Origin of the sequence: Streptomyces bicolor (assembly GCF_000719285.1) — a bacterium.
Lineage (GTDB): Bacteria > Actinomycetota > Actinomycetes > Streptomycetales > Streptomycetaceae > Streptomyces > Streptomyces bicolor.
In genome coordinates this window covers 1-56,033 of sequence record NZ_JOFS01000015.1, presented here as the reverse complement: position 1 = coordinate 56,033, position 56,033 = coordinate 1, and the positions used below count along the sequence as shown (strand labels likewise).

54 protein-coding genes and 1 riboswitch (1 of these 55 running past the window's edge) are annotated in these 56,033 nt (G+C 71.9%); of the genes, 28 read left to right on the top strand and 26 right to left on the bottom strand.

The window, feature by feature from the left end; genetic code table 11:
- Positions 1–904 carry the 3' portion of a D-alanyl-D-alanine carboxypeptidase family protein gene (locus IF78_RS0120790; protein WP_031477637.1) on the top strand. It extends 383 nt beyond the left edge of the window, so 904 of the gene's 1,287 nt are visible here — the last part of the coding sequence; the start codon falls outside the window, past its left edge; it ends in the stop codon at positions 902–904.
- Here the strand turns inward: IF78_RS0120790 and IF78_RS0120785 are convergent.
- From IF78_RS0120785 to IF78_RS0120770, 4 genes are read right to left on the bottom strand one after another with little or no spacing between them, the layout of a single operon-like run.
- Positions 852–1,934: a YihY/virulence factor BrkB family protein gene (locus tag IF78_RS0120785; RefSeq protein WP_078662527.1), complete on the bottom strand. Its 1,083-nt coding sequence runs from the start codon at positions 1,932–1,934 to the stop codon at positions 852–854. The two genes, IF78_RS0120790 and IF78_RS0120785, sit on opposite strands and share 53 nt — an antisense overlap.
- The gene (locus IF78_RS0120780) at positions 1,922–2,389 is read right to left on the bottom strand and encodes a GtrA family protein (RefSeq protein ID WP_031477634.1); all 468 of its coding nucleotides are present in this window, start codon (positions 2,387–2,389) and stop codon (positions 1,922–1,924) included. Before IF78_RS0120780 ends, IF78_RS0120785 begins: the two co-directional genes overlap by 13 nt.
- A complete protein-coding gene (locus tag IF78_RS0120775) occupies positions 2,383–3,375 on the bottom strand; it encodes a decaprenyl-phosphate phosphoribosyltransferase (RefSeq protein WP_031477633.1) in 993 nt (330 codons plus the stop codon). The genes IF78_RS0120780 and IF78_RS0120775 overlap by 7 nt, the downstream gene beginning before the upstream one ends.
- Entirely contained in the window at positions 3,368–3,904 is a 537-nt protein-coding gene (locus tag IF78_RS0120770) for a phosphatase PAP2 family protein (RefSeq protein WP_031477632.1), read from the bottom strand. The genes IF78_RS0120775 and IF78_RS0120770 overlap by 8 nt, the downstream gene beginning before the upstream one ends.
- A gap of 133 nt (positions 3,905–4,037) precedes the next feature.
- Between IF78_RS0120770 and dprE1 the strand changes: the two genes are divergently transcribed.
- Positions 4,038–5,393, top strand: coding sequence for a decaprenylphosphoryl-beta-D-ribose oxidase (dprE1, locus tag IF78_RS0120765; RefSeq protein WP_031477630.1), 1,356 nt, complete (start codon positions 4,038–4,040; stop codon positions 5,391–5,393).
- 63 nt (positions 5,394–5,456) lie between these two features.
- Positions 5,457–6,212, top strand: coding sequence for a decaprenylphospho-beta-D-erythro-pentofuranosid-2-ulose 2-reductase (gene dprE2 / locus IF78_RS0120760; protein ID WP_031477628.1), 756 nt, complete (start codon positions 5,457–5,459; stop codon positions 6,210–6,212).
- Positions 6,213–6,382: 170 nt separating this feature from the next.
- Here dprE2 and IF78_RS0120755 read toward each other — a convergent pair whose 3' ends face one another.
- Both IF78_RS0120755 and trpS read right to left on the bottom strand, forming a co-directional pair.
- Entirely contained in the window at positions 6,383–6,961 is a 579-nt protein-coding gene (locus IF78_RS0120755) for a 2'-5' RNA ligase family protein (RefSeq protein ID WP_031477626.1), read from the bottom strand.
- 125 nt (positions 6,962–7,086) lie between these two features.
- Positions 7,087–8,100, bottom strand: a complete 1,014-nt coding sequence (trpS, locus tag IF78_RS0120750) for a tryptophan--tRNA ligase (protein WP_031477625.1) — start codon at positions 8,098–8,100, stop codon at positions 7,087–7,089.
- Positions 8,101–8,218: 118 nt separating this feature from the next.
- On the opposite strand from trpS, the gene IF78_RS0120745 reads away from it, so the two are divergent.
- The gene (locus IF78_RS0120745) at positions 8,219–8,902 is read left to right on the top strand and encodes a hypothetical protein (protein ID WP_234439737.1); all 684 of its coding nucleotides are present in this window, start codon (positions 8,219–8,221) and stop codon (positions 8,900–8,902) included.
- Between the two features lie 13 nt (positions 8,903–8,915).
- Here the strand turns inward: IF78_RS0120745 and IF78_RS0120740 are convergent, their stop codons facing one another.
- Entirely contained in the window at positions 8,916–10,364 is a 1,449-nt protein-coding gene (locus tag IF78_RS0120740) for a glycine hydroxymethyltransferase (RefSeq protein ID WP_031477622.1), read from the bottom strand.
- Between the two features lie 31 nt (positions 10,365–10,395).
- A riboswitch (ZMP/ZTP riboswitch) is annotated at positions 10,396–10,498 on the bottom strand.
- Between the two features lie 162 nt (positions 10,499–10,660).
- Between IF78_RS0120740 and rocD the strand changes: the two genes are divergently transcribed.
- Positions 10,661–11,908: an ornithine--oxo-acid transaminase gene (rocD, locus tag IF78_RS0120735; protein WP_037640886.1), complete on the top strand. Its 1,248-nt coding sequence runs from the start codon at positions 10,661–10,663 to the stop codon at positions 11,906–11,908.
- Positions 11,909–11,925: 17 nt separating this feature from the next.
- Here rocD and IF78_RS0120730 read toward each other — a convergent pair whose 3' ends face one another.
- Complete coding sequence (locus IF78_RS0120730; protein ID WP_031477618.1) at positions 11,926–13,110, bottom strand: glutathionylspermidine synthase family protein; 1,185 nt, start codon at positions 13,108–13,110, stop codon at positions 11,926–11,928.
- Between the two features lie 35 nt (positions 13,111–13,145).
- Complete coding sequence (locus IF78_RS0120725) at positions 13,146–13,505, bottom strand: hypothetical protein (RefSeq protein ID WP_031477617.1); 360 nt, start codon at positions 13,503–13,505, stop codon at positions 13,146–13,148.
- Between the two features lie 119 nt (positions 13,506–13,624).
- Between IF78_RS0120725 and IF78_RS0120720 the strand changes: the two genes are divergently transcribed.
- Complete coding sequence (locus IF78_RS0120720) at positions 13,625–14,503, top strand: hypothetical protein (protein ID WP_031477616.1); 879 nt, start codon at positions 13,625–13,627, stop codon at positions 14,501–14,503.
- A gap of 57 nt (positions 14,504–14,560) precedes the next feature.
- A complete protein-coding gene (locus tag IF78_RS0120715; protein WP_158751455.1) occupies positions 14,561–14,857 on the top strand; it encodes a hypothetical protein in 297 nt (98 codons plus the stop codon).
- Here the strand turns inward: IF78_RS0120715 and IF78_RS0120710 are convergent.
- Positions 14,809–16,401, bottom strand: a complete 1,593-nt coding sequence (locus IF78_RS0120710; protein WP_031477614.1) for an aminotransferase-like domain-containing protein — start codon at positions 16,399–16,401, stop codon at positions 14,809–14,811. The genes IF78_RS0120715 and IF78_RS0120710 overlap by 49 nt on opposite strands.
- Before the next feature lie 47 nt (positions 16,402–16,448).
- On the opposite strand from IF78_RS0120710, the gene IF78_RS0120705 reads away from it, so the two are divergent.
- From IF78_RS0120705 to IF78_RS0120695, 3 genes are read left to right on the top strand one after another with little or no spacing between them, the layout of a single operon-like run.
- Positions 16,449–16,970: a carboxymuconolactone decarboxylase family protein gene (locus IF78_RS0120705; protein WP_031477612.1), complete on the top strand. Its 522-nt coding sequence runs from the start codon at positions 16,449–16,451 to the stop codon at positions 16,968–16,970.
- Between the two features lie 40 nt (positions 16,971–17,010).
- Positions 17,011–17,202, top strand: coding sequence for a carboxymuconolactone decarboxylase family protein (locus IF78_RS0120700; RefSeq protein WP_234439736.1), 192 nt, complete (start codon positions 17,011–17,013; stop codon positions 17,200–17,202).
- 8 nt (positions 17,203–17,210) lie between these two features.
- The gene (locus IF78_RS0120695) at positions 17,211–17,954 is read left to right on the top strand and encodes an isocitrate lyase/PEP mutase family protein (protein WP_031477610.1); all 744 of its coding nucleotides are present in this window, start codon (positions 17,211–17,213) and stop codon (positions 17,952–17,954) included.
- Between the two features lie 3 nt (positions 17,955–17,957).
- On the opposite strand, the gene IF78_RS0120690 is transcribed toward IF78_RS0120695, so the two are convergent.
- From IF78_RS0120690 to IF78_RS0120665, 6 genes are all read right to left on the bottom strand, one after another.
- On the bottom strand, positions 17,958–18,920 hold the full coding sequence (locus tag IF78_RS0120690; protein WP_031477609.1) for an ABC transporter substrate-binding protein: 963 nt from the start codon (positions 18,918–18,920) through the stop codon (positions 17,958–17,960).
- A gap of 1 nt (position 18,921) precedes the next feature.
- A complete protein-coding gene (locus tag IF78_RS0120685; RefSeq protein ID WP_031477608.1) occupies positions 18,922–20,868 on the bottom strand; it encodes an ABC transporter permease in 1,947 nt (648 codons plus the stop codon).
- Positions 20,868–21,959, bottom strand: a complete 1,092-nt coding sequence (locus IF78_RS0120680; protein ID WP_031477607.1) for a quaternary amine ABC transporter ATP-binding protein — start codon at positions 21,957–21,959, stop codon at positions 20,868–20,870. The genes IF78_RS0120685 and IF78_RS0120680 overlap by 1 nt, the downstream gene beginning before the upstream one ends.
- On the bottom strand, positions 21,959–23,488 hold the full coding sequence (locus IF78_RS0120675) for a GMC family oxidoreductase (RefSeq protein ID WP_031477605.1): 1,530 nt from the start codon (positions 23,486–23,488) through the stop codon (positions 21,959–21,961). The genes IF78_RS0120680 and IF78_RS0120675 overlap by 1 nt, the downstream gene beginning before the upstream one ends.
- Before the next feature lie 60 nt (positions 23,489–23,548).
- Positions 23,549–25,075: an aldehyde dehydrogenase family protein gene (locus IF78_RS0120670; protein ID WP_031477603.1), complete on the bottom strand. Its 1,527-nt coding sequence runs from the start codon at positions 25,073–25,075 to the stop codon at positions 23,549–23,551.
- Positions 25,076–25,266: 191 nt separating this feature from the next.
- Complete coding sequence (locus IF78_RS0120665) at positions 25,267–25,815, bottom strand: DinB family protein (RefSeq protein WP_031477602.1); 549 nt, start codon at positions 25,813–25,815, stop codon at positions 25,267–25,269.
- A gap of 55 nt (positions 25,816–25,870) precedes the next feature.
- Here IF78_RS0120665 and IF78_RS0120660 point away from each other — a divergent pair, with 55 nt between their 5' ends.
- The 6 genes from IF78_RS0120660 to IF78_RS45095 are packed head-to-tail and all read left to right on the top strand — an operon-like array spanning position 25,871 to position 34,709.
- Entirely contained in the window at positions 25,871–26,851 is a 981-nt protein-coding gene (locus IF78_RS0120660; protein WP_031477601.1) for a helix-turn-helix transcriptional regulator, read from the top strand.
- A gap of 39 nt (positions 26,852–26,890) precedes the next feature.
- Positions 26,891–27,808: a bifunctional helix-turn-helix transcriptional regulator/GNAT family N-acetyltransferase gene (locus tag IF78_RS0120655; RefSeq protein WP_078662526.1), complete on the top strand. Its 918-nt coding sequence runs from the start codon at positions 26,891–26,893 to the stop codon at positions 27,806–27,808.
- A 40-nt stretch (positions 27,809–27,848) separates the two neighbouring features.
- On the top strand, positions 27,849–28,214 hold the full coding sequence (locus IF78_RS0120650; RefSeq protein ID WP_031477597.1) for a CU044_2847 family protein: 366 nt from the start codon (positions 27,849–27,851) through the stop codon (positions 28,212–28,214).
- 2 nt (positions 28,215–28,216) lie between these two features.
- Positions 28,217–30,367, top strand: coding sequence for a VMAP-C domain-containing protein (locus tag IF78_RS0120645; protein ID WP_031477595.1), 2,151 nt, complete (start codon positions 28,217–28,219; stop codon positions 30,365–30,367).
- Positions 30,364–31,314 carry an AAA family ATPase gene (locus IF78_RS0120640; protein WP_031477593.1) on the top strand — a complete coding sequence of 317 codons (951 nt, stop codon included), beginning with the start codon at positions 30,364–30,366 and terminating at the stop codon, positions 31,312–31,314. The genes IF78_RS0120645 and IF78_RS0120640 overlap by 4 nt, the downstream gene beginning before the upstream one ends.
- Positions 31,311–34,709 carry an SAV_2336 N-terminal domain-related protein gene (locus IF78_RS45095; RefSeq protein WP_051828049.1) on the top strand — a complete coding sequence of 1,133 codons (3,399 nt, stop codon included), beginning with the start codon at positions 31,311–31,313 and terminating at the stop codon, positions 34,707–34,709. Before IF78_RS0120640 ends, IF78_RS45095 begins: the two co-directional genes overlap by 4 nt.
- 106 nt (positions 34,710–34,815) lie before the next feature.
- On the opposite strand, the gene IF78_RS0120630 is transcribed toward IF78_RS45095, so the two are convergent.
- The 5 genes from IF78_RS0120630 to IF78_RS0120610 form a co-directional block, all read right to left on the bottom strand.
- A complete protein-coding gene (locus IF78_RS0120630) occupies positions 34,816–35,805 on the bottom strand; it encodes a malate dehydrogenase (RefSeq protein ID WP_031477590.1) in 990 nt (329 codons plus the stop codon).
- Positions 35,806–36,163: 358 nt separating this feature from the next.
- Positions 36,164–37,483 carry a helix-turn-helix domain-containing protein gene (locus IF78_RS0120625; protein ID WP_107049981.1) on the bottom strand — a complete coding sequence of 440 codons (1,320 nt, stop codon included), beginning with the start codon at positions 37,481–37,483 and terminating at the stop codon, positions 36,164–36,166.
- 456 nt (positions 37,484–37,939) lie between these two features.
- Positions 37,940–38,470 carry a helix-turn-helix domain-containing protein gene (locus tag IF78_RS0120620; RefSeq protein WP_031477587.1) on the bottom strand — a complete coding sequence of 177 codons (531 nt, stop codon included), beginning with the start codon at positions 38,468–38,470 and terminating at the stop codon, positions 37,940–37,942.
- A 207-nt stretch (positions 38,471–38,677) separates the two neighbouring features.
- On the bottom strand, positions 38,678–39,226 hold the full coding sequence (locus IF78_RS0120615) for a DUF3017 domain-containing protein (RefSeq protein WP_031477585.1): 549 nt from the start codon (positions 39,224–39,226) through the stop codon (positions 38,678–38,680).
- A complete protein-coding gene (locus tag IF78_RS0120610) occupies positions 39,216–40,070 on the bottom strand; it encodes a bifunctional methylenetetrahydrofolate dehydrogenase/methenyltetrahydrofolate cyclohydrolase (RefSeq protein ID WP_031477583.1) in 855 nt (284 codons plus the stop codon). Before IF78_RS0120610 ends, IF78_RS0120615 begins: the two co-directional genes overlap by 11 nt.
- Before the next feature lie 289 nt (positions 40,071–40,359).
- Here IF78_RS0120610 and IF78_RS0120605 point away from each other — a divergent pair, with 289 nt between their 5' ends.
- The 7 genes from IF78_RS0120605 to IF78_RS0120575 all read left to right on the top strand — a co-directional run bounded on the left by IF78_RS0120605 (position 40,360) and on the right by IF78_RS0120575 (position 46,973).
- Entirely contained in the window at positions 40,360–40,986 is a 627-nt protein-coding gene (locus tag IF78_RS0120605) for a hypothetical protein (RefSeq protein ID WP_031477582.1), read from the top strand.
- A gap of 124 nt (positions 40,987–41,110) precedes the next feature.
- Entirely contained in the window at positions 41,111–41,857 is a 747-nt protein-coding gene (locus tag IF78_RS0120600; protein ID WP_031477581.1) for an FHA domain-containing protein, read from the top strand.
- A complete protein-coding gene (locus tag IF78_RS0120595; RefSeq protein ID WP_031477580.1) occupies positions 41,854–43,431 on the top strand; it encodes a protein kinase domain-containing protein in 1,578 nt (525 codons plus the stop codon). Before IF78_RS0120600 ends, IF78_RS0120595 begins: the two co-directional genes overlap by 4 nt.
- Positions 43,432–43,555: 124 nt before the next feature.
- On the top strand, positions 43,556–44,029 hold the full coding sequence (locus tag IF78_RS0120590; RefSeq protein ID WP_031477579.1) for a hypothetical protein: 474 nt from the start codon (positions 43,556–43,558) through the stop codon (positions 44,027–44,029).
- A gap of 150 nt (positions 44,030–44,179) precedes the next feature.
- Positions 44,180–44,920 (top strand): hypothetical protein, encoded by a 741-nt coding sequence (locus IF78_RS0120585; protein ID WP_031477578.1) that lies wholly within the window; start codon positions 44,180–44,182, stop codon positions 44,918–44,920.
- On the top strand, positions 44,917–46,272 hold the full coding sequence (locus IF78_RS0120580; protein ID WP_031477576.1) for a protein kinase domain-containing protein: 1,356 nt from the start codon (positions 44,917–44,919) through the stop codon (positions 46,270–46,272). Before IF78_RS0120585 ends, IF78_RS0120580 begins: the two co-directional genes overlap by 4 nt.
- A 95-nt stretch (positions 46,273–46,367) precedes the next feature.
- Positions 46,368–46,973: an ALF repeat-containing protein gene (locus IF78_RS0120575; RefSeq protein WP_031477574.1), complete on the top strand. Its 606-nt coding sequence runs from the start codon at positions 46,368–46,370 to the stop codon at positions 46,971–46,973.
- On the opposite strand, the gene IF78_RS0120570 is transcribed toward IF78_RS0120575, so the two are convergent.
- Positions 46,970–47,167 carry a DUF397 domain-containing protein gene (locus tag IF78_RS0120570; protein WP_031477573.1) on the bottom strand — a complete coding sequence of 66 codons (198 nt, stop codon included), beginning with the start codon at positions 47,165–47,167 and terminating at the stop codon, positions 46,970–46,972. The two genes, IF78_RS0120575 and IF78_RS0120570, sit on opposite strands and share 4 nt — an antisense overlap.
- Entirely contained in the window at positions 47,145–47,999 is an 855-nt protein-coding gene (locus IF78_RS0120565; RefSeq protein WP_031477571.1) for a helix-turn-helix domain-containing protein, read from the bottom strand. The genes IF78_RS0120570 and IF78_RS0120565 overlap by 23 nt, the downstream gene beginning before the upstream one ends.
- A gap of 123 nt (positions 48,000–48,122) precedes the next feature.
- Here IF78_RS0120565 and IF78_RS0120560 point away from each other — a divergent pair, with 123 nt between their 5' ends.
- From IF78_RS0120560 to IF78_RS0120545, 4 genes are all read left to right on the top strand, one after another.
- Entirely contained in the window at positions 48,123–48,329 is a 207-nt protein-coding gene (locus IF78_RS0120560) for a hypothetical protein (RefSeq protein WP_031477569.1), read from the top strand.
- Positions 48,326–48,694 (top strand): ATP-binding protein, encoded by a 369-nt coding sequence (locus IF78_RS0120555; protein ID WP_031477567.1) that lies wholly within the window; start codon positions 48,326–48,328, stop codon positions 48,692–48,694. Before IF78_RS0120560 ends, IF78_RS0120555 begins: the two co-directional genes overlap by 4 nt.
- Before the next feature lie 98 nt (positions 48,695–48,792).
- Positions 48,793–49,356: a peptidase inhibitor family I36 protein gene (locus tag IF78_RS0120550; protein ID WP_031477566.1), complete on the top strand. Its 564-nt coding sequence runs from the start codon at positions 48,793–48,795 to the stop codon at positions 49,354–49,356.
- A 151-nt stretch (positions 49,357–49,507) separates the two neighbouring features.
- Positions 49,508–51,364, top strand: coding sequence for a serine/threonine-protein kinase (locus IF78_RS0120545; RefSeq protein WP_031477564.1), 1,857 nt, complete (start codon positions 49,508–49,510; stop codon positions 51,362–51,364).
- A gap of 79 nt (positions 51,365–51,443) precedes the next feature.
- Here the strand turns inward: IF78_RS0120545 and purH are convergent, their stop codons facing one another.
- Positions 51,444–53,009, bottom strand: a complete 1,566-nt coding sequence (gene purH / locus IF78_RS0120540) for a bifunctional phosphoribosylaminoimidazolecarboxamide formyltransferase/IMP cyclohydrolase (protein ID WP_031477562.1) — start codon at positions 53,007–53,009, stop codon at positions 51,444–51,446.
- Positions 53,006–53,644: a phosphoribosylglycinamide formyltransferase gene (gene purN, locus IF78_RS0120535; RefSeq protein WP_031477560.1), complete on the bottom strand. Its 639-nt coding sequence runs from the start codon at positions 53,642–53,644 to the stop codon at positions 53,006–53,008. Before purN ends, purH begins: the two co-directional genes overlap by 4 nt.
- A 375-nt stretch (positions 53,645–54,019) precedes the next feature.
- On the opposite strand from purN, the gene IF78_RS0120530 reads away from it, so the two are divergent.
- Positions 54,020–54,802, top strand: coding sequence for a hypothetical protein (locus IF78_RS0120530; protein ID WP_031477559.1), 783 nt, complete (start codon positions 54,020–54,022; stop codon positions 54,800–54,802).
- 69 nt (positions 54,803–54,871) lie between these two features.
- On the opposite strand, the gene IF78_RS50450 is transcribed toward IF78_RS0120530, so the two are convergent.
- A complete protein-coding gene (locus IF78_RS50450) occupies positions 54,872–55,993 on the bottom strand; it encodes a cell division protein PerM (protein ID WP_280514410.1) in 1,122 nt (373 codons plus the stop codon).
- Positions 55,994–56,033: the final 40 nt, after the last annotated feature.

Here is a 56,033-nt window from a genome sequence, read left to right as displayed (position 1 = left end):
CGTCCCGTCCGACCTGGCCGACGTCGGTTCCGGCTCCAGCATGGTCGGGATAAAGGAGGGCGAGACGTACTCCGTCCACGACCTGTGGCTCGGGGTCTTCCTGCGCTCCGGCAACGACGCGGTGCACGTCCTGTCGAAGATGAACGGCGGGATCAAGAACACCGTCGAGGAGATGAACGAGCACGCCGAAGAACTCCAGGCCCTCGACACGCACGCCGTGTCCCCCGACGGCTACGACGCTCCGGGCCAGGTCTCGTCCGCGTACGACCTCACCCTGATCGCCCGGTCAGGGCTGCAGAAGAAGGACTTCCGCGAGTACTGCTCGACCGTCACCGCCAAGTTCCCGGGCGAGACGACGAAGAACAAGAAGGGCAAGTCGGTCCGCGGGTCCTTCGAGATCCAGAACACCAACCGGCTGCTGGCCGGCGACAGCGACCTCCCCGTCTACCAGGGCATCGCGGGCATCAAGAACGGCAACACCACCAACGCCGGAGCCACCTTCACCGGTGTGGCCGAGCGGGACGGCAAGGTGCTGCTCGTCACGGTCATGAACCCGGAGAAGAGCGAGCACAACGAGGTCTACAAGGAGACCGCGAGCCTCTTCGACTGGGGCTTCAAGGCGGCCGGCAAGGTGCAGCCGGTGGGTGAGCTGGTGCCGCCGAAGAGCGCGGCCCAGGCCAGCGCGCAGCCCGGTGCCAACGACGCCGGGGAGGCCGGTGGCACCGGGGACGGCGAGGGGCCCTCGAAGCCGGCGGTGGGTGCCTCGGCCGCCGGCGGCTCCAGCGGCATCGGAGTCGCGCTCGGAATCACCGGCGGGGTGGTGGTGCTGCTCGCGGCGGGTGCGTTCCTGATCAACCGCCGGTGGCCGCTGCCCGACCTGGTGCGCCGTCGGGGCCGCTCCTGACGCCGGGCTTCCCGGACTCGCCGGTTGATCCTCCGGAGTCGTCGGCTGAATCTCGGGACTCGTCGGCCGACTTTCCGGATTCGCCGGCCGATTCACCCGACTCGTCGGCCGGCTCCTCGGACGGGCCAGACGGCTCTTCGGACTCGTCGGCCGACTCTTCGGAGTGGTCGGCGAGTTCGACGTCCTTGCCCTGTGTCGCAGTCCAGGCGGCGCAGAACACCACCAGCTTCGCCGTGAAGTTGATCCACAACAGCAGGGCGACCGGCACGCCGAACGCGCCGTACATGCTCTTCGCGGCCACGCCCTGCATATAGCCGCTGAGCAGCAGCTTCAGCAGCTCGAACCCGATCGCGCCGATCAGCGCCGCCACCATCAGCCGGCGGCGCGGCGGTTCCACGCCGGGCAGCAGGGTCAGGACGTACAGCAGGAGCAGGAAATCGGCGAGTACGGCGACGAGGAACGCGGCGACGCGCAGCAGGATCCCGCCCCAGCCGCCCTCGTCGATGCCGAGTTGCCGGGTGATCCAGCCGACCATGGCGGAGGCGACCGCGGAGGCGGCGATCGTCGCGAGCAGGGCGCCGCCGAGGCCGACCAGGACGCCCGCGTCCTTGGCCTTGCGCAGGACGGGGTTCTCCTCCTCGTCGGGCAGCTCCCACACGGCGCGCAGACACTCGCGCATGGAGCCGACCCAGCTGATACCGGTGAACAGCAGGACGGCGCCGGCGATGAGGCCGACGGTGCCGGCGTTCTGCACCAGGGCGTCGATGTCGAGCTGGTCGGAGATGCCGGGCACCTGGTCGGCGAGCTTGTCCTCCAGCTTGTTCTGCTGGTCCTGGCTGAGCGTCGCGGCGGCGATCGCGGCGGCGAGCGTCAGCAGCGGGAAGAGCGCGATGAAGCTGATGAAGGTCATCGCGGCGGCCAGCCGTGTCCACTTCACCCGGTCCATGCGCTCGTACGACCGCCACGCGTGCGTGGCCATCAGCCGGGCCACCGCGGGCCCGACGCCGGGAAGTCTCTTCAGCCAGTCCATGATCCGACTCTGCCCTCCGTGCGGAAGACCAATGTCCGAGTGCCCCAAAACCTCACGGCAGTAGCCAGCGCCATACCGATGCCGGCCCCGGAGACGATGTCCGCACGCCGGGAGGTGAAGCCGAGGCCGTAGTGGCTCACGGTGAGACACAGCAGCTGTACGGCCGCCCCGGCGGCGTTCACCGCGAGGAAGACGGCACAGGGGCGCAGGCCTCTCGGGCGCGTGTGACGGTAGGTGCCGAGGGCGTTCCCGGCGTAGGCGACCGCGCATCCGGCGACGAAGGAGAGGGCCTTGGCGGTGAGGGGGCCGAGGGCGGCCGGGCCGCGGAGCCAGGTGAAGAGTGCGAGGTCGACGGCGTAGGCGAGGAGACCGACGGTGGCGAAGCCGAGGAGTTCACGGCGGGTGGTTCTCGGGCCGTGATCGCGCCGGCCGGCCCACGCGCGCGTGCCTACCAATCGGCCACCGCCAACCCGTACATCGCCAGCCACACCACTGCGATGACGGCGAGCGCGCGGTCGCGCAGGACGACGTCCTCGGGTTCGCCCGCCGTGCCGCGGTCGGCGAAGACGGCGTAGCGCAGGATCGCGAGGATGAAGGCGACCATGGAGAGCTGACGCCAGGGCAGCACGCCGGAATGCGGGACGCCGCCCTCCTCCATGGCCCACAGGCAGTACCCGAGAACGGCGACCCCGGCCGCCAACTGCCAGACGAAGCGCAGGTAGCCGGTGGTGTACTCGGTGAGCAACGCACGCGTGGCGCCCGCCTTCCCGGCCATCTGCACGGCTTCGGAGTAGCGCTTGGCCGACACCATGAACAGCGCCCCGAACCCGGTCGTGATCAGGAACCAGCGCGACAGCGGGATCCCGAGCGCGAGCCCGCCGGCCATCGCCCGCATCAGGAACCCGGTCGTGACGACGGCGAGGTCGACGACCAGGACGTGCTTGAGGCTGACGCAGTACGCCAGTTGCATGCCGAGGTACGCCGTGAGCAGCCCCGCGACAGTGGGCGAGGTCAGCCAGGCCGCGGCGGTCGGTGCGAGGACGGCGAGGGCGCCCCCGACGGCGTACGCGACGGGCACGGGCACCTGTCCGGCGGCGACCGGACGTCGTCGCTTGGTGGGGTGCGAGCGGTCCGCCTCGGCGTCGCGGGCGTCGTTGATCAGATAGACGGCGGCGGCACAGGCGGTGAAGAGGGCGAAGACGAGGGCGAGTTGCGTCGCGGCGTGGATCGAGAAGAGCCGTCCGGCGGCGGCCGGGGCGGCGACGACCAGGACGTTCTTGACCCACTGCTTGGGCCGCGCGGTCCTGAGGAGGCCCTTCACAAGCGCGCGGACGCCGCCTTCGCGGGGCGGTGGCACGGCCTGCCGTGGGGGCGTGCGCTGCTCACGAAGCGCCGCTTGACTGGGAGCTGCGGCATTCGTGAGGGGCGCGGTCTCAGACATGGGCGCTCCCTCTCCACATCCAGCCCGACCCTGCGCACGCCGCGACCGCACCCAGGGCCGCGCCCGCCACCACGTCCGAGGGATAGTGAACGCCGACGACCAGGCGCGAAAGGCACATCGCGGCGGCGAGCGGCGGGATCGCGTAGGCGCCGAGCGCGCCGTAGGCGACGGCGGCCGCCGCGGCGGAGGTCGCGTGGGAGCTCGGAAAGGAGTGCCGGCCGACGGTGCGCACGAGGGGCTCGACATGCGCCGGACGCGGGCGGCGCACCACCCTTTTCACACCCATGCTGACGAGGTGCGCACCCGCAGTGAGCGCCGTACCTCGCAACCAGGCGCCGCGGCGCCCACCGTCCACGGCGGCCCCGGCGAGACCCGCCACCAGCCACAGCGCGCCGTGCTCGCCCACCCGGGAGAGGGCTCGCGCGGCGGAGGCGACACGCGGGTCCCGACTGCGCCCATGGAGCGCCGAAAGGATTCGGACATCTGCGCCCCGGAGGCTTCGATGGTCCTTGTCGTCGAGGTGATCCATGTGGACTCACTGTCCACGCCACCTGTACCAGAACTACGGCAATACTGAACGACATCCCATTAATCACCCATTTCGCGGATGAAAGGGATGTTTCAGGACTAGCTGCATGTAAATGGGCGCTACGGTCGCCGACATGCCTGCCGACACCGTCTCCGTCACGGGATGGGGCCGCACCGCCCCCACCACCGCCCGTCTGATCCAACCCAGGACCTACGAGGAGGCCGCGGCCGCCGTCCGGAACTGCGGGGCCCGCGGAGGCATCCCCAGGGGCCTGGGGCGGGCGTACGGAGACGCGGCGCAGAACGCCGGGGGCGCGGTGTTCGACATGACGGGCCTGGACCGCATCCACGCGATCGACGCCGACGACGGCACCGTGCTGTGCGACGCGGGAGTCTCGCTGCACCGGCTGATGCAGGTGCTGCTCCCGCTCGGCTGGTTCGTGCCGGTGACGCCCGGCACCCGCCATGTGACGGTCGGCGGCGCGATCGGAGCCGACATCCACGGCAAGAACCACCACGTCTCGGGTTCCTTCTCCCGCCACGTCATGTCGCTGGAACTCCTGACCGCCGACGGCGACATCCGCATGGTCCGCCGCGGCACGCCCCTGTTCGACGCGACCACCGGCGGCATGGGCCTGACCGGCGTGATCCTGACCGCCACGGTCCAGCTCCAGCCCGTGGAGACCTCGCTGATGTCGGTCGACACGGAACGCGCGCGGGACCTCGACGACCTGATGGCCCGTCTGGTCGCCACCGACGACCACTACCGCTACTCGGTCGCGTGGATCGACCTGCTGGCGCGTGGCGCGGCGACGGGGCGCGCGGTGCTCACCCGGGGCGACCACGCGCCCCTGGAGGCGCTGCGCGAAGGCACACGCGCGCGGAGAGACCCGCTCGCCTTCCGCCCGTCCGGTCTGCCCGCCGCGCCTTCCTTCCTCCCGGAAGGACTGCTGAGCCGCCGTACCGTGAGCTGGTTCAACGAGCTCTGGTACCGCAGAGCTCCACGCGCGCGTACCGGCGAGCTGCAGAGGCTCGCCACCTTCTTCCACCCGCTGGACGGCCTGCCCCACTGGAACCGGATCTACGGCCGGGGCGGCTTCGTGCAGTACCAGTTCGTCGTCGGACGCGGCCAGGAGGACACCCTGCGCCGGATCGTGCGGCGCATCTCGGAGCACCGCTGCCCGTCCTTCATGGCGGTCCTCAAGCGCTTCGGGGACGCCGATCCCGGCTGGCTCTCCTTCCCCCTGCCCGGCTGGACGCTGGCCCTGGACATCCCGGCGGGCCTGCCCGGTCTCGCCGCCCTCCTCGACGAGCTGGACGAGGAGGTGGCCGGGGCGGGTGGGCGCGTCTACCTCGCCAAGGACTCCCGCCTGCGGCCCGAGTTGCTCGCCGCGATGTACCCGCGCCTGGCCGACTTCCGCGCCCTGCGCGCCGAGATCGACCCGCGCGGGGTGTTCGTGTCGGACCTGGCCCGCCGCCTCGCCCTCTAGAACCCGCCATCAGATCTCTCGGACTCTCAGATCTCTCGGACTCTCAGATCTCTAGGAGCTGTCGTGAAGGACGCCTTCGGTCTCCCCCAGTCCCTGCTCGTCCTCGGCGGTACGTCCGAGATCGCGCTGGCCACCGCGCGCCGACTGATCGCGCGCCGCACCCGCACGGTCCGGCTGGCGGGCCGCCCGTCGCCCGCCCTGGAGCGGTCCGCCGCCGAGCTGCGCGCGCTGGGGGCGGATGTGCGCACCGTGGCCTTCGACGCGCTGGACCCCGAGTCCCACGAGACGGTGCTCGGCAAGGTCTTCGCGGAGGGCGACATCGACATGGTCCTGCTCGCCTTCGGAGTCCTCGGCGATCAGGCACGCGACGAGCGCGTGCCGCTGAACGCCGTCCGGGTCGCCCAGACCAACTACACGGGCGCCGTGTCGGCGGCCCTGGTCAGCGCGAGCGCGCTCCAGTCGCAGGGCCACGGCTCGCTCGTCGTCCTGTCCTCCGTCGCCGGCGAGCGGGCGCGCCGCGCCAACTTCATCTACGGCTCCAGCAAGGCCGGCCTGGACGTCTTCAGCCAGGGCCTGGGCGACGCGCTGCACGGCACCGGCGTCCACGTCATGGTCGTACGCCCCGGATTCGTACGGTCGAAGATGACCGCCGGCCTGGCGGAAGCCCCGCTCGCGACCACGCCGGAAGCGGTCGCGACAGCGATCGAACTGGGCCTGCGACGACGCTCGGAGACGGTGTGGGTGCCGGGCACGCTCAGGATCGTGATGTCGGCGCTGCGGCATGTGCCGCGGGGGCTGTTCCGGCGGCTGCCGCTGTAGGTCCCGGGGGAGCTGGGGCCTCGCATGGATGCCGCGGTTCGGTAGCGCCGCCGGGGGCGCCGGGCTGTATCGATGTGCGGCTCCGCCACGTGGGCGCGACCGGCCACGACGGACCCGCAGACGAACACCCTCACACCGCGGCACTTTCCATCGCGGCCCTGCCTGCGGAGCTAACTCGCGGGAATCGACCCGCGGTCCACATGGCCCGGCTGCGGCGGCACGACGGGCCCCCCGAAGGCGAAGTCCCTCAGCTTGCGCCAGACGCCGTCGGCGCCCTGCTCGTAGAGGGCGAAGCCGGTGCAGGGCCAGCCGGCCTCGTAGTCGGCGAGTTCCTCGAAGGCACGGTCCATCGCCTCGTCGTCGATGCCGTGCGCGACCGTGACGTGCGGGTGGTACGGGAACTGCAGTTCGCGCGCGACGGGCCCGGAGGCGTCGCGGACCTGCTTCTGCAACCAGGTGCAGGCCTCGGCGCCCTCGACGACCTGGACGAAGACGACCGGCGAGAGGGGCCGGAAGGTGCCGGTGCCGGACAGCCGCATCGGGAAGGGGCGGCCGGCGGCCGCGACCTCGACGAGATGCGCCTCGATCGCGGGCAGCAGCGAGGCGTCGACCTCTGTCGGCGGCAGCAGCGTGACATGCGTGGGGATACCGTGAGCCGCGGCGTCGCCGAAGCCCGCGCGCCGCTCCTGGAGCAGGCTGCCGTGAGGCTCCGGGACCGCGATCGACACACCGATCGTTACGGTCCCCACGTCGTCTCCTGTCGTCTGTTGGTGAGCGTGAGTGGCCGCCGTGGCAGCCACTCGGTTATCGACTGTACGGCCACGGCCGCGCTGCGGGCAGGCGCAACCGGAGTGATATGCAGCGCTGTACGGGCTCAGTGCTTGGCGGGCAGGAAGCCCACCTTGTCGTACGCCTGGGAGAGCGTCTCCGCGGCGACGGCGCGCGCCTTCTCCGCGCCCTTGGCCAGGATCGAGTCCAGCGTCTCCGGGTCGTCCAGATACTGTTGGGTGCGCTCCCGGAAGGGCGTCACGAACTCGACCATGACCTCGGCGAGGTCCGTCTTGAGCGCACCGTAGCCCTTGCCGTCGTACTTCTGCTCCAGTTCCGCGATTCCCGTCCCCGTGAGGGTCGAGTAGATGGTGAGCAGGTTGCTGACGCCCGGCTTGTTCTCGGCGTCGTAGCGGATGACGGTGTCGGTGTCGGTGACCGCGCTCTTGACCTTCTTGGCGGTGCCCTTGGGCTCGTCGAGGAGGTTGATCAGGCCCTTCGGCGTGGACGCCGACTTGCTCATCTTGATCGTCGGGTCCTGAAGGTCGTAGATCTTCGCCGTCTCCTTGAGGATGTACGGCTTCGGGACGGTGAAGGTCGGACCGAAGCGACCGTTGAAGCGCTCGGCGAGGTCGCGGGTGAGCTCGATGTGCTGGCGCTGGTCCTCGCCGACCGGGACCTCGTTGGCCTGGTACAGCAGGATGTCCGCGACCTGCAGGATCGGGTACGTGAACAGACCGACGCTCGCCCGGTCCGCGCCCTGCTTGGCGGACTTGTCCTTGAACTGGGTCATGCGGGAGGCCTCGCCGAAGCCGGTGAGGCAGTTCATGACCCAGGCGAGCTGGGCGTGCTCGGGGACGTGGCTCTGGACGAACAGCGTGCAGCGCTCGGGGTCGAGTCCGGCCGCGAGGAGCTGGGCCGCGGCGAGCCGGGTGTTGGCGCGCAGCTCCGCCGGATCCTGCGGGACCGTGATCGCGTGCAGGTCGACGACCATGTAGAACGCGTCGTGGGTCTCCTGCAGGGCCACCCACTGGCGGACGGCGCCGAGGTAGTTGCCGAGGTGGAACGAGCCTGCGGTGGGCTGGATTCCGGAGAGCACGCGGGGTCGGTCAGAGGCCATGTTCACCATTCTCTCAGGTTCCGAAGGCGGGTCCGGAACTGGTCGGAAACAGGTGGGAACCGATCCGTCTCCGGAGGTGTAACAAGGGAGGGGCAGGCGGCGGGAGGGGGTGCGCACGATGCTGCGTCGGTTTGCGGCTTCGGTGCTGGTGCGGGTGGCGGCGACGGGGGTGGTGCTCGCGTGGCCGGTCCTGGTGGCGGCTCCGGAAGCGGTGGCGGACGAGGGCCCACGGTCGGGGCCCGACGTGGCGGTGGTCGTCACCGGCGGTTCGGGACGGTCGACGGCGGTACGGCACGGCGAGCGGGACTTCGTCCGGCTGTGGCGGCTGTTCCAGCCGGAGTCGACCGGGACGCAGCGGGTGCCGGAGGAGTGGGCGGACGGGCGGTATCCGGCGGTACGGCTCACGGTGATGTGGGGGCTGACCGGGATCGGCGGCTGGCCGCAGACCCACCGGCCGCCCGGGGGTGACGTGGCGATGGAGCGGCAGGACCAGCTGCTCCTTGCGCCGGACGGCACGCCATGGATCCGGTCGGATCCGGCGCCGGACGTCCTGGACGACGACATCCGCTGGCACCGTGCGTCACGCCCGGCCTACGAGGAGGTGCGCGGGGCCGGGCTGCTGGATGCCGACCGGGACTCCGCCGACAGCGGGATCAAGGTCTCGGAGGGGGTGTGGTGGGCGGTCGGCGGGCTGGCCGCCGGAGTCACCGGCACGCTGCTGGTGCGCGGCGCGGCGGCCCGGCGCGAGGCCGGACCGCCGCGGGAGGAGCCACGGCAGGAACTGATCGACCTGGACCTGTGAGGCACGCGATCCCTCAGCCGAGGTCGACCTCCGGGTACAGCGGGAAGCCGGACACCAGGTCGGTCGCCCGCTGGGCGATCTCCTCCGCGACCTTCTCGTCCAGGACGTGGGCCGCCTTCGACGGCGCGCCCGACTTCGTCGTGCCGGGCTCCGTCGTGGTCAGGACGCGGTCGATCAGGCCCGCCACCTCGTCCATCTCGGCGGTGCCCAGGCCACGGGTGGTCAGGGCGGGGGTGCCGATGCGGATGCCGGAGGTGTACCAGGCGCCGTTGGGGTCGGCGGGAATGGCGTTGCGGTTGGTGACGATGCCGGACTCGAGGAGCGCGGCCTCGGCCTGGCGGCCGGTGAGGCCGTAGGAGGAGGCGACGTCGATCAGGTTCAGGTGGTTGTCGGTGCCGCCGGTCACCAGGGTCGCGCCGCGGCGCATCAGGCCGTCGGCCAGCGCGCGGGAGTTGTCGACGATGCGCTGGGCGTAGTCCCGGAAGGCGGGCCGGCGGGCCTCGGCGAGGGCGACGGCCTTGGCGGCCATGACGTGCGGGAGCGGGCCGCCGAGGACCATCGGGCAGCCGCGGTCGACCTGGTCCTTGAGGGAGTCGTCGCACAGGACCATGCCGCCGCGCGGGCCGCGCAGCGACTTGTGGGTGGTGGTGGTGACGATCTGGGCGTGCGGGACCGGGTCGAAGTCGCCGGTGAGGACCTTGCCGGCGACGAGACCCGCGAAGTGGGCCATGTCGACCATGAGCGTGGCGCCGACCTCGTCGGCGATCTCGCGCATGATCCGGAAGTTCACGAGACGGGGGTAGGCCGAGTAGCCGGCGACGATGATCAGCGGCTTGAACTCGCGGGCCGACACGCGCAGCGCCTCGTAGTCGATCAGGCCTGTCGCGGGGTCGGTGCCGTAGGAGCGCTGGTCGAACATCTTGCCGGAGATGTTCGGGCGGAAGCCGTGGGTGAGGTGGCCGCCGGCGTCCAGGGACATGCCGAGCATGCGCTGGTTGCCGAAGGCCTGGCGGAGCTCGGCCCAGTCGGCGTCGGAGAGGTCGTTGACCTGGCGGGCGCCGGCCTTCTCCAAGGCGGGGGCCTCGACACGGGCGGCGAGGACGGCCCAGAAGGCGACGAGGTTGGCGTCGATGCCGGAGTGGGGCTGGACGTAGGCGTGGCGGGCGCCGAAGAGCTCCTTGGCGTGCTCGGCGGCGAGGGACTCGACGGTGTCGACGTTGCGGCAGCCGGCGTAGAAGCGGCGGCCGACGGTGCCCTCGGCGTACTTGTCGCTGAACCAGTTGCCCATCGCCAGGAGGGTCGCCGGGGAGGCGTAGTTCTCGGAGGCGATCAGTTTGAGCATCTCGCGCTGGTCGGCGACCTCCTGGCCGATGGCGTCGGCCACGCGCGGCTCGACGGCGCGGATCACGTCGAGGGCGGAACGGAAGGCGGTGGACTCGGTGGAGAGGGGCTCGGCTGACATGGGGACCTCCGGACGTCGTGGACAGCGTTCACGGTACGGCCCAGGCGCACGGCACTCGGTGCTGGACGACACGGTCCAGTGGGCCGCTCCCCGATGGTCGGTCCCATCCCAGCGCGCCAGTCACGGCCCGTCGATCAGCCTACCGGGCGCGCCGACGGGGCATGGTCCCGCGTCCACCATCCGAGCAACGATAGGAAGGGGCCGCAAAGCACTCGTACGGCCGGAAATGGACAGTGGCCACGAGCCTCGTGACTGCCGGAGCACGAGCCCTCGTGGTGGCGGAAACGGAGAGCCCCGTGAGTACGTCGAGCACCACCGAATCCCTGATCGCCGCGGTCGACGCGCACAGCGCGCCCACCTATCACCCGTTGCCGGTCGTGGTGGCGACGGCGGACGGGGCCTGGATGACGGATGTGGAGGGGCGGCGGTACCTGGATCTGCTGGCCGGGTATTCGGCGCTCAACTTCGGGCACGGCAACCGGCGGATCCTGGAGGCGGCGAAGGCGCAGCTGGAGCGGGTGACGCTGACGTCGCGGGCGTTTCATCACGACCGGTTCGCGGCGTTCTGCGAGCAGCTCGCCGAGCTGTGCGGGATGGAGATGGTGCTGCCGATGAACACGGGGTCGGAGGCGGTGGAGACGGCGGTGAAGACCGCCCGGAAGTGGGGGTACCGGATCAAGGGCGTGCCGGCGGAGATGGCGAAGATCGTGGTCGCCACGAACAACTTCCACGGGCGTACGACGACGATCATCAGCTTCTCCACCGACCCGGAGGCGCGGGCGGACTTCGGGCCGTACACGCCGGGCTTCGAGATCGTGCCGTACGGGGACCTGACGGCGATGCGGGAGGCGATGACGGAGAACACGGTGGCCGTGCTGCTGGAGCCGATCCAGGGCGAGGCGGGGGTGCTCGTTCCCCCGGCGGGCTATCTGCCGGCGGTGCGGGAGCTGACGCGGGAGCGGAACGTGCTGTTCGTGGCGGACGAGATCCAGTCGGGGCTGGGACGCACGGGTCGTACCTTCGCATGCGAGCACGAGGGGGTGGTGCCGGATGTGTATGTGCTCGGGAAGGCGCTCGGCGGCGGGGTCGTGCCGGTGTCGGCGGTGGTGTCGTCGGCCGACGTGCTCGGGGTGTTCCGGCCCGGGGAGCACGGGTCGACGTTCGGCGGGAATCCGCTGGCCTGTGCGGTGGCGCTGGAGGTGATCGCGATGCTGCGGACGGGCGAGTTCCAGGCGCGGGCGGCGGAGCTGGGCGAGCATCTGCACCGGGAGCTGGCGGCGTTGGCCGGGACGGGGCGGGTGACGGCGGTGCGGGGGCGCGGGCTGTGGGCGGGGGTGGACATCGCCAGGGCGTACGGCACCGGGCGGGAGGTGTCCGAGAAGCTGATGGAGCGGGGTGTGCTGGTGAAGGACACCCTCACCCACAGCCTCAGGGGCGTGGGCGGTGCCCCCTCGGCGACGATCCGGATCGCGCCTCCCCTGGTGATCGGGAAGGAGGACCTGGACTGGGGGCTCGCCCAGTTGCGGGGCGTGCTAGGGGTTTGAATCTGCGGATCGCCTGTCTACAGGATCACGTGCGGCAGGAAACGCGCGTACTCGTCCGTGATCAGGCCGGACGACTCTCGGATGCCGAGGCCCGCCGACTCGTCCTCGACGACCCAGGCGCCGAGGACGACGTGGTTGCCGTCGAAGGCGGGGAGCGGAGCCAACTGCTGGTAGCAGCAGGGTTCTTCCCGTACGACGGCGGCGGCGCCCTTCTCGTGCACGGTCACCCCCGCACCCTCCCGGCCCAGCAGGGGCTTGGCGACGTAGCCCGTGGTGCTCGCCAGCTCCCTCGGGCCGTCGAGATAGGCGGGCAGGAGGTTCGGGTGGTCCGGGTAGAGCTCCCAGAGGATGGCGAGGAGGGCCTTGTTGCTGAGGAGCATCTTCCAGGCGGGCTCGATCCACAGCGTCGTACCGGTGCCGCCGCCGTTGTCGAGGGTGTCGAGGACGTGGCCGGCGAAGCGGTCGGTGGTGAGCCACTCCCAGGGGTAGAGCTTGAAGCAGCTGCGGATGAACCGGAGTTGGGTGTCGACGAAGCGGCCCGCGAGGTGGTCCCAGCCGATCTCCTCCATGGAGATCCAGCCGGTGTCCAGGCCCGCCTGCTCCGCGGTCTCCTTCAGATAGGCGACCGTCATCATGTCCTCGCCGAGCTCGTCGGCTGAGGAGTACGCGAAGTAGAGCGGGCTGCCCGGCGGGAGCAGGGCGGACTGCTTCTTCCAGGCGGCGACGAGGCGTTCGTGGAGGGAGTTCCACTGGTCGGCGCCGGGGAAGCGCTCCTCCATCCAGAACCACTGGGGCGAGGCGGCCTCGACCAGTGAGGTCGGGGTGTCGGCGTTGTACTCCAGGAGCTTGGCCGGGCCGGTGCCGTCGTAGCGCAGGTCGAAGCGGCCGTAGACGGAGGGAAGTTCGGCGCGGCGGCGCCACGCCTCGGCGACCGCGTCCGCGACGCGCGGGTCGGTGATGCCGAGGTCGGCGAAGCGGTTCTCGGCGACGATGTGCTCGGCCGCCCTCAGGCACATGCCGTGGAGTTCCTCGACGACTTCCTCCAGTGCCTCGACCTCCTCCAGGGAGAAGACGTAGTGGGCACTCTCGTCCCAGTACGGGCGCAGGGAGTTGTCGGGGTGGCGGGTGAGGGGGTAGATGAGCCCCTGCCCCTCGACGGTCTGCTGCCAGCCGGGGCGGGGCTCGATCGTGCGGCGTTCCATGTGCGTGTCCTGGCCGTGTGCTGCCGGTGCCCTGCTCAGCCGCCGCTGCTGCCGGAGCCCGAGCAGCCGAAGCCGCCGCGGTCGACGGCCTCGCTGCGGCTGAAGGTGCCGTAGTCGGCGCGGCCGCCGTCGACGTCGGAGTCGTAGTACCAGGCGGCGTCGCTGCTGCTGGAGCCAGTCTTCTTGCGGCCCTTGCTGTAGGAGGAACCGACGGTGGTGGAGCCGGACTTGCAGTTCTTGTCGGCGATGACCTTGTAGCCCTCGTAGGAGTAGCTGTCGCGGTCGACGCAGCGGCGGTCCGGTTCCGAGCCGCAGGAGGTCAGGGCCGCGGCTATGACTCCCATGCCGCCGAGTACGACCGTGCTGGAGCGCAGCCGACGTCGCGTTTCCGCCATGTGTGTCTCCCCCGATGATCCGGTTGTTGTCCGGCGGACAGCCTAGAGATCGTTGCGAGTGCGGCTGTCGGCGGGCTGGCCTTCTGCCGCTCACCTACAGTCGCTTTGTGCTGTTTGGGATGCTGTGTGCGCTTGGTGCGGCGGTCTGTTTCGGTACGGCCACCGTCCTTCAGGCGATGGCCGCGCGGGTGGCGAGCGCGCAGGGGGGCCGGGGCGGCGAGGCCGGGGTGCTGCTGCGGGCGCTGCGGCAGTGGCGGTATCTGGCGGGGCTGGCGCTGGACGGGCTGGGGTTCGTGTTGCAGGTCGTCGCGCTGCGGGCGCTGCCCATCTACGCCGTCGCGGCCGCCTTGGCGTCCAGCCTCGCGGTGACGGCGGTGGTCTCGGCGCGTTTGCTGCGGGTGCGGTTGCGGCGGGGTGAGTGGGCCGCGGTGGCAGTGGTGTGTGCCGGGCTGGCGATGCTCGGGCTCGCTTCGGGGACGGAGGGGGATCTCGGCGGGTCGGACGCGCTGCGGTTCGCGATGCTCGGGGTGGCTGTGGGGGTGCTGGGGGTGGGGCTGGCCGGCGGGCTGCTGCCGGAGCGCGGACGGGGGCTGGTGCTCGGGCTGGCGGCCGGGTTCGGGTTCGGGGTGGTGGAGGTGGGGGTGCGGCTGATCGACTCCCTCGCGGTGCCGGACCTCGTGGTGAATCCGGCGACGTATGCGCTGCTGCTGGGGGGTGGAGCGGCGTTTCTGGCGCTGACGTCGGCGTTGCAGCGGGGGTCGGTGACGACGGCTACGGCGGCGATGGTGATCGGGGAGACGGTCGGGCCGGCGGTGGTGGGGGTGGTGTGGCTGGGGGATCGTACGCGGGAGGGCTTGGGGTGGCTGGCCGTGCTGGGGTTCGTCGTGGCGGTGGCGGGGGCGTTGGCGTTGGCGCGGTTCGGCGAGCTGCCGCAGGAACCCGCGCCTCCGGCCGACCCCGGGGTTTCCCCGAGGCCTTCCCGGAGGACCGGGGCCTGACCGGATCCCCAGTGTTCCGTTGTACGGCCGGAACAGGGGGAACAGGGGGTGCACGGCATGGCCTCCACCATGAGCGGCCACACCGAGCAGGCCCGGCGTGATCTGGGCCGGCTGGCCGCGCTCGAGCCGAACGGCGAGCTGACCCAACAGCTCGCCGCCCTCCTCGCGGCCTCCCGGCCGGGGGGCGCCCGGGCCGACTGGAGCAAGCGGGTCTGGGAGGTGCTGCAGCGGGTGAGCGCTGTCGTCGGCATCGCGGGTGGCCCGTGTCGGCACAGCACACCGGGGCGACGGCTCCTGGACCACGGTTACGGCAACACCCTGCCCAACGCCTCCAACGCCCCCGCCCACGCATGATCCGGCGGCGTGCCGTAACCCACGACGAGCGCGTCCACCTGCTCCGCTGTGGCGGACTCGTGGCGGAAATAGGTCAGGCCGTGGAGGGCCAGGCCTTGCCAGGCTGCCGCTTGGACCACTGACTTCTCCGTGCCGGGCGGGAGGCGCAGCAGGACGTGGAGGCCGGCCGCGATGCCGGTGACGTCGATGTGGGGGGCGGCTGTGGCCAGGGCCCGGACCAGGGCGTCCCGTCGGCGTCGGTAGCGCAGGCGGGCGGACCGGACATGGCGGTCGTAGGCGCCGGAGGTAAGGAACTCCGCCAGGGTCAGCTGGTCCAGCGCGCCGCACGTGTCCACACGGCCCTTCGCCGCCGTCACCTCCTCGACGAGCGCCGGCGGCAGCACCATCCAGGCGAGCCGCAGGCCCGGGGCGAGGGACTTGCTGGCCGTGCCCAGGTAGACGACGTGGTCGGGGTCCAGGCCCTGGAGGGCGCCCACGGGCTGGCGGTCGTAGCGGAACTCGCCGTCGTAGTCGTCCTCCAGGACCAGGCCGCCGGTACGCCGTGCCCAGTCGACCACCGTTGCCCGGCGGTCGCGGTGCAGGGGCACGCCCATCGGGAACTGGTGGGCGGGGGTGAGGAGTAGTGCCGACTGGTCCGTCAGCTCCTCCGGGTTCGTGCCGAGTTCGTCGAACGGGAGGGGGATCGTGGTCAGGCCGGCCGCCGTCAGTTGGTTCCAGTGCGGAGGCAGGCCGTACGACTCCACCGCCACCGTCTGCGCCCCGCGCGCCCGCAGCACCCTGCCGAGCAGTTGCAGACCGTGCCCGAAACCCGCGCACACCACGATGCGCTCGGGGTCGGCGCGCACGCCCCGCGCGCGGGAAAGGTAGCCGGCGAGGGCGGCACGCAGCTCGACGCGGCCGCGCGGGTCGCCGTAGCCGAGTACCTCGTGCGGCGCGGCGAGGAAGGCTCGGCGGGCGGCCTTGAGCCACTCCGTGCGAGGGAAGGAGGCGAGGTCCGGGGAGCCGGGGAACAGGTCGTAGGTGGGGCCCGGGCGTTGCGGGCGGGGAGGGGCCGTGACGCGGGGTGGGGCGCCGGGCGGGGAGGAGACGTCACGTGCCGCAGCGGCTCCCGGTGGCGCCGGGGCGCCCGTCGGCGGGAGCACCATGCGGCCACCGGCCGTCGGGGACCCCCTGCCGTCGCCGCCCGCCGGCGTCCCCGCGCGATCGCCACCCGCCGGCGTCACAGCACCATCGCCACCCGCCGCACCCCTCGTACCGTCCTCCCCGCCCGCCCCCGTCACCGCCCGGTCCGCCACCCGCGTCCCCGAGCCCTGCCGGGCCGTGAGCCAGCCCTCGGCGACCAGGTCGGCGTAGGCCTCGGCGACCGTGTTGCGGGCGATGCCGAGGTCGGCGGAGAGGGAGCGGGAGGAGGGCAGGCGGGTGCCCGGTGTGAGGCGTCCGGTGCGGACCGCGTCGCGCAGGGCGTCGGTCAGGCCTCGGCGCAGGCCCGGGCCCGCCGGCTCCAGATGGAGGTCGATGCCCAGAGTGGCCCAAGGTTTCCGCATGAAAGTGGACCATACTCCTGGGCTGCTTCCCTTTTAGGGTCGAGATCATGACCACCACGGAATCCACCGCCGCCACGGCAGCCACCACAGTGAAGTACGCCCCCGAGAACCCCGCCCGCCTCGACTGGGCCCAGCACGCCCCCGAGGTCTACAAGGCGATGATCCGGCTCGACGCGGCCGCCCGGAAGGGGATCGAGCCCACGCTCTACGAGCTGGTGAAGATCCGCGCCTCGCAGATCAACCACTGCGCGTTCTGCCTCGACATGCACACCAAGGACGCGCTCGCGGCGGGCGAGAGCGTCGAGCGGATCGTGCAGCTCAGCGCCTGGGAGGAGTCCGCGCACTTCTACACTCCGAAGGAGCTCGCGGCGATCGAGCTGACGGAGGCGGTGACGGTGCTGACGGACGGGTTCGTGCCCGACGAGGTGTACGAGAGGGCCGCGGGGCACTTCGAGGAGGCCGAGCTCGCCCAGCTCATCGCCGCGATCACGGTGATCAACGCCTGGAACCGGTTCGGGGTGACCTGCCGCATGGCCCCGGGGCACTACCAGCCGGGGCAGTACCAGTGAGCGGGAACGGGCCGCGCTCGCGTTGACCGAGGCGGTCACCGTGCTCACTGGGGGCACCTCCCAGGCTTTCGGCTCTGGGGGAGGCTTTCTGCACGACGATGTCCATGACCGTGCCGCCGCGCACTTCGATGCGCCCGAACTCGCCCATCTCATCGGGCTGATCGTCGCCGTCAACAGCTGGAACCGGGTGATGGTCAGCCGCCGCATCCCACCAGGGGGTTACACACCGTGACCGAAACCATGACCGAGGCCACTCCCAAGGCCGCCGCCTTACGCGCACTCCACCGGCGCCGCTCCCCCGGCGACCCGCTGGTCCTGCCCGGCCCCTGGGACGCGGCCAGTGCCCGCGTCTTCGCCGAGGCGGGGTTCCCGGCGCTCGCCACGCCCAGCGCGGGGATCGCCGCCTGCCTCGGGTACGAGGACGGGCGGACCCCCGCGGACGAGATGTTCGCGGCGGTCGCGCGGATCGTCCGGTCCGTCGACGTGCCGGTGTCGGCGGACATCGAGGGCGGGTACGGGATCGCGCCGAAGGAGCTGGTGGAGCGGCTGCTGGAGACCGGCGCCGTGGGGTGCAACCTGGAGGACTCCGAGGACGGGACGCTCAAGGACCCCCAGGCGCACGCCGACTGGCTCGCCGAGGTACGGCACGCCGCCGCCGACCGGGTCTTCGTCAACGCCCGGATCGACACCTTCATCCGGGGCGGCTCCGATCCCAAGAAGGCCGCCGAGCAGGCCATCGAGCGGGCCGCGCTCTACGTCGCCGCCGGCGCCGACTGCGTGTATCCGATCGGCGCCCCCGTCGACGTACTGCCGCTGCTGCGGTCCGGTATCCAGGGGCCGATCAATGTGCACGGCACGGTGACCGGTGGCCCCTCGCCCGCCGAACTCGGCGAACTCGGGGCCACCCGGATCACGTTCGGGCCGCAGCTCCAGCGCGCTGCCGCACAGGCGCTCGGGGACATCGCGGCCGGCCTCACGAGGTGACCGTCAGGACAGCCACGCCTTCCACGTGGACTCGTGGCTGTCCACCCACTTCTTCGCCGCCTCCTCCGGCGCCATCTTCTGCTCGGCGATCATCAGGGAGACCTCGTTCTGGTCCTCGGTCGTCCACTTGAAGTTCTTCAGCAGGGCCGCCGCCTCGCCGCCGTCCTTCGCGAAGTCCGCGTTGAGGTACTTCTGCAGCGGGGTGTGCGGATAGGCGCAGGCCACCTTCTCCGGGTCCGCGTCGCAGCCCTCCTTGTACGCCGGCAGCTTCACCTCGGTCATCGGGACCTTCTTGAACAGCCACTGCGGCTCGTACCAGTACGTCAGGAAGGGCTTCTGCTCCTTGGCGAACTGCTTGATCTGGGTGATCTGAGCCGCCTCGGAACCGGCGAACACCACCTGGTAGTCCAGGTCCAGGTTTTCCACCAGCGCCTTGTCGTTGGTGACGTAGGACGGCGAGCCGTCCATCAGCTGGCCCTTGCCGCCGCTCTCCGCGGTGCGCATCTGCTCGGCGTACTTGTTCAGGTTCTTCCAGTCGGTGACGTCCGGGTGCTCCTTGGCGAAGTACGTCGGGACGTACCAGCCGATGTGCCCGGTGACGCCGAGGTCGCCGCCGTTCACGATCGTCTTCTTGTCCTTGACGTACCGCTGCTCCTCCTCCGGGTGGCCCCAGTCCTCCAGGAGCGCGTCGACCCGGCCCTGACTGAGCGCGTCCCAGGCGGGGACCTCGTCGATCTGGACGGTGTCGACGCGGTAGCCGAGCTCCTTCTCCAGCAGGTACTGGGCGACGGCCACGTTGGCCTGCGCGCCGACCCAGGACTGGACGGACAGGGTCACGGTCCTGGCGCCCTGGGCGTTGGCGAACGGGGACGCCTGCTTGGTCATGTCGGCGGCACCGCAGCCGGTGAGCAGCAGCAGCGAGGACGCGCCGGCGACCAGGGCGGTCGTACGGATACGGATACGCATGTCACGCTCCCTTCTTCGTGCGGCGTTCCGTCGGCTGCGTCACCCGGTCCAGCATCAGGCCCAGGCACACGATCGCCGCGCCGGCCACCAGACCGGTCGCCAGGTCGCCCTGCGCGAGGCCGAAGACGACGTCGTAGCCGAGGGCGCCTCCGCCGACCAGGCCGCCGATGATCACGACGGCGAGGACCAGGACCACACCCTGGTTCACGGCGAGCAGCAGCGCCCGGCGGGCGAGCGGGAGCTGGACCTGCCGCAGCTGCTGGGCGGGGGTCGCGCCGAGCGAGCGGGCCGACTCCAGGGCGGCCGGGTCGACCTGGCGCAGACCCTGGGTGGTGATGCGGACGACCGCGGGCAGGGCGTACACGACGGCTGCGGCGACGGCGGGAGCGCGGCCCACGCCGAACAACGCCACGACCGGGATCAGGTACACGAACTGCGGCATCGTCTGGAACACGTCCAGGACGGGCCGGAGCAGGCGCTCGAAGCGGTCGCTGCGCGCCGCCGCGATGCCGGTCGCGAAGCCCAGGACCAGGGTGACGGCGACGGCCGCCAGGACTTGGGAGAGCGTGTCGAGGGACGGGTTCCACACGCCGAGCACGCCGATCGCGGCCATGGCGAGGACGGCGGTCAGCGCGGTGCGCCAGGTGCCGATCGTCCAGGCCAGCGCGGCGACGATGAGCAGGACCGACCACCAGGGCAGCCACTGCAGGCCGTCGCGCAGGGGGTCGAGGACCCAGGTGGTGAAGTGGGCCGCCCAGTCGGCGGTGCCGCCGATGACGGGCACGCCGGAGTAGAGGTGGTCGGTCATCCAGTCGACGGCGCGGTTGACCGGTTCGGCGATGTTCAGGGCCCAGGTCTCGGGCCAGTCGAGCCGGCCCACGAGACGTCCGGCGACCGCCACGGCCACGGCGGCGACCAGGGCGAACACCCAGGGTGCCCGGCCGTTCGGCTGCGGCTCGTCACCGAGCGCCTCACCCGCCGCCCCGGTCACCCGGTCCAGTACGACGGCGAGCAGCACGATCGGGATGCCGGCCGCGAGTGCCGCGCCGACGTCGACCGAGGCGAGGGCCTGGTAGACGCGGTCACCGAGGCCGCCCGCGCCGATGACCGACGCGATGACCGCCATGGACAGCGCCATCATGATCGTCTGGTTGAGGCCGAGGAGGAGCTCCTTGCGGGCCAGCGGGATCCGGGCGGTCAGCAGGCGCTGGCGCGCGGTGGCGCCCAGCGACTCGACCGCCTCCAGCACCTCCTTGTCGGCGCCGCGCAGGCCGAGGGCGGTGAGGCGGGCCATCGGCGGGGCGGCGTAGACGACGGTGGCCAGGACGGCCGCGGGGACGCCGATGCCGAAGACCAGGACGACGGGGAGCAGGTAGGCGAAGGCCGGGAGCACCTGCATGGTGTCCAGGACCGGGCGCAGCATCCTGTCCATACGGTCGGACAGTCCGGCGGCGAGGCCCAGCAGCGCGCCCACGACGACCGAGGCGAGCACCGCCACGACCATCAGCGCGAGGGTCTGCATCGTCGGGATCCACATGCCGAGGAACCCGCAGGCCAGGAACGCGACGCCGGTACCCGCGGCGAGCCGCAGGCCCGCGACGCGCCAGGCGATCAGCGAGGCCGCCGCCGTGACACCAGCCCATCCTGCGGCGAGCAGCAGCAGGTACACGGCCCGTACGCAGAGCACGACCGCGTTGCTGATGTGGCCGAAGAAGTAGAGGAACAGCGGGTGGCTGTCCCGGTTGTCGATGATCCAGTCGCTGGTCCTGGTGAGCGGGTCGGTGAGGTCGACGGTCAGGGCGTCCGGCCAGGTGCCGCTCGCCCAGCGCGCGTCGGCGAGCGGCACGAGGACGGCCGCCACGACGGCGAGCAACAGCAGTTTGTGGGCGGCACGGTGTTTCAGGACGCCCGGAACCGTACGCGGAGCGGTCGCGGTGATCGTGGCCATCAGACCGCCTCCTTCGCGGTTCCGGCCACCACCTCGAGCAGCGCGTCCGAGTCCACCACCCCGACGCACCGGCCCTTGTCGACGACCCGCGCCGGAGCGCCCGCCCGTGCCACCGCCTCGATCGCCTCCGACACCGTCGCGTCCGGTGCGATCGCCGGGCCGCTGCCCGCCTCGTCCGCCGAGGCGGTCCTCATCGCCGTACGGACCGTCATGACCTGTTCGCGCGGGACGTCCCGGACGAACTCGCGGACGTAGTCGTCGGCCGGGGAGCCCACGATCTCCTCGGGTGTGCCCAGCTGCACGACCCGCCCGTCGCGCATCAGCGCGATGCGGTCGCCCAGCTTCAGCGCCTCACTGAGGTCGTGGGTGATGAAGACCATCGTGCGGCCCTCCTCGCGGTGCAGGCGGACGACCTCCTCCTGCATGTCGCGCCGGATCAGCGGGTCGAGCGCGCTGAAGGGCTCGTCGAAGAGCAGGACCTCGGGGTCCACCGCCAGTGCCCGCGCGAGGCCGACGCGCTGGCGCTGTCCGCCGGACAGCTGGCCGGGCCTGCGGTGTTCCATGCCTTCCAGGCCGACCTTGGCCACCACTTCGGCGGCCCGCGCACGGCGCTCGGCCTTGCCGACGCCCTGGATCTCCAGGCCGTACGCCACGTTGTCGAGGACCGTGCGGTGCGGGAGCAGGCCGAAGTGCTGGAAGACCATCGCCGCGCGGTGGCGGCGCAGTTCACGCAGTCGGGTCTTGTCCATGGCGCGGACGTCCTCGCCGTCGATGGCTATGGAACCCGCCGTCGGCTCGATCAGCCGGGTCAGACAGCGCACGAGGGTGGACTTCCCCGAACCCGACAGGCCCATGACGACGAAGACCTCGCCCTTGCGGACGTCGAAGGACACGTCACGGACCGCCGCCGTGCAGCCGGTGCGGGCGCGCAGCTCGGCGGGGGTGAGGGCGGCCAGCTCCGGGTCGGCGGGGACCCGGTGCGCCTTCGCGCCGAAGACCTTCCACAGGCCCTCCACGGAGAAGACCGGCGCGGTCGGGGGCTTCCGGGTCTCGGGCATGTCGGGCGTCGTGCTCTGGGTCGTCGTACTCATCACGCCTCACCTCCGATCAGGTCGACGGCCTTCTCCCCGACCATGAGCACCCCGATCATCGGGTTCACTGCGGTCATCGTCGGGAACACGGAGGCGTCGGCGATACGAATGCCTTCCAGGCCGCGGATCCGCAACTGCGGGTCCACCACGGCCAGTTCGTCGTCGGCGGCGCCCATACGGCAGGTGCCCGCCGGGTGGTACACGGTGTGCGCGACCTTGCGCGCGTACTCGCTGAGCTCCTCGTCGCCCGTGACCTCCGGGCCGGGGCACACCTCACGCTTGAGCCAGCCGGCGAGCGGTTCGGACTTGGCTATCTCACGGGCGATCCTGATCCCGTCGACCAGCGTCCGCCCGTCGTAGTCGTCCTCGTCGGTGAAGTAGCGGAAGTCGAGCGCGGGCTTCACGGACGGGTCGGCGCTGGTCAGGTAAAGGCGGCCGCGGCTCTTCGGCTTGGGGATGTTCGGGGTCATCGAGACGCCGAACTCCGGCCGCTGGTAGCCCAGTCGCTCCGGGTTGTCCGTGAACGGGATCTGGTAGAAGTGGAACATCAGGTCGGGGCCCTGGTGTTCGGGGTCGCGGCGGACGAACAGGCCCGCGTCGGAGTCCATCGCGGAGTTCTCGGGGATCGGGCCGTGGGTCTCCCAGACGATCACCGACTCCGGGTGGTCGAGCAGGTTCTCACCGACGCCCGGCAGGTCGTGGACCACCGGGATGCCGAGCTTCTCCAGGTCCGCCTTCGGCCCGATGCCCGAGTGCAGCAGCAGGCGGGGCGAGTCGACCGCGCCCGCGCACAGGACGACCTCGCGCCGGGCCCGTACGACGAACTCCTCGCCGTCCTGGGTGCGCACGTGCACGCCCTCGGCGTGCGTGCCGTTCAGCTCCAGGCGGTACGCCCAGGTCTCGAGCAGGATGGTGAGGTTCTCGCGCTCGTCCATCACCGGGTGCAGATACGCCACCGACGCCGAGGAACGCTTGTTGTTCTCGGGGTGGTAGGCGAGGTCGAAGAAGCCGACGCCCTCGGTGAAGGGCTGCTTGTTGAAGCCCTCGACGCGCGGCACGCCGAGCGCGCCCTGTGCCGCGTCGACGAAGTCACGGGCGATGGCGTTCCGGTCCCGCTCGTCGACGGGGACGATGTTGTTCTTCAGCCGGGCGTAGTACGCCTCCATCGGCACCGCGCCCCAGCCCTTGGCGCCGGCCTCCTCCCACTCGTCCCAGTCGGACGGCAGCGGCTTGAAGGCGATGAGGGTGTTGTGGCTCGAACAGCCGCCGAGCACGCGGGCGCGGCTGTGCCGGATGTGCGAGTTGCCGCGCGGCTGCTCGGTCGTCGGGTAGTCGTAGTCCAGCTCACCGCCGAGCAGGCCCATCCAGCGGCGCAGGGTCAGGACGTCGTCACGGCCGACGTCGCTGGGGCCGCCCTCGATGACGGCGACGGTGACGTCGGGGTTCTCGGTGAGACGGGAGGCGATGACGGAGCCGGCGGTGCCGCCGCCTATGACGACGTAGTCGTACTCGTGGGTGTTCTCGGGCATGGGGGTGGTACTCCAAGGGGGTTTTGATCAGGGCTGACTTGAGGTGAGGGGGGACAGGGGTCAGCCCGCGAACCAGCGCACCGGCTTGGGTGCGAGGTTCTGGTAGACGTGCTTGCTCTCGCGGTACTCGGCGAGTCCGGCGGGGCCGAGTTCGCGCCCCACCCCGCTCTTGCCGAAGCCGCCCCACTCCGCCTGCGGGAGGTAGGGGTGGAAGTCGTTGATCCAGACGGTGCCGTGGCGCAGCCGGCCCGCGACGCGCCGGGCCCGGCCCGCGTCGGCGGTCCAGACCGCGCCCGCGAGGCCGTACTCGGTGTCGTTGGCGAGGGCGACGGCCTCGTCCTCGGTGCGGAAGGTCTCGACGGTGAGGACCGGGCCGAAGACCTCCTCGCGTACGACACGCATCTCGCGGTGGCAGTGGTCGAGAACCGTCGGCTCGTAGAAGTAGCCGCTCTCCGGCCGGTCGGCCGACGGCTCGGGCCGCTTGCCGCCGGAGCGCAGCACCGCGCCCTCCTCGAGCGCGGACTCGACGTACGCCTCGACCTTCGCGCGCTGCTGCTCGGAGACGAGCGGGCCGCACTCGACGCCCTCGGCGGTGCCGCGGCCGAGGCGGATCTTCTGGGCGCGGCGGGCGAGTTCGGCCACGAAACGGTCCCGGACCGACTCCTCGACGATGAGGCGGGCGCCGGCCGAGCAGACCTGGCCGCTGTGGATGAACGCGGCGTTGAGGGCCTGGTCGACGGCGGTGTCGAAGGCCTCGTCGGTGGCACAGGCGTCGGCGAAGACGACGTTGGGGTTCTTGCCGCCGAGTTCGAGGGCGACCTTCTTGACGGTGGGCGCGGCCGTCTGGGCCACCTTCGTGCCGCTGACCAGGCCGCCGGTGAAGGAGACCAGGTCGACGTCGGGGTGCTCGGCGAGCCGGGCGCCGACGGAATGGCCCGGGCCGGTCACGATGTTGGCGACACCGGCCGGCAGGCCCGCCTCGACCAGCAGCTCGATCAGGGCGATCGTCGTCAGCGGGGTGATCTCGCTCGGCTTGACGACGAAGGTGTTCCCGGCGGCGAGGGCGGGGGCGATCTTCCAACTGGCCTGGAGGAGAGGGTAGTTCCAGGGGGTGATCAGCGCACAGACACCGACCGGCTCGTGTACGACGACGCTGTGGATGTCGGTCGAGCCCGCGTCGACGACCCGGCCCGGGCCCTCGGCGGCGACGAGGTCGGCGAAGTAGCGGAAGGCGTCGGCGACGCAGTCGATGTCGACGCGGCCCTCCTCGACGGTCTTGCCGGCGTCGCGGCTCTCCAGCAGGCCGAGCTTCTCGCGGTCGCGCACGAGCAGGTCGGCGACGCGGCGCAGCAGGGCGGCGCGCTCGGCGACGGGCGTCAGGGACCACTCGCCCCGGCCGCCGTCGAAGGCACGGTGGGCGGCCGCGACGGCCAGGTCGGTGTCCTTCTCGTCACCCTCCGCGACCACGGCGAAGGGCAGGGCGTCCGCGGGGTCGAGAATCTCGCGTGTGGCGCCGGAGACGGCCGGGTGCCACTCTCCGCCCGCGTGAATCGTCTGCTCTGCCTGCCGCGCCTGCTGTCCGGTCATGATCGGTGTCGCCTTCCGTTCCTGTTCAGCGCCCCTGAGTCACACAGGTGTCACCCACGAGGACCGTCAGCGCCTGCCCCGGCCCGTCGGATTGCATGCGCAATCGGGGCGGAAAGTGCGGTGCGTCACTGAAAATGGGGACGAACAGGAACAGAAGGGACGCCTGTGGTGGATGGTGACGACGACGCCCGTCAGAAGTCGGCGGGCGGGTCCTCCCCCACCCGGCCGTCGATCGACTCCCGGATCAGGTCGGCCTGGCCGACGTGGCGGGCGTACTCCTCGATCAGGTCCGCCAGGATGCGCCGAAGACTGGGCGACTCCCCGTTGCGCCCGGTGTAGTGGGCGAGCCGGTCGAGTCCGCCCTCGGCGAGAACCTTGCGGACATTGACCCGGGAGCGGGCGACGGCGGACTCCCACAGTGCGTAGAGCTGCTCAGGGGTGTCGTCCGCGGCCGAGCGCCACTCCCAACCGGGCTCGGCCTCCCAGTCCACGGTGTTCCAGGGCTCGCCCGGGTCCTCACCCAGCAGCCGCACGGTGAAGTAGTCGGCCTCCACCAGCGCCAGGTGTTTGAGCAGCCCGCCCAGCGTGATCGTCGAGGGGGCGAGCCGCGCGTCGAGCCCGGCAGCGTCCAAGCCTTCGCACTTCCAGGCGAACGTCCGGCGCTGCCGTTCCAAGGACCCGATCAGGGTGTCGGCCTCGCTGCCCGCGACGGGTGGTTCCAGGGGGATGTCCTCGCTCATGCCGATCACGGTACGGTCCATTCCGGACGATCCACGACCGGAATGCCGCCCGAACATGCCACGCGACGAGAGCCCCACCGCCCGCGCCCTCCTGCTCCTCGAACTCCTCCAGAGCAGCCCCGGCATCACCGCCGACCGCCTCGCCGCCCGCCTCGGCGTCTCCGAGCGCGCCGCCCGCCGTTACGTCGCGATCCTGCGTGAGGCCGGCATCCCCGTCGAGTCCACGCGGGGGCCGTACGGCGGCTACCGCATCGGCCGGGGCCTGCGCCTGCCGCCGCTGATGTTCAGCCCGACCGAGGCGCTCGGCCTGGTCATGGCCGTACTGGACGGCCATCACGACGCCGCCGACCCGGCCGGCCCGGCCGGCAGCGCGCTCGGCAAGCTCCTGCGCGCCCTGCCCGAACCGGTCGCGCACCCCGCCGAGGCCGTCCGCAAGGTCAGCGCCCGGGGCGCCCCCGGCACAGCCGAGCGCCCCGACCCCGACACCACAGCCGTCCTCGTGCAGGCCGCCGCCGCGCGGCGCCGTCTGCGCATCGGCTACCGGCCGGGCTCGCGCGGCGAACGCACCATGGAGGTCGACCCGTGGGCCGTCGTCGTGCACCACGGCCGCTGGTACCTGCTCTGCTGGTCGCACACCCGCGACGCGCGCCGCGTCCTGCGCGTGGACCGGGTCACGTCGGTGACGGCACTCCCCGACACCTTCGAACCGCCCCCCGCGCTGAACCCCGTCGAGACGGTCGAGGAGCACCTCTCCGAGGGCTGGACCCACGAGGTGGAGATCGTGGTCGAAGCGCCCGTCTCGCTGGTGACCGAATGGCTGCCGCGCAGCCTCGGCCGCCCCGAGCCCGTCGACGACCACACGACACGGATCCTCGCCACCACCGACGAACCGGACTGGTACGCCGAGCGGCTCACGGCGATCCGGGCACCGTTCCGGATCGTCAGGCCGCGTGAGCTGCGGGAGGCGGCACTGGCGCTCGGCCGACGGCTCGCGGAAGCGGCGGGAGCTGTGGACGGTGACCGAACCTTTGACTAAGGTCAAAGAAACAGGGATCCGGCGTCAACGGAGCACGTGATGGAGCCAGTGTCGACGGAGCACGTGACGGCCTCCCGCCGCTTCAACCGTTACTTCACACGCCGCATCGGCGTTCTGGACGACCACTACCTCGGACAGAACCGCCCGCTGGGCGAGGCCCGGCTGCTGTTCGAGATCGGTGACGGGACGTCGCTGCGCGAGCTCAGGAGCCGGCTCGGCCTGGACGCCGGGTACCTGAGCCGGATGGCGAAGGCGCTGGAGGCCCAGGGCATGGTCCGGCTGAGCGCGCACCCCCGGGACAGCCGGCTGCGGATGATCGAACTCACCCCGGCCGGGCGGGTGGAGGTGAAGGAGCAGAACCGACGGGCGGGCGCGGTCGTCGCCGGGCTCCTCGAAGGCCTCAGCGAACCCCAGCGCGCCGAACTGACCCGGGCGATGGCCACCGCACAGCGCCTGCTGCGCCTCGCGGGCATCACCGTCGACCACGTCGACGGCGCCGCACCGGACGCCCTGGCCTGCCTGGACGCCTACGCCGCCGACATCGACGAGCGGTTCCCCGAGGGCTTCGACAAGAGCGACCTCGTCCGGCCGGAGGAGGTCTCCGGCGACTCCGGCGCGTTCTTCGTCGCCCGCGAGGAGGGCCGCCCCGTGGGCTGCGGGGCGCTACGGCGCCTGGAGCCCGGCGTCGGCGAGATCCGCCACGTCTGGGTGCACCCCGACGCCCGCCGGCTGGGCCTCGCCCGCCGCCTCCTCGACGCCCTCGAACGCGAGGCGGCCGCGCGGGACATGACCGTCGTACGCCTCGACACGCACGCCGCGCTCACCGAGGCGCAGGCGATGTACCGGGCGTGCGGGTACACGGAGATCCCCCGGTACGACGACAACGTCTACGCCGCGCACTGGTTCGAGAAGCGGCTGCCTGGCGGTCTCGTGATCCGGCGCGATCAAGACTGCTGAACTCCCTGTCGAATCAGGCGCCTTGAGCGACAATGTTGGCGTGTCCACCACCTTGGAATCAGAGTTCGACGACGGCACGCCCGTGAGGTTCCTGCTCGCCCCGGGCCCCGCGCCGGGCGACGACGACCTCCCCGAAGGCATGGGCAGAGCGGTCCCCGTGGCCACCGGTGGCCGGGCCGTCGCCAACTTCGCGACCAGTGCCCTGCGCGGGGCTCTGAAGCCGCTCGGACCGCTCCTGCAGGAGGTGCACGACGCCGTCAAGGACGTACCGGAGCCGCCGAGCGAGCTCAGCGTGACCTTCGGTGTGCAGGTCGGACAGGACCTCAAGCTCGGGATCGTCGGCGGCAACGGCCAGGCGCACCTCACCGTCACCGCCAGCTGGAAGCCCGAGCCCGGTTCGGAGTAACCGTGGGGTGGTTCAAGGAGGTCGGGGCGGCGTCCGGCGACAGGACCCGCCCGAGCGCCGCGTCCGTGCGACGGACGGCCGACGGGAAGACGGCGGGCGGGGCGGTCTTACTCGGCACCGACACGGTGCTGACGTGTGCGCATGTGGTCAACGACGCCCTGGGCAGGGCGCAGTTCGACCCCCGGCCGCCCGGCCTTGACGAGCTGTTCGTCGAGGTGAAGGGGGCGCGCAGGACCGAGCGGTACCCCGCGCGCGTGGCGCACTGGATCCCTCCGCGCACCCGCTCCGGACAGGCCGTGCGGGACGGCGCCCTGGAGTGGCTCGGCGATCTCGCGGTGCTGCGGATCGACGCTCCGCCACGCGAGGTGCCCGCCCCCGACCGCCGTACGGCCATGACGCCGGGCCAGCGGGTGCGTGCCTGGCACGGCAGCGGGCACAGCGCGACCTTCGCCGATCTGCTGGTCGCCGCCCTCGACGACGGGATCGGCTACCTCGACGGCAAGAGCACCGGCATGGCGGTCAGCCACGGCTACAGCGGCGGGCCCCTGTGGTGCGAGGACGACGAGGCCGTCGTGGGACTCGTGGCCGCGCACTTCATGCCGGCGTGCGATGCCCCGGCCGGTCCGCAGGACATGATCCGGCGCAGCTGGTGCATCCCCTGGCAGCGGGTCGAGGCCGAGCTGCGGAATGCGGGGGTGGCACTGGACGACGAGGACATCGCCGGCGATCAGGCCTACGACCCCGGCGATCCCCCCTTCGTCAAACTCGTGGAGACGATCCGGTACGCCCTGCCGACGTCGTCGTACTCGTTCGGCGACACGGCCCGCAAGCTGGCGGTGGAGTGCGGCCGCGAGCCGGGCAGCGCCGTGGCCCCGCCGACGGTCGAGGAGTTCGCGGGGTTCCTGGTCAGCCATCCACGGGCGGTGGCGGCGCTCACCCAGATCCTGCGGCCCACGAACCCCGCGGCGGCCGGCCGGGTCCTCGCCGCGGGACAGTTCTTCGACACCGCGCTGCTGCTCTCGCCGCGCGAGCACCAGCAACTGCACCAGCTGCTGCGCAAGGTCGACCGGCCGGTGCTCGGGCGGCTCCCCGAGGTGGTGCGCGAGGCCGCGAAACGGGTCGACGTCCGCTCCGACGGGGACACCCCGGACGCCCAGCTGCTCAGCCTGGAGCGGCTGGCCGGTGACGGCCACTCCGACGACGGCGGGCCCCGGGTACCGGCGCTGCTGCGAGTCGTCGAGTACATCGCCGTGTTGTGCCCGGCGCCCCAGAAGGGCGGGCTGCGGCTGTGGTCGGACAGCGTGGCGGTACGGCTCGGCATCCCTCCCGCGGCGCTGCGGGAGCGGCGCTCGGACGCCGAGGACTGGGCCCGCATGGTGCGCGCGAGGACCGGGCGGGTGCGGGTCCTGGTCCAGGTGACGCAGGCGGGACGGGACCGGCACCGGCTGCGCATCTGGTGCGACGAGGGCTCCGGGCCCCGGCAGGTGTCGGCCGACAGCTCCGCCGCGCACACGGCGTCCGAGGCGGCGCGCGAACTGCTGCGCGTCCTGGAGTCCCTCACCTCCTCGGCCTCCGACGGCGGCCGCCCGCTGGTGGAGGTGCTCGTGGACCAGGACAACCTGAACCTGCCGGTCGACGAATGGGCCGCCCAGGCTCCCGGCGAGATCATCCCGGGCATGCTCGGCGCGGAGTACCCGCTGGTCGTGCACTGTCCGGAACTCCTGCGCCGGCACGAGCGTTTCCTTCCCGACTGGCGCGAGCGGTGGAGACAGCTCGACTCCGGGCAGACGCTGGTCGTCTCCGATCCGGCCCAGGACCCCACCCAGGTCTACTACGAACTGATGGGCCGGCTCGACACGGTCCGGGTGTCCGTCGACGTGCCGCCCGGTCCGCGCGACCGGATCGTTCAGATCTGCCTGGCCGTGGGCATACCGGTGGTGGTGTGGGACCGCGGCCGGGACACGCCCTCGCACGCCGTCAAGCACATGGCGGAGCTCGCCACCCGTGAACTGCCCGACGGGGTGCGGGTCTACCGGGCCAACGCCCGGGGCTCCCGCGCCCCCGACTTCCCCGGCCGCCCGGTCCTCGCCTGGGCGGACGCCGACCGCACGGTGCCCCGACTGCACCTGACCGACCCACAGGAGAGCGCATGACCTCCGCTTCCGAGGCCGACTGGCGCATCTTCCGCGGCGACGGCCTCCCGCGCGCCGTGACGCTGCCCCCGGCGCCGCCGTGGCGCCGGTTCAGCCCCGCGCCGGCCGCCCGTCCCGAACTGCCGTACCTGATCCAGCCGGAGCACGCCGACGTCGTCAACGCCTCGCTGCATCTGCGCCGCCCCCTGCTGGTCACCGGGCCGGCCGGCACCGGCAAGTCGTCGCTCGCCCGGGCCGTCGCGCACGAGCTGCGGCTGGGCGACCTGCTGCGCTGGTCGATCAACAGCCGGTCGACCGTGCGGGAGGCGCTCTACCAGTACGACGCGATCGGCCGGCTGCGCGAGACCACGCTCAGCCGCGACCGGGGCGAGGGCGAACCGTCGATCGGGACGTTCATCCGGCTCGGCCCGCTGGGCACGGCCCTGGTGCCGTCGGCGACGCCGCGCGCGCTGCTCATCGACGAGATGGACAAGGGCGACGTCGACCTGCCCAACGACCTGCTCACCGTCTTCGAGGAGGGCTACTTCGACATCCCGGAACTGACCCGGCTCCCCGAGGACATGGCGGACGTGGAGGTGCAGACCGCCGATCACCGGGGGACAGTGACGGTGCATCAGGGCCGCGTCCAGTGCGCGGAGTTCCCGGTCGTGGTCATCACCAGCAACGGTGAACGCGAGTTCCCGCCCGCCTTCCTGCGCCGCTGCGTCCGCCTCGCCCTGCCCGTACCGGACGAGGCCCGGCTGCGCGCCATCGTCACCGCGCACCTGGGCGAGGAGGCCCTGCGCGACGCCGACGACCTGATCGACACCTTCCTGCGCCGCCGCGCCCCCGGCGAACTGGCCACGGACCAGCTCCTCAACGCCGTGTTCCTGCGCGGCAGCGGGGTGAACCTCAACGCCGAGGAGCTGCTGGACGCCGTGCTGCACCAGCTGACCGGGGCACTGTGACCGAGGCCGGCGGGGGCGGGCGGCTCGGCGAGCTGCTGCGGGTGCTGTCGGCCTCCGGCCAGGAGCTGGACGCCGACCAGGTGCTCGACGTGCTGTGGCTGGCCCGACGGGTGCCCGGCGGGGCGGACGCGCCCCTCGCACGCCTCGCCCGGACGACACCGGCGCCGTCCGCGGAACCGGCCACCGCCGAGCCGGACGAGGCCGGCCCAGACGGCCCCGCGACCGCACCGGAACCCGACGACCCGGACCTGCCCGACCTGACCGCGCACCCCCTGTACTCGGACGCCCGGCAGGAACCGGAGTCGGCGCCGGTCCCCGAGATCCGGCTGCGCCAGGACGCCGAGCCGAACAGGGCGATGCCCGTCCGCGTCCCGGAGGACAAGGCCCTCGCGGGCGAGCTCGAACTGGGGCGCGCGCTACGGCCGTTGCGCCGCCGGCTGGCCAGCCCGCACCGCCTGGAGATCGACGAGGAACGCACCGCCGCGGAACTCGCCGAGACCCGGCTGCCCGATGTGGTGCAGCGGCCCGTGCAGGAGCGCTGGCTCCATCTGGTGCTGCTCGTCGACGACGGCCTGTCGATGCTGCTGTGGCACCGCCTCGCCGCCGAACTGCGCGTCCTGTTCGAACGCCTGGGCGCCTTCGCCACCACCCGCGTCCTCGGCCTCGACACCCGCGGCGCCGACGAACCCCGCCTGCACGCCCGCCCGTTCCGGCCCGACAGCACCCCGGTGCCGCTGAGCACGGTGGGCGACCCGTCGGGCCGCACCCTCGTCCTCGTCGTCAGCGACGGCATGGGCGCCGCCTGGCGCAGCGGCGCCCTGCACGGCCTGCTGTCCAGCTGGGCCTCCCGCGGCCCCACCGCCCTGCTGCACACCCTGCCGCCCGACCTGTGGGAGGGCTCCGGCGTCCATGCCGAGCGCTGGCAGGCCACCACCCGGCGGATCGGCGGGGCCAACACCTCCTGGGAGATCACCGACCCGGTGCTGCCGCCCGGCCTCGCCACCTTCGACGGCGTGCCGGTGCCGGTCCTGGAGCCGACGGCCGCCTCGCTGCGGACCTGGTCCCACCTGCTCGCCTCGCCCGGCGCCACGGTACGCGTGCCGCTGCTGACCCGGCCGCGCCGGTCCCGCACGGCCACCGCGTCCCCGGGCCCGGGCGGCGCCCAGCACTTCCGGGACGCGGCCACCCCGGAGGCGTACCGGCTCGCCGCGCATCTGGCGGCCGTGTCGCCGCTGACGGTCCCGGTGATGCGGCTGGTCCAGACGGCGGTGCCGTGGCAGGCGCGGACCTCCCATCTCGCCGAGGTCTTCCTCGGCGGGCTGATGCGGCCGCACCCCGCGCCGGTACCCGGGCCGCTGCCCGCCAAGCACCAGGTCTTCGACTTCTCCGACGCCTCCAGGTCCGTGCTCCTCGACGCCGTCCCGCAGTCCGAACTCCTGCGGACCAGCCGCACGATCGGGCACCGCCTGGAACAACTCGCGGGCAACTCGCCGGACTTCCCGGCCTGGCTCGCCCACCCGGACGGCTCCGCCCGGCTCCCAGGCTCGCACCGGCCGTTCACGCGCGTGGAGCGCAAGCTGCTGGCGCGCTTCGGGGTCTCGTTCGACTCCGGGGCGAGCCGCCTGGAGCGGGGCATCCGGGAACAGGGCACCACCTCCGGGGACGGCTGGGGCAGCCTGACGGACGACGATCCGCGGCGGCTCGGCCCCTACCGGCTGCGTGGTCGGCGGCGGCTGCGCTGGGTGGTGGAGTACGACGCCGTCGACCTGATCAACAACACCAGAGCCATGGTGCGCACCCCGCGCACCGATGTCGCCACCGACGGCGCCGAGTTGATCGCGACGGAGGCGGAGGCGCTGCGCCGCCTGGGCGGTCAGTACGCGCCCGCCCTGCTCGGCACCGGGCTCGGGGGCACACCGGCCTGGCTGGCGTCGGCCCCGATCGAGGACGGCTCCGCGTCACCCGCCCCGCCCCGCCTCGCGGAGCTCTTCAACCAGGCCCACGCGACGGGTACGGCTCCCTTCGACAAGCTCACGGGGCTGCTCGTCGGCTGGCATCTGGCGAGCGCCCTGGCCCTGTGCCATCTCCACGGGGTCGTGCCCGCGGACCTCAGTGCGGAGAACATCTTCGTGCTGCGGCGCTCGGTGGTCCTCGCCGACCTGTCCAACTGCGCCCTGGACGGCCGGTACACGGGTACCGGCCCGGTGCCCACCCCCGAGGACAACGTGCGCGCGCTGGGCGACCTGCTCCAGCTGGTCAGCAGCAAGGCGGGCCGCGAACTGCACCGGCAGGTGCCCGGCCATCCCGAGGGCATGCACCTGTGGCAGGGCGACACCTGGGCGCGGCTGCGGCAGACGGTGCTGCGCTGCCTCGGCCCCGACCCGGCCGCGCGCCCCACCGCGGGCGAGGTCGCGGACGTCCTGGCGAAGTACATCGCCCAGTCCCGCACCGAACGCACCGGCACACCGGCACCCGCGGCCAAGCCCCGGGTCCGCACCCGGCCGTCGTCGCGCGTACCGCTCGCCCTCCCCCCGGTCGCCGCCGTGCCCGGCGACACCGGCGCCCTCCCCCTGCGCCCACCACCCCGCTTCGGCGCCGCCCGCCGCGAGCGGGAGGCCCGGCTGGCCCGGCTGCGGACACCGCTGAGCCACGCCCGCCGCCTCACCCTGGTCGGCACCTACCACTACGGCGGCCGGGTCTACAGCGGGCGGGCCGCGACGACGATGGTGCTCGGCTCGCTCCTCGCCGCCGTCCGGGGCGAGCCGGTCCTGGCGCTCGACGGAGCGGACGACGAGGGGGCGCTCGACGCCTTCCTCACCGACCGGAACCCGGCCACCGTGCGCGACCTGGCCGACCTGCCCGCCGACCCGACGTACGAGGAGGTCCGGGCGCGCACCACCCGCCTGCCGTCAGGGCTGGAAGTCGCCGCGCACCCCGGGGGCCGGGTCCCGCCGAACCTGATACACGCCCAGGCCTATCCGCACATCCTGGCCAGGACCGCGCCCTACTACTCGTTCGTCCTCACCGACTGGGCCCCGCAGCGGCTGGACCGGTCCGCCGACACCGTCCTGGATCTGACCGACCGGCTGATCCTGTGCTGCGGCAACTCGGGCTGGTACTTCGACGCCGCGTGGCGGGTGCTCGACCGGTTGCGCGTCGACGGGCACCGGCGGCTGGCGGACGAGGCGGTCGTCGTGGTGACCGAGGTCGAGCAACGCTCGGGGCAGACCGTGCCGGAGGACCTGCCCGCCCGCTTCGACATCGGTGCCGACCAGGTGGTCGCCGTACCTTTCGACCGACTGCTGTCCTCCGCGGGCTTCGGGCCGCTGGACCGGTTGCGGGCACCGGCGCTGAACGCGTTCCTGGACCTGGCGGCGCTGGTCGTGGAGGGCTGACGGGGCGGTCGGTCGCGGGTACGGCGGGCTATGCACAGGGGCGTGAAAACGCGCTGATCCCCGGGCCGTTGTCGCATGGCCCGGGGATCAGCGGTTGCCGGTCGGCTCAGATGAGGCCGAGGGCGCGGACCGCGTCGCGCTCCTCCTCGAGCTCCTTGACGGAGGCGTCGATACGGGCGCGGGAGAACTCGTTGATCTCCAGGCCCTGCACGATCTCGTACTTGCCGTCCTTGGTGGTGACCGGGAAGGAGGAGATGAGCCCCTCCGGAACGCCGTACGAACCGTCCGACGGAATGCCCATCGACACCCAGTCGCCGTCGGCGGTGCCGTTGACCCAGGTGTGGACGTGGTCGATGGCGGCGTTGGCGGCGGAGGCGGCCGAGGAGGCGCCGCGGGCCTCGATGATCGCCGCGCCGCGCTTGGCGACGGTCGGGATGAAGTCCTCGGCGAGCCACTTCTCGTCGTTCACGACCTCGGCGGCGTTCTTGCCGGCGATGGTGGCGTGGAAGATGTCCGGGTACTGGGTGGCGGAGTGGTTGCCCCAGATGGTGAGCCGCTTGATGTCGGAGACCGTGGAGCCGGTCTTCTTGGCGAGCTGGGTGAGCGCGCGGTTGTGGTCGAGGCGGGTCATCGCGGTGAACCGCTCGGCCGGTACGTCGGGCGCGGCGGCCTGCGCGATGAGCGCGTTGGTGTTGGCCGGGTTGCCGACGACCAGGACCTTGATGTCGTCCGCGGCGTGGGCGTTGATGGCCTGGCCCTGCGGCTTGAAGATGCCGCCGTTGGCCTCGAGGAGGTCACCGCGCTCCATGCCCTTGGTGCGGGGGCGGGCGCCGACCAGGAGGGCGACGTTGGCGCCGTCGAAGGCGACGTTCGGGTCGTCGCTGATGTCGATGCCCGCCAGGAGCGGGAACGCGCAGTCGTCGAGCTCCATCGCGGTGCCCTCGGCGGCCTTAAGCGCCGGGGTGATCTCGAGAAGCCGCAGCCGGACCGGCACGTCCGCGCCGAGCAGCTGGCCGGAGGCGATGCGGAACAGCAGGGCGTAGCCGATCTGGCCGGCCGCGCCGGTGACGGTGACGTTCACGGGAGTGCGGGTCATGGCGTTCTCCGTATGACAGCTGGCGGTGGGCGTCCTGCCCCGGGGTGCGGGACGAAGAGATGATCGATCTCTTGGCGTCAAGAGATCCACCCGTCAGGCTATCGCGCATCCAGGATCTCGCACGGCCGGGTCCGTGTGGCCCGTCCCACAGAATGTCGATCAATGTCGATCGATGTCGATCGGGGGGCGAAAGGAGCGGCCGCCCGGTCCGGGAGAGGGGGACCTGGGCGGCCGCTGGGTGGGGGTACCGGATGCCGGACTCCCGTGGGGGTACGGTGCGCGTGCCCACTTTGCCGACGGCCATTCCTGCCCCACCGAACCTTTTTTCGCCCGCTGGGAACCTCAAGTCCAGCCCCCGCTACTGCGTACACCCCTCCAGCCCCGCGGCCAGCGTCGCGCACGCCGTCGCCTCGCCCGCGTCCTTCACGGCGATCATCGGGGTGTACGCGATCGCGTCCCCGGCAACGGTGATCGTCCCGGTCTGCTTCGTCTTGCCGACCGTCACCACCACCTCGTCGCCCTGCGCGGCCTGAGTGATACGTCCCCACGCCGCGCCGCAGGTCTCGCTGTAGCGCACCTCGACCACGGCCGTGCCGACGGTCGCGGTCTTGGCGGTGGTCACGAGGTCACCGCTGCAGCCCATGCTCTCCGCGTCCTTGCCGGTGCAGGAGTCACCGCTGCACTTCACCCCGGCCGGCAGATCGGGGTCGGTCGTCACGGACGGCGAGGGCGACTTACCGGCGTTCGGGTCCTTCTTCCCGCCGCCGGGGTCGACGAGGTAGAACACCGCCGCGATCACGACCAGCACACCGACGACCCCCGCGAGGAACATCGTCAGCCGCCGCTTGCCACCGCCGCCGCCCGCGGACACGCCGCCCTCCGGCCGCTGCGGAGGCGCACCGTACTGACCGGAACCGGGTACCCCGGACCCACCGGCCACGCCGGAAACACCGGACGCGCCGGATGCGTCAGCCGACGGCGCCGTACCCGCACGACCCCCCGGCTGCGACGGCCCCCGATACCCCGCGACCCCCCACGAGTTGGCCCCGGAGGAACCGCCCTCCCGGACGTCGCCCCCTGCGGACCCCCGCGCCGCCGGGTCCGGCGCCGAGGAGTCCCGTACCGCCGAATCCCGTACCGAGGAGTCCTGTACCGAGGAATCCCGTACCGAAGAATCCCTGACCGCCGAGTCCCGCACCTCCGGCGCCGTAGGCTGCGCCGGAACCGCGGGCGGAACGGTCGGGGCCACCCCCGCCGGCCCCGCCACCCCGGACGTGGGCGCGGCCGTGGCGCTGCCGCCCCGCCGCGCACCCTTGCCCGCCTTCGCGCTCCCCTTGGCATTCGCCGGCGGCGCCCCGAACTCGCCCAGTGCGGCACGCGCCTGGGAGATCCGGATCGCCTCCATGGTCATGTCGTGGCGCATCTCCGAACGGCTCCACGCCCGTTCGGCGAGCTCCCACATCGTCGTCAGGTGGATCGGATTGGTGCCGGTGACCTCGGCGAGCGCCACGATCGCGCCCTTGGGCGCGAGCAGCCGCCCGTTCAGGTACCGCTCCCAGGACGTCTTGCTGTATCCCGTGCGGTCGGCCAGCGCCGCGATGCTCAGACCGCTGCGGTCCACGAGCCGCCGCAGCTGACTCGCGAACTCCCTGACCTGCGGATCCAGTTCATCCGGCAAGGCCCTCCAACGAGGCATTGCTTCCCCCCTCTTCCCCCCGGTTCGTGCTGGTCTTTCTCGCGTCTCCCCCGCGCGTGGTGCCCTCTGCCGAGTCCCCGTTCTGGCTACCCACAGGGATGCGCCCAGTGAGGATCTCAGTTCCCGGGGTGGGGGCGCACGGGAGCGTTGCGACCGTGGGCACGCACCGTTGCACGCCCGCCGGACCCGTCCAGTGTTCCACCGGCCCCCCTCGCCGGCCGACCCAACCCTGGCAGTAAGCCCTTGCGATTCACAGGACGCCCCGGACCGTCCCGATCGACCACGCTAGCCCGGTTGTTGAACGACTTCCTTGCAAATCCGCGAACTTGTCAACACATCGCCACACAGAACCCACATAAACGATCACCTGCGTCACATGTGCCGCATTCGGACAAGTCCGGCACGATCGGCGCGACCGGCACGGCTGTCCCACCGGGCTCACCCCAGCGCAACGGCCCCGATCACCGCGGTCAACGCCAGAGCCACGACGAGAACCACCGCGACCACCAGCAGCCGGCGCGAGGGCGGCTCCGATCGCTTCGGCGGCGCGTCCCACCAGGGCAGGGTGGGATCGTCCTCGTACCGCTCGGACTCCGCGTCGGTATCGGCGCCACCGGCGTTCCCGGTGTTCTCGTCGTTCCCGATGGTCTCGGCCGTGCCCTCCGGCCTCCCCGCCCCCGGAACCACCACCGGCTTCGGCCACGCCCGCACCGCCAGTTCCCACCGAACCCCGAAGCGTTCCGCCTCCTCCTTGCCGATCCCCGCCACGCGGCACAGCGCGACGACCGCCTGCCGGGGCGGGGGCTGGGTGGCGTTGAGGTAGCGCTGCCAGGAGGACTTGCTGTACGCGGTGCGCGCGCCGAGCGCGACCAGGCTCAGGCCCGTGCGGTCCTTGAGCTGCCGCAACTGCTCCACGAAGTGCCGCACCTCCGGCGGCAGATCGTCGGGCAGCGGCTGCCAGGCACCCATCGCTCACCTCCGAACCAGATCCGATCGGGTGACGACAGGGGACGGTGCCTTGGTTCCCCGACGGCCCCGACGTAGCGGAACGGTCACCTCCGTGACACAGCGCGCTGACAGCCGTTGAACAGCACCTTCACGGTGCCCCACGGTGGACGCGAACGGCGGTCCGTCCTGGCTCGGGGGAGAGGACGGGCCGCCGTCATGCGAAGAGCGTCAGCTGTCCACCGTGAAGTGCAGGGCGTCCTTCAGGAACGGCACCTTCAGCAACGGATCCGGCTGTGCCATCAGCGCCAGCAGCACGATCACGAGTCCCAGCACGCCGTACGTCGCGATGTCCGTGAAGCGGGAACGTACGGCGAGCATGCCGACGCTCGGCAGGAGCCACCGCAGCACCGCGCCGGCCAGCAGGGCGCCGCCGATCACCAGCGTGCCGACGCGGAACACGTCGAGCGCGGTGATCAGCAGGCCGACACCAACCAGTCCGAGGACGAGGAGGACGGGCCACTGCCGGGCGGGCGCCGGCGCGTCACCGCCGGCGGCCCGGCCGCCGCCTTCGGGGCGTGCCGTGTCCCTGGTGAACAGCGGGAAGCGACGGGTGGTGCGCCGGGGCACGCCATCCGCGTCCGGGGCGCTCACCGGGTCCCGGACCTCGATCTCCTCCGCCCCGGCAGCATCCTGCGCCCTGGCAGCGTCCTCCGCCCGGGCGCTGTCCTCCGCCCCGGCCCTGTCCTCCGCCCTGCCGGCGGTGTCCTCAGCCGACACTGCGCTCCGCCGCCTCGACCACGTTGACCAGCAGCTGCGCCCGGGTCATCGGGCCCACGCCGCCGGGGTTCGGGGAGATCCAGCCGGCCACCTCCGCGACGCCGGGGTGGACGTCACCGACGATCTTGCCCTCGGCGTTGCGCGAGACACCCACGTCGAGGACGGCCGCGCCCGGCTTCACGTCCTCGGGGCGGATGAGGTGGGCGGAGCCCGCGGCCGCGACGATGATGTCGGCGTTCCGCAGGTGCGCCGACAGGTCGCGCGTGCCGGTGTGGCACTGGGTCACCGTCGCGTTCTCGCTGCGCCGGGTCAGCAGCAGCGGCATCGGGCGGCCGATGGTCACGCCCCGGCCGACGACCACGACCTCCGCGCCCTTGATCTCGACGCCGTACCGGCGGAGCAGGGTCAGCACGCCGTTGGGGGTGCAGGGCAGCGGGGCCGGCTCGTTCAGGACCAGGCGGCCGAGGTTCATCGGGTGGAGGCCGTCGGCGTCCTTGGCCGGGTCCATCAGTTCGAGGATGCGGTTCTCGTCGATGCCCTTGGGCAGCGGCAGCTGGACGATGTAGCCGGTGCAGTCCGGGTCCTCGTTCAGCTCGCGGACGACCGCCTCGATCTCCTCCTGGGTCGCCGTCGCCGGCAGCTCGCGCTGGATGGAGGCGATGCCGACCTGGGCACAGTCGCGGTGCTTGCCTGCGACGTACTTCTGACTGCCGGGGTCTTCCCCGACCAGGATCGTGCCGAGGCCGGGCGTGACGCCCTTCTCCTTCAGCGCCGCCACGCGGGCGGTCAGATCGGACTTGATCGCGGCTGCGGTGGCCTTGCCATCGAGAATCTGGGCGGTCATGGGTCCCATCCTCCTAGATGACGCCCTTCCGGTTCCAATCCGGGTCCGTTCCGGGCTCGCTCCGGGTCCGCGGTGGCCTGCACGACCGTATCTCCACCCGTATCCACTCATGATCAGCGATGTTGCACTTGCACAACACATAGGGAATGCGGCTGGACAAGTAAGAGCAGACTAAAGAACGATGTGACGGCAGTGCCGCGGGCAGAGCCGGGGGGACAACCGCATCCGAAGACCTTCCTCCGAACCGTGCCGCGCGTCCCCGCACTCGGACAACGGAGGAAAGACCGCCATGAGTTTCGGCGACCCGAACAACCCCTACGGCCCGCCGCCCCAGGGCCAGCAGCCCGGCTACCCGCCGCAGCAGCCTCCCCAGGGACAGCCCGGCTACGGCTACCCCCAGGGCGCTCCCCAGCAGCCGCCCGCCTACGGCTACCCCCAGGCCCCGCAGCAGGCCTACCCCGGCTACCCGGGCGGGAACATGATGCCGATGGAGATGCCCGGTCTGATGAAGACGGCCCGTGTGCTGCTCTTCATCATGGCCGGCTTCCAGATCCTGTTCGGCATCATCGCCGGTATCGCCATCGGTGCCGCTCAGGACGTCTCCAACGGCGTCGGCTCCGGTGACGACACCGACGCGCTGGCCGGCCTCGGCTTCCTGGCCGCGGCCCTGCTGGTCGGCCTGGGCGCCCTGTCCATCTTCCTGGGCGTGAAGTTCAAGAACGGCGGCAGCGGCATCCGCATCACCACGATCGTGTACGCGTCGCTGATGATCCTCGGCGGCATCGTCAACATCGTGAACGGCGCGGGCGGCTCCACCACCTTCGGCGGGCTCATCTCCCTCGCCATCGCGGGCATCATCCTCGCGTCGATGGTCAACAGCGCCTCCACCGCCTGGTTCAGCCGCCCGCGTTACTGAGCGCCAGGGATCGGTTCACGCCAATAACAGCCGAGGGCCGTGTCTCACTCGTATGAGGGGGACACGGCCCCGCCGCGTCGCCCTACTCTGACGTGGGTAGCCGTCAGGCACGGGGAGACGCACCTTGTACAGCATCATCGTGGTACCTCCGCCGACCACGGAGGACGAGAGCCACCGCACCCAGATCCGTATGGCGCCCGGCGACCGGCTGAGTTTCGGGCGTTCCGATTCCGACAACGACCTCACCATCGCGCACGAGGGCGTGTCCCGCAGAGCGGGTGAGATCACCGCCCAGGGCGCCTTCTGGATACTCAGCAACCACAGCCGGGAGCAGACGTACGTCGTCGAGAACCCGGAGGGCGCGGGCGAGCACATCAAGGTCGGGCCGGGGCGGCTGGACGCGCCGGTCCCCTTCGAGTTCTCGCGGATCGTGCTGCCCGCGGCCGGCGACCTGCTGCCGATCGAGGTGTGGGCGCCGCGGCACGACTACCGCAGCGAGGACGGCCTGGACGGCGCCACCACCGCGCCCGCCTTCTCCGTCGACCGCACGAAGCGCTACTTCGCGGTCCTGGCCGCCCTGTGCGAGCCCCGCCTGCGCGGCGAACCGCACGCCCCGCCGCCGACCGTGGACCAGGTCGTGGACCGCCTGCGCCCCAACTGGCCCGCCGCGTCCCGCACTTCCGTCCAGTGGAACATCGACTACCTCGCGGTGAAGCTGCGCCTCAAGCCCGCCCCGGAGACGGCGGACACGGGCCCGCGGCTCAACGGCAAGAAGGAGTCGCTGGTGTCGCTGGCCCTGCGCTTCGATCTGGTCCGGGAGGACGACCTGGTCGTCCTGACCGAACCGGCCTCCGGGCGGGTGACGCGGTGACCGAGCCGTACGCCGTGCCGGTGCCGAAGGGGTACCGGGTCGGCGTGTGGGAGGTGCGCGAGCCGATCGCCACCGGGGCCTTCGGGAGTGTGTACGAGGGCAGACGTACCGGAGCCGACGAGGCCCTGCCGAAGACGGCGGCCCTGAAGTTCCTGCCCACCGGCACCGGAACCCCCCGCCAGCTCACCCACCTGCGCGAACTCGTCGACCGCGAGGTCGAGTTGCACCGTCGGCTGAAGCAGCCGCGGCTGATCCGGATGTACGACACCCTCGTCGTCGACGACCCGGCCGGCCCCGCCCTCGACGGCGCCACCGTCCTCGTACTGGAGAAGGCGGAGGGCTCCCTGTCCGCGCTCCTGGCGGCCGAGCCGCGCCCCGCCGCCGGGCCCGCCCTGCTCGCGCAGATCTGCGAGGGGCTGGCGCAACTGCACCACGCCGGCTGGGTGCACGGCGATCTGAAACCGGCCAACGTGCTGCTGATGGCGGACGGTTCGGCGCGGCTGGCGGACTTCAACATGGCGGCGGAGCTGGAGGGCACGCACGCGTACACGCCCGCCTTCTCCACGCCCGACTACACGCCGCCGGAGCTGCTCTGGTCGGAGATCGGCGAGCGGGGCCGCCGCATCCGCCCCTCGGCGGACGTCTGGGCCTTCGGTGTCCTGGCGCATCTCCTCCTGACCGACTCCTTCCCGCTGCCCGGCGCCACCCCGACGGCCCGCCGTGACGCGGCCGCCGCGTACGCCCGCGGCACCGACGACCTGCGTCTGTCGCCCGAACTCCCCGACGACTGGCGGGAGATCGTGCGGGACTGCCTGACCCGCACGCACGCCGACCGGATCGGCACCCAGGACCTGCTGCGCCGGGTGGAGGCGGCGGCCGGCGCCGGCCGCTCCCCGCGCCTGCCCCGGGCCCTCCTCCCCCGCCGCCGCTCCCGCCGTACGACGGCGCTGGCCGCCGCGACCGCCGTGGTCGCCGTGGCCGCGCTCGGCTACGGCGTGAGCAACTGGGCGAACGCCGACCGGGACGGTGGCGGGACCCCGGCCGGCAAGAGCGCGAAGGTCACGGCCGCCGCCTCCTACGGCGCGGACGAACTCCGTACCGACAAGGGCGTACCCGTGGCCTACCGCCGCCTGATCGTCGACGCGGCCCACGACTGCGTGCATCCGGAGGTCACCCCCGCGCTGATCGCCGCCCTGCTGAAGGCGGAGAGCAACTTCGACCCCGACCTGTCCGACCCGTCCGTGGGCAAGGAGGGCGAGTACGGCATCGCGCGCTGGACGCCGAGCCTGCTGCGCTGGTGGATCCGGGCGGACGGCGTCCCCGCGAAGGAGACCCCCGAGCCGCCCCTCTCCCCCGCCGAGTCCATTCCGGCCGTGGGCCGCTACCTCTGCTACATGCAACCGCTCCTCGACCGGAAGGGCCTGTCCGGCGACCGCCGGGTGCTGCTGGCGGCCGCGTACCGGACGTCGACCAAGGTGGTGAACGACGCGGGCGGTGTTCCCCCGAAGTACCGCGACTACGCCGCCCGCGTCGCCCATCACCTCAAGGAGTACACGCCGCCCGGCAAGACGTGACCCTGAGAGTTCTGAGGTACCGGTCGGCGGGCGCCACTGGAACGTTGGACACCGCTCCACCGCAGTGAAGTGACCAACCGCGTTCACACCAGTCGCGTTCACACCATGCAATGGGGGAACAACCGTGAACATCGCCAAGCCCGCCGCACTGCTCATCGCGGCAACCGCCCTGATCGCCGGCTCCACGGTCACGGCCTCCGCCGTCGCCGGCCCGGACGGCACCCGGGTGACCAGCACCCAGCAGGTCGCCGAGGAGGTTCTCGCCGGGAACCAGAAGCCGCTCCGGGTCACCGACGGCAAGGTCGTGTACGACGGCCTGACCGTTACCGCCGCCCCCAAGGGCCAGATCGGCACCCGGGACCTGGCCTGCGGCTACGGTCACCTGTGCATGATCGTCAAGGGTCAGAAGTTCGACTTCTACAAGTGCCAGACGTGGAACCTCACCAACTGGACCGGCGACGGCCCGTTCACCAACAACCAGACGCCCGGCACCGTCGCCAAGTTCTTCAACAAGGACGGCAGCGTCCGCTGGACGTCCACGGCGTACCAGGCCGGCACGGCGACGTGGGATCCGATCTGGTCGCTGCGTCCCTGCTGACCGGCCGCGGCGCGGCCTCTGGCTCCCTCGGGGGAGGGCCGGAGGCCGCGCCGCGCCATTCCGCGCGAAAGCTTCGCAGTCGCGATGAGGTACCCCTTACCCTTTCCTCACGTTGAACGTTGAACGGGGGAACTGGAGGGGGACGACTCCATGTACAGCGTCATCGTGGTGCCGCCGGCGTGCGGCAATGTGAACGACCAGGTGAGGATCGCCACCGGTGAGCGGCTCTCGTTCGGCAGAGCCGCGTCGGACGGCGGACTGACCATCTCGCACGACGGGGTGCCCCGGGTCGCCGGGGAGATCACGGCACACCGGTCCTTCTGGCTGCTGAGCAACTTCAGCGAGGACCAGACCTACGTGGTGGAGAACCCGGAGGGCGCGGGGGAGCACCTCAAGATCCCACCGGGCCGGCTGGAAGCCCCCGTACCGTTCGAGTTCGCGCGGGTGGTCCTGCCCGCCGCGGGCGACCTGCTCTCCTTCGACGTCTGGGCCCCGCGCCACGCCTTCCGCAGCGCCGACCGCCGGGGCCTGCCCGGCGCCGCCACCGCACCGGCGTTCGCCCTGGACCGCACCAGCCGGTACTTCGCGGTGCTGACCGCCCTGTGCGAGCCCCGGCTGCGCGGCGAACCGCACGCGCCGCTGCCGGCGGTGGAGCAGCTGGTGGACCGCCTGCGCCCGACCTGGCCGACGGTCAGCCGCTCGTCCGTCTACTGGAACATCGACTACCTCGCCCTCAAACTCCGCCTGCGCCCCGGCCCCGACACCGCCGAGCCCGGTCAGCGCGTCAACGGCAAGAAGGAGTCTCTGGTCTCCCTCGCGCTCCGCTTCGACCTCGTCCGCGAGGACGACCTGAGCGTGCTCGCGGCGGCCGTCGGCGGGGTGGCCCGGTGACCGGGCGTTCGTACGCCGTTCCCGTCCCGAAGGGCTACCGGATCGGCCCCTGGGAGGTGCGCGAGCCGCTCGCGTCCGGCGCGTTCGCCACCGTGTACGCGGCGCGGCTCGCCGGAGGACGGGACCCGGAGATGCCCCACCGGGCCGCCCTGAAGTTCCTGCCCACCGGAACCCGCACCCCGCGGCAGCTGCGGCATCTGCGTGAACTGGCGGAACGCGAGGTGGAGTTGCTGGGGCGCCTGCGCGCGCCCCGGCTGATCCGCATGTACGACACCCTGACCGTCGACGACCCGGAGCACCCGGAGCTGGACGGCGCCACCGTGCTCGTACTGGAGCGGGCCGAGGGCTCCCTGGACGCCGCACTGGAACACGAACCGAAGCCGGCTTCGGGCCCGGCCCTGCTGGCCCAGATCTGCGAAGGCCTGCACCAGCTGCATCACGCCGGCTGGGTGCACGGCGACCTGAAACCGGCCAACGTCCTGCTGATGGCGGACGGTTCGGCCCGGCTCGCCGACTTCAACATGGCGGCCGAACTGGAGGGCACCCACGCCTACGCCCCCGCCTTCGCCACGCCCGACTACACCCCGCCGGAGCTGCTGTGGCCGGAGGTGGACGAGCGGGGCACCCGGATCCGCCCGTCGGCCGACGTATGGGCCTTCGGAGTCCTCGCGCACGTGGTCCTCACGGATTCCTTCCCCTTGCCCGGCGGCAGCACGGAGGCACGCACCGACGCGGCGATGCGCTACGCGCGCGGCACCGAGGAGCTACGGCTGTCGCCCGAACTACCGGACACCTGGCGGGAGATGGTCCGGGACTGCTTGGCTCCGACGCACTCCGCGCGCGTCACCCGGATCCCTGACACCGGTGCTCTCCTGCGCCGGGTCGAGGAGGCCGCGGGCGCCTCCCGCTCGGCGCGGCTGCCGAGGTTACGGCCCCGGCGGTGGCGGCGTCCGGCACTGGTCGCGGCGCTGGCGGCGCTGGCCCTGACGGCGACAGCGACGGCAGCCACGTACGCCCTGCGCGACGAGGACAGGCCGACCGCCTCGGCACCACCCACCTGCGAGAAGCCCACGGTGTACGAGGACGCCAAGTACGGCCGTGGCTACACCGCCGGGTGGAACGGCACGTGGGAGTTCACGATCAAGCGGGGCGAGGGGGGCAGCCAGGTCCGCGAAGCCCAGTGTCTGCTCCGGTACCTGCATGGCATCACCGAGGTCGGCGAGGTGGACGGCATCTTCGGTCCACTGACGCACGAGGCGGTCGTCACGTTCCAGAAGCGGGTGGGGCTGGAGGCGAACGGGGTGGTGGGGGCGAGTACGTGGAGGGCGCTGCGGAAGGCTGGGGAGGTCTGACCTGGAGCCCGGTAATTCCGGTGATCTCGGGGGCGGTTGGAGGGAAGATGCACACCGCACCTGACGTACCCGACGCAGACAAGGAAGGTTCACACGTGAGACCGACCCCTATCGCCCTGACCCTCGTCGCCACCGCCCTGACCCCGGCGCTGTTGCTGGCCACCCCGGCCTTCGCCGCCGACTCGGCCGCCCCGTCGTCCGCCACCACCGTGGCGACCGCGTCCGACGCGACCGACCCGGGCGTCGACGAGATGTCCGACGACGACGTCCGGGTCGCGATCATGCGCATCATCGCCGACCCCACGACGGGCAAGGCCGTCTACGCCGCCGCGCAGGCGGCCATGGACGGCACGATCGAGGACCAGCGCTACTTCCTGGCGACGGGCCGCTGGACAGCCCAGGCCGAGGACGACCGCGTCGCCATCGCCCGCATCCTCGCCTCCGCCGACCCGAAGACCGACAGGGCGGTCATCAGGGAGGCCAACGAGGCCCTCGACACCAACACCCCGGAAGCCCTGCGCGCCTTCCTGGAGACCGGCTACCGCCTCGCCCGCGCCGAGGACGACCGTGTCCGCATCGCCCGCATCCTGGCCGACCCGACGATCAGCGACGCGCTGCGGGCGGCGGCGGAGGACGCCATCGACGGGACGCCGGAGGAGCTGCGGTACTTCCTGGAGGTCGGGCAGTACGAGGTCTCCTAGAGGGACTTCACGAAGAGGGCCCAGGCGGGGGTGGGGAACACCAGCGCGGGGCCCTCTGGGGTCTTGGAGTCGCGGACGGGGACGCAGTCGGGGAGGCTAACGGCGACCTCGACGCACTCACCGCCGGTCCCGCTGCTGTAGCTGCTCTTGCGCCACTGCAGGGAGTTCAGGTCAATGGTGCTCTTGGGCTTCATTCCGGTGTTCCTCCGCTGCCGCCTCAATCATGGCCAGGGACGCCTCCGGGGGCAGTGCGGCGGCCCTTAGCAAATCGTACGACTCGCGGTACTCCGCCACGAGGGGCGGATAGTCGATCACTTGGCCGCTGTGGAGACCCTCCGTGTACACCAGCGGTGGCGCATCGGAGAACGTCATGATCCGCGTCAGCCCCATCATGAACGGGTGGGCGGCGGCGGTTGCCGGAACGATCTGCAGAATGGACGGCGTACTCCGGATCACCTCGGCGATGTGGCTCAGCAGCTCGGCCATCCCCGCAGGCGGCAGGACGCGTCCCCGGATCACCGACTCGTCGACGATCGCCCAGAGCTTCGGCGGAGCATCGCTCCTGAAGAGTCCCGCGCGGTCCAAGCGCGCCTTCACGACTGCCTCGACCCTGCCTTCCGAGGCACGCGGCATCGCCGAACGGGCAATCGCCTCTGCATACGCCTTGGTCTGCAGCAGTCCGGGCACAAGCAGCGGAGCCCAGTCCTCGATGCTCTGCGCCAGCTTCTCCAGCTCGGCGGCGTCCGCGAAGTGCTCCGCGATGCCCACCTGCCGGGCCTTGGCCGCGTCTTCACAACGGCGCTGGAAAAACCCGTCCGTCCCCAGCCGCTCATCCACATGCTTGGCCAGATCGACGGGCATCCGCCGCTCACCCCGCTCGATCTGGCTGAGGAACGAGATCCCCCGAAAACTCCCCTCGGCCAACTGCTCCAGCGTCAGCCCCGCCTGCTCCCTCTTGAAGCGCAACTCGGCGCCGTAGAAACAGGGAACGCTCGTCGAAGCGTCAGGGTCCTTCTTCGCAGGCACAACTCACCACCGCCGTTTGCCGGTTACCGCGCGCAATCCAAACGTCTTTCACGGTAGCCGCCCCGACGCCACTCTGTGAGCGATACATCACGGAACGCACAGGGCCCAGAAAGGCGTACGGCAATGCACCCCCATGACGACACCACGGCCTGCCTCGAACAACTCCGCACCGCGCTGGAAGCGAACGGCATCACCCTCCCCTCCCTCGGCATCGACCTGCCCACTTTCGCCGGCACGCTCCCCGCGCGGCCTCTCATCGCGCTCGGAAACTGCAACCAGGCCACCGCCCGTGCCCTGACCACCGCACTGCGCAAGGCAGCCGACCGGTGAACCGACCCCTCGTCCTCGAACTGCTCGCGCTCCCCAAGGCCGTACCGGAGGTACGCCGCGCCGTGCGCGAGCACCTGGGTGTGACCTGTCCCGAAGTCGAGCTCTGTGTCAGCGAGTTGCTGGCCAACGTGATCACCCCTGTCGGCGAAGGCACCCCCGTGACCATCCGTCTCTTCCGTGCTCCCAGCGGCCGAACACGCTTGGAGGTCACGGACCCCGACGCGCACGCCTGGCTCATCGCATGTGAGCCGGACGCCGATGACGAAACAGGCCGCGGACTGCTTCTGCTCGACGCGTTCACTCTGCGCTGGGGCGTCTGGCTGACCTGCGTCGGCAAGACCGTATGGTGCGAACTCCTGTCATGACCCTGGAACTTTGCAGGTACTGCTGTGAGGCCGCGACCACCAGAGTTGTCCGTGCGCCGCCACGGGGGATGGCGCCCCGGCCAAGACAAGGGAGTGACATGCGCACAGCACGCTGGATGACCGCAGCGATCGCGACGGCCACACTGGGGGTTCTCGTCACGACGGGAACCGCACAGGCACAGCCGTCCGCCGACCACGGCGCCCTGGCCTACTACCAGGGCAAGACCATCGACCTGTCCAAGGGCTGGCAGGGCGCCCACACCTGCGCCGTCTTCGCGCAGGACGACATCCGCTGCTACAGCACCGCGGCAGCCGGTGAGAAGGCGACCGGCTACAAGCGGGCCACCGACACGGTGGCACTCAACGCCGCCGAGGTGGGCGCCACCGCCGTACCGGCGTGCGCAAGCGGGTGGGTGTGCCTGTACGAGGACAGTAACGGCAAGGGGAAGCGGCTCATCTTCCAGGACGGCGACTGGCAGAACCTCGATGATTACAGCTTCAACGACAAGACCTCGTCATGGCGGAACAACCAGTACGCCGCGGATGACGGGGACCTGGCCGAGGACAACGACGGCGGCGGCTGGAATCTGGAGCTCGATGTGAAGGGCTACGCGAGCAGCATGGGCTCCAAGAACGACGAAGCCAGCTCGGTCCGCGGCTGACACCACACGTACACCAGCGCCCAACGGCCCGCCGGTTCCCCGGCGGGCCGTTCGTTTGCCGATCCCGCCGCCTCCCTCGCGGGACGGTAGCCTGTCGACAACTGGCGTGACGCGAGCGCACGTTGTGAGAAGGCAGCACATCGGGGGACCCATGTCAGACCAACAACCGACTTCGCCGCACCCTCCGGCGTCCGTGGACGCCGCGTTGGAGCAGGCCGGGGCGAGTCCGTTGCGGTCCACGGACCCGGCACTGATCGGCCCCTACATCTCCCTCGGTCGCCTCGGCAGCGGCGGCATGGGCCACGTCTACCTGGCACGCCCCGCCGACAACAGCCCCGGACTCGCCGCCGTCAAGGTGATCCGCCCCGAGTACGCCGAGGACCCCCGGTTCCGGCGTCGCTTCGAGCGGGAGGCCGCTGTGCACGGGCAGGTGCACACGCCGCGTACGCCGGACCTGCTGGGCACTGGTTTCGACGACTCGCTGCTGTGGATGGCGACGCAGTACCTGCCCGGTCTCAACCTCGCGGACGCCGTGCGCGAGTGCGGCAAGCTGGAGCGTGCCGGGGTGTGGCGGCTGGTGGGGGAGCTCGGGCAGGCGCTGTCGGCGCTGGCCGCCGCCGATGTCGTACACCGGGATCTCAAGCCGTCCAACATCATCCTGTCTCTGCGGGGCGCGCACGTCATCGACTTCGGCATCGCGCAGGCCGCCGACAGCAGCGCGATCACGTCGACAGGCAACCGGGTCGGCACGCCCGCCTTCATGGCGCCCGAGTATCTGCGCGAGGCGCGCTGCGACACCGCCTCCGACGTCTTCTCGCTCGCCGGGAGCCTGATCTACGCCGCCACCGGGCACGCCCCCTTCGGGGACGGCACGGGCGTCGACGTGATGCACCGCGTCGCGTTCGAGGAACCCAAGCCGGAGATCCTGGCCGAACTCGCCGCCGTGGACCCGTCGTTGGCCGCCCTCCTGTCCGCCTGCCTCGCCAAGGACCCCGCCGGACGCCCCACCCCACGCCAACTCCTCGACGCGGCCACGTCCGCCGGTCACGGCCGTGCGCCCGCCGTCTGGCACGAGCCGCTGGCGGCCCGGCTGCAGGCCCGGCAGGAGGCCTGCGAGTCACTGGAGCAGCTCGCCGTCCAGCAGACGGTCCAACTGCGTACGCCGCCCCGGTTGAGTACGCCGGCCCAGGCCCCTACGGCCACACAGTCGCCGATCCCCGCCCAGTCGCCGACCCCTGCTCAGTCGCCCACGCCTGTCCAGTTCCATACGCCGACGGGGCCGCCGGCGTACCCCGCTCCCTTGCAGACACCCGCCCCGGAAGTCAGCGGCAGCCGCAGAAAGCGCAAGGCCTACCTCGCCATCGCCGCAAGCCTCGCCGTGTGCGCCGTAGCCGCGGGCGCCTTCTTCCTCACCCGCCCCTCCCTCGACGAAACGGCCTCGGCCGCACCGACGGCCAGCGACAGCGCCGAGGCCGGTCAGGCGCAGAAAAACTCCCCCCTCCCCAGTTCCTCCGCGTCCCCCTCCGGCGACAAGGAGACGGACAAGGAAGACGGCAAGGAGAAGGAGACGGCCTCCGCATCGGAGGACGACGAGGCCTCGGAGAGCCCGAACGCGGCCGGAGGCGGCGCGGGCGGCACCCAGGCCACTCCCACCGACGCCCCTTCCGACACGTCCGGCGGCAACGAAGGCGGCGCGGGCGGCGGCGGCAGCGCCCCGACCCCCACCCCCACCAAGACCGCCACGACCCCCGCCACCCCGCCCTGGCTCTCCGACTGCACCCACTACTCCGGCACCGAACTCACCGACCGCGGCGACACGGGCCCACGCGTCCTCCAAGTCCAGTGCATGCTCACCAAGCGCGGCTACAGCGTCGGCGGCTCGGGCGTGGACGGCGAGTTCGGCGCGGACACGGAGTCCGCGGTGCGGCTGTTCCAGAGCGACAAGGGGCTGGAGGTGGACGGCCAGGTCGGGCCCAACACCTGGGCGGCGCTGCGTCGTTCGACCTGACGGCGGTAGCGAGAAGGGGTGCGCCGTTTCGTACGGCGCGCCCCTCACGCTTGTCGGCTCATGGCCGTGCGCTCATCGCTCAGTGGAAGAAGTGCCGCGTTCCCGTGAAGTACATAGTGATCCCTGCCTTCTGCGCGGCCTCGACGACCAGCTCGTCACGGACCGAACCACCGGGCTGGACGATGGCCTTGACCCCGGCCTCGCTCAGGACGTCGATGTTGTCCGGGAAGGGGAAGAACGCGTCCGAGGCGACGTACGAGCCACGCGCGCGCTCCGCACCGGCCCGCTCCACGGCGAGCTTGCAGGAGTCGACGCGGTTGACCTGGCCCATGCCGACGCCGACCGAGGCGCCGTCCTTCGCGAGGAGGATGGCGTTGGACTTGACGGCCCGGCAGGCCTTCCAGGCGAAGGCCAGCTCCGCCAGTTCCTCGGCGCTGAGCGCCTCGCCCGTCGCGAGGGTCCAGTTGGCGGGGTCGTCGCCGTCGGCCTGGAGGCGGTCGGTGACCTGGAGGAGGACGCCGCCGTCGACGGGCTTGATCTCGACGGGGTTGCCGGGGCCCTCGGGGCAGCGCAGGACGCGGATGTTCTTCTTCTTGGCGAGGGCTTCGAGGGCGCCGTCCTCGTAGTCGGGCGCGACGATGACCTCGGTGAAGATCTCGGCGACCTGCTCGGCCATCTCCTTCGACACCGGGCGGTTGACGGCGATCACGCCGCCGAACGCCGACAGCGGGTCACAGGCGTGCGCCTTGCGGTGCGCCTCGGCGACGTCCGCGCCGATCGCGATGCCGCACGGGTTGGCGTGCTTGATGATCGCGACGCAGGGCTCGGCGTGGTCGTACGCGGCACGGCGGGCGGCGTCCGTGTCCGTGTAGTTGTTGTACGACATCTCCTTGCCGTGCAGCTGCTCGGCCTGCGCGAGACCGCTCCCGCCGCCGTCGACGTACAGGGCCGCCGGCTGGTGCGGGTTCTCGCCGTAGCGGAGCGTGTTCTCGCGCTCCCAGGTGGCGCCGAGGAAGTCGGGGAACGGAGAGTCGTCCACGGGGGCGTAGGCGGAAGCGAACCAGGAGGCGACCGCCACGTCGTACGCCGCCGTGTGCTGGAACGCCTCGGCCGCGAGCCGCTTGCGCGTGGTGAGGTCGAAGCCGCCGTCGCGGACGGCCGCGAGGACGTCGGCGTAACGGGCGGGGCTGGTGACGACCGCCACGGACGGGTGGTTCTTGGCGGCGGCGCGCACCATGGACGGGCCGCCGATGTCGATCTGCTCGACGCACTCGTCGGGGGAGGCCCCGGACGCGACCGTCTCGCGGAACGGGTAGAGGTTGACGACGACGAGGTCGAAGGGCGCCACGCCCAGCTCGTCGAGCTGCTGGCGGTGGCTGTCCAGGCGCAGGTCGGCGAGGATGCCCGCGTGCACGCGCGGGTGCAGCGTCTTGACGCGGCCGTCCAGGCACTCGGGGAAGCCGGTGAGCTCCTCGACCTTGGTGACGGGGACGCCGGCGGAAGCGATACGACCCGCGGTGGACCCGGTGGAGACGAGCTCCACGCCCGCCTCGTGCAGGCCGCGCGCGAGGTCCTCGAGGCCCGTCTTGTCGTAGACGCTGACGAGCGCCCGTCGAATGGCCCGCTTGTTGCTCTCGGCGGTCACTGGATAACTACCTTTCGTCCCTCAATGCGATAGCCGTTGCGGGCGAGCCGCCCCACGACCTCGACGAGCAGCCTTCGCTCGACTTCCTTAATGCGCTCGTGCAGAGCGCTCTCGTCGTCCTCGTCCCGGACCTCCACCACGCCCTGAGCGATGATCGGCCCGGTGTCGACGCCGTCGTCGACGAAGTGGACGGTGCAGCCCGTGACCTTGGCGCCGTACGCGAGGGCGTCGCGGACGCCGTGGGCGCCGGGAAAACTGGGGAGCAGAGCCGGGTGGGTGTTCACGAACCGCCCGCCGAAGCGCGCGAGGAACTCCTTGCCGACGATCTTCATGAACCCGGCGGACACGACGAGGTCCGGCTCGTGGGCGGCGACGGCCTGCGCGAGCGCCGCGTCCCACTCCTCGCGGCTGCCGTGGTCCTTGACCTTGCACACGAAGGTCGGCAGCCCGGCTCGCTCGGCCCGAGCGAGCCCCTCGATGTTCTCGCGGTCGGCGCCGACGGCCACGATCTCGGCGCCGTACGCCTCGGGGCCGACGGCGGCGATCTCGTCGAGGAGCGCCTGCAGATTGGTGCCGGATCCGGAGACCAGGACGACGAGGCGCTTGGCACGCTCGGCCACGGGCTTGGCGGCCACGGTGGGGCCCTTTCTCGGGGGTGCGTTTCTTCGTGCGGCCGGCGGGCATGGACGTCGACGGTCCGTACGTTCAGCGTCAGCGCGCTCAACGTACGGATGGTCTGTACGTTCATACGAATGCATCGCGCCCCGGGATACGGGGAAGTCTACGAAGCAGCCGACCGTCAGCAACGATACCGGCACACCGGGCGGCCCCCATGGGACGGGGGCATGGCCGGAAGGTAGCGTCTGCGGGGAGCGGGCTCGGGAACGCGGACGGTGTGCGGTGCGTTCACGAAGTGACAGCTCACGCAGTTCGTCCCAGCAGTTCGTTCCTATTCGCCATCGTTCGTATTCGCCATCGTGCGTATTCACCAAGGGGAAGACGCTCACTTGATGCCGGACCGCAGCCTGCGACTCCTCACGCTCCCCCCGCAGTCCATGCAGGGAGGGGAGCACAGCGGCATGCTGCTGCGGGAGCGCCCCGCCTCACCGCCCGACGCGCCCTCGGGCGGGCAGAACGGCGACGAGCGGGGCCCCGGCGGCCAGGCTCAGGACGACAACCCCTTCGCGCCGCCCCCGGAGGGCACGCCGGACCGCCCGTGGCAGCCGCGGCGCCCTTCGGGCGAGGACGGCTCGCGGGGATCGGGCGAGGGCGACTCGCCGTGGGGCAGCCAGTGGAGCGACCGCCAGCCGGGCCGCTCCTCCAGCGGCTTCGGCGACCGGCCCCGCGGCGGCCAGGACGGCCCCGGAGGCGGTGGCACGGGCACGGGCATGCGCTGGGACCCCACCGACCCCGTCCAGCGCCGCGCGCGGTTCGCCCTGCTGTCCGGCATGTGGGCCTTCTTCTTCGCCCTGTTCAGCTGGCCGTACGTGGCTCTGCTGCTGGGCGCGCTGGCCCTGTACTGGGGCATCAGCAGCCTCCGCGCCAAGCCCCGCACCCCCGACCCGGACAACCCGGCTCCCCAGCAGACGGGCCGCCCCCAGACGACGGCGGCGGTGAGCGGGCTGGTCACGGCGTCCCTCGCGATCGCGGTGGTCGCCGCCGGGTTCACGGCGCAGATGGTCTACAGCGACTACTACACCTGCACGAACGACGCGCTGACCAACGAGGCGAAGCAGTCGTGCAACGAGCTCCTGCCCGAGGAGCTGCGGGGGGTTCTGGGGAACACCGAGTGAGTTGAGGGGGCGAATGCGGCAGCGTGGTTGAGGGGGGCGAGGCCGCAGCGCGGTGGGGCATCCTCGCGTTCACTGTGATGCGGTGCGCTCCGGGGGGTCCGGGGATTCCGGGTTGTCCGGGGCGTGCGGTGATTCCGGGTTCCCCAGGGCGTCCGGTGCCGCCGAGCCCTCGCGGGTGTCCCGTCCCGCCGAGCCCTCGCGGGTGTCCGATGCCGCCGAGCCCACCAGAGCGTCCCGGGGTTGCGAGTCCTCGTGGGCGTCCGCCGGAGCCGACGCCTCCTTCATCGCCGCCCAGCGCGTGGCACGCGAGGCTTCGTCGTGCCAAGGCCCGGGTGAGGGCGGCGGCTCCGGTGGCCGGGCGTCGGACGGGAAGTCGTCCGGCTCGAAGGTCGTGTCGTGGTCGTACTCCACGTACGGGATGTCCGGGTCGTGAGCCTCGCTCGCGCAGTCCCGGCCGTCCTGCGGAAGCCGTACCTCCTGCTCGTCGCCCCGCCGGTGAACGGCGTGGTCCGGCGCGAACGCCGTGAACAGCGCATCCTGGTCGTACACCGAGCGCCCCGCCCCCGATTCCGTGTCCGCGTCGTCGCCCTCCCCCGGCTGCGCCCTGCGCGAGAACCACCCGCCGACCAACGGCAGCCGCTCCCGCAGCCGGCGCCCACCGGCACCAGCGCCCACCTCACCCGAGCGGCCCTCACCAGAAACACCCTCACCGGAGCCCCCCACACCCGAGCCGCTCTCCCCCGACTCCTCCACCCGAGGCCTCCCGATCCACGCCCCCTGCGCCTCGCTCCCCTGCCCTCCCGTCGCCCCCCGCCCCGCCAGGCACCGCCACGCCCGCACCACCACGGCCACGGGAACCGCCACCACCACGACCCACCCCAGCGTCGCCGCCCCGACCTGCCACCACACGGGCCCGAACTGCGCGAGCCGCCCGACCCCCAACGGCCCACCCGACAGCGCGGCCAGCACAGCGAACGTGACCCCGCAGAGCACGGCGGCCTGCGCGGCCACCCCGGCGGTCCGCCAGGTCGACCAGACCACGGCAGGCTTCTGTCCGGCCTGGGACTCGCCCGTCGAAGTCGCCGGCCCATGCTCGGACCGCCCCTCCTCGGACGCTCGCCCGGCCCTCTCAGGCACGCCCCCGCCCTTCGCTCGCACCGCCACCCTCCCCACAAACCACCCCACGACCACTCCCGCCCCGCACCCCACGCCCCCGGACCGCGCGTACCTG

Bases quoted from the DNA above. Each gene is read 5' to 3' on its own strand.
- IF78_RS0120560 (WP_031477569.1), top strand. From the start codon at position 48,123: ATGCACCCCCATGACGACACCACGGCCTGCCTCGAACAACTCCGCACC.
- IF78_RS0120665 (WP_031477602.1), bottom strand. From the start codon at position 25,815: ATGAGCGAGGACATCCCCCTGGAACCACCCGTCGCGGGCAGCGAGGCC.
- IF78_RS0120690 (WP_031477609.1), bottom strand. From the start codon at position 18,920: ATGCGTATCCGTATCCGTACGACCGCCCTGGTCGCCGGCGCGTCCTCG.
- IF78_RS0120545 (WP_031477564.1), top strand. From the start codon at position 49,508: ATGTCAGACCAACAACCGACTTCGCCGCACCCTCCGGCGTCCGTGGAC.
- IF78_RS0120705 (WP_031477612.1), top strand. From the start codon at position 16,449: ATGACCACCACGGAATCCACCGCCGCCACGGCAGCCACCACAGTGAAG.
- IF78_RS0120655 (WP_078662526.1), top strand. From the start codon at position 26,891: ATGGAGCCAGTGTCGACGGAGCACGTGACGGCCTCCCGCCGCTTCAAC.
- IF78_RS0120745 (WP_234439737.1), top strand. From the start codon at position 8,219: ATGCTGCGTCGGTTTGCGGCTTCGGTGCTGGTGCGGGTGGCGGCGACG.
- IF78_RS0120715 (WP_158751455.1), top strand. From the start codon at position 14,561: ATGGCCTCCACCATGAGCGGCCACACCGAGCAGGCCCGGCGTGATCTG.
- IF78_RS0120720 (WP_031477616.1), top strand. From the start codon at position 13,625: ATGCTGTGTGCGCTTGGTGCGGCGGTCTGTTTCGGTACGGCCACCGTC.
- IF78_RS0120685 (WP_031477608.1), bottom strand. From the start codon at position 20,868: ATGGCCACGATCACCGCGACCGCTCCGCGTACGGTTCCGGGCGTCCTG.
- IF78_RS0120660 (WP_031477601.1), top strand. From the start codon at position 25,871: ATGCCACGCGACGAGAGCCCCACCGCCCGCGCCCTCCTGCTCCTCGAA.
- IF78_RS0120710 (WP_031477614.1), bottom strand. From the start codon at position 16,401: ATGCGGAAACCTTGGGCCACTCTGGGCATCGACCTCCATCTGGAGCCG.
- IF78_RS0120785 (WP_078662527.1), bottom strand. From the start codon at position 1,934: ATGGACTGGCTGAAGAGACTTCCCGGCGTCGGGCCCGCGGTGGCCCGG.
- trpS (WP_031477625.1), bottom strand. From the start codon at position 8,100: ATGGCCTCTGACCGACCCCGCGTGCTCTCCGGAATCCAGCCCACCGCA.
- IF78_RS0120775 (WP_031477633.1), bottom strand. From the start codon at position 3,375: ATGTCTGAGACCGCGCCCCTCACGAATGCCGCAGCTCCCAGTCAAGCG.
- IF78_RS0120620 (WP_031477587.1), bottom strand. From the start codon at position 38,470: ATGGGTGCCTGGCAGCCGCTGCCCGACGATCTGCCGCCGGAGGTGCGG.
- IF78_RS0120740 (WP_031477622.1), bottom strand. From the start codon at position 10,364: ATGTCAGCCGAGCCCCTCTCCACCGAGTCCACCGCCTTCCGTTCCGCC.
- IF78_RS0120640 (WP_031477593.1), top strand. From the start codon at position 30,364: ATGACCTCCGCTTCCGAGGCCGACTGGCGCATCTTCCGCGGCGACGGC.
- IF78_RS0120605 (WP_031477582.1), top strand. From the start codon at position 40,360: ATGAGTTTCGGCGACCCGAACAACCCCTACGGCCCGCCGCCCCAGGGC.
- IF78_RS0120585 (WP_031477578.1), top strand. From the start codon at position 44,180: ATGTACAGCGTCATCGTGGTGCCGCCGGCGTGCGGCAATGTGAACGAC.
- IF78_RS0120770 (WP_031477632.1), bottom strand. From the start codon at position 3,904: ATGGATCACCTCGACGACAAGGACCATCGAAGCCTCCGGGGCGCAGAT.
- IF78_RS0120680 (WP_031477607.1), bottom strand. From the start codon at position 21,959: ATGAGTACGACGACCCAGAGCACGACGCCCGACATGCCCGAGACCCGG.
- dprE1 (WP_031477630.1), top strand. From the start codon at position 4,038: ATGCCTGCCGACACCGTCTCCGTCACGGGATGGGGCCGCACCGCCCCC.
- IF78_RS0120530 (WP_031477559.1), top strand. From the start codon at position 54,020: ATGCCGGACCGCAGCCTGCGACTCCTCACGCTCCCCCCGCAGTCCATG.
- IF78_RS0120695 (WP_031477610.1), top strand. From the start codon at position 17,211: ATGACCGAGGCCACTCCCAAGGCCGCCGCCTTACGCGCACTCCACCGG.
- IF78_RS0120550 (WP_031477566.1), top strand. From the start codon at position 48,793: ATGCGCACAGCACGCTGGATGACCGCAGCGATCGCGACGGCCACACTG.
- IF78_RS0120725 (WP_031477617.1), bottom strand. From the start codon at position 13,505: ATGGCGGAAACGCGACGTCGGCTGCGCTCCAGCACGGTCGTACTCGGC.
- IF78_RS0120570 (WP_031477573.1), bottom strand. From the start codon at position 47,167: ATGAAGCCCAAGAGCACCATTGACCTGAACTCCCTGCAGTGGCGCAAG.
- IF78_RS0120670 (WP_031477603.1), bottom strand. From the start codon at position 25,075: ATGACCGGACAGCAGGCGCGGCAGGCAGAGCAGACGATTCACGCGGGC.
- IF78_RS0120675 (WP_031477605.1), bottom strand. From the start codon at position 23,488: ATGCCCGAGAACACCCACGAGTACGACTACGTCGTCATAGGCGGCGGC.
- IF78_RS0120630 (WP_031477590.1), bottom strand. From the start codon at position 35,805: ATGACCCGCACTCCCGTGAACGTCACCGTCACCGGCGCGGCCGGCCAG.
- IF78_RS0120730 (WP_031477618.1), bottom strand. From the start codon at position 13,110: ATGGAACGCCGCACGATCGAGCCCCGCCCCGGCTGGCAGCAGACCGTC.
- IF78_RS0120610 (WP_031477583.1), bottom strand. From the start codon at position 40,070: ATGACCGCCCAGATTCTCGATGGCAAGGCCACCGCAGCCGCGATCAAG.